This is a genomic window from Roseibium sp. RKSG952, assembly GCF_009711355.1.
This window is the reverse complement of sequence record NZ_SMMF01000926.1, coordinates 1-57671: the sequence shown is the minus strand read 5'-3', so window position 1 is coordinate 57671 and position 57671 is coordinate 1. Positions and strand designations below refer to the sequence as shown.

The following is a 57671-nucleotide window of genomic DNA, read 5'->3' as shown; positions in this document are numbered from 1 at the left end:
GTCCAGTTTTTCACCAGCAGTGCCGCCAACCAGCAAGGAACCGCTGCCAAGCTTCAGCTCCAGCCGGTCGATCGATGCCGTTCCATCCTCATAAACAACATGGGCAGGGGCGACGAGATCAGTCTGGATATCGCGGTAACGGCCGGTCAATTTCAGGAGGTCTGCCTTTGCGCCCTTTGCTGTCTGCTCCAGCCGGGCTGAAAGGCTGACATCTTCAGGGGCGCCGCCCTCCGTCATTGCCGCCGTCGCATCGACCTTGATGCCTTTGCCGTCCGGGACAACAGTGATGGTGGCCGACTTGACCAGTGTCGAACCGGCGAGAATGTCGCCGGCCTTGACATTGGCGCGATAACTGTTGGTGTCGGTCAATGCACTGGTCGAGGCTTCCAATGTGAGTGCATCGATGTCGACCCCGGGGGCGGTCACTTTTTGGGCTGTGAGATCGACCTTCAATGCTTCCTGCCCATCACTGCCGGATCGGGCCACCAGATCTCCGGACAGCGCGCCGGAAATCTCGGTCAGGATCAAGGGGGAAAGTTCGCTCAAATCCGGTGCATCGATCCTGATTTGGCCGTCGAGCGTTTCCAGCGCCCGGCTCAGGTCGCCTATGGCCATTTTTCCGGTCAGGCGGTTGCTGGCCAGGCGAAAGTCGATCGGGTCGGCAACGGCTCCGTTGTCCTTGCTGACGAGATCGGCCGTGACATTCAGGGGAGCGCCCTTGAGGTCGCCCGAAACTTGCACCGATCCGCCCGGTTCCGTTTTCGAAAGGGTTGCGGATGCGGCCGCCTTCAGGTTCTTCAAAGGAGTGCCGGACAACTGGAGTTCGGAGGAACTTGCAACGAGGGACAGGGTCGGAGCCTCAAGCGTGCCTCCCGCTTCCACGTTAAAGGCAAGGTCGCCGGAAACTCTCGGATCGAGGCGCGACAGTACGCTGAGATCCCCGGAAAGGTCCGCCTGAATGTCTTCACCGGTTCGCGCCGCGTTTCCGGTGAGCGTCAAGCCATTGGCGCCGAGTTTCAGATTGGTTACCCTGATGTCGTTCAAGGTCTTGAGGGTTGCATCCGCGGAGACAACGGTCTCCCCGATCAGCAAGCCGTCAAGCTTTTCCATTCCGGTTTTCGCGTCCCGCGCGGACAGGGTGATCGCGCCCGACCCTGTCAGGTCGGCCGGATCAAGATCTGCGGAAAAGGAGGTGCGCGCCGACCCTGCCAGTGTTCTGCCTGCGAGGCCAGACAGGCTTGCCAGATCCGGCACCTCCAGCACCCCGCTGGTGACGATCTGATCAAGCGACGCAGTTGTCTTGTCGAGGTCAAGCTTGGCAACCGGGGTCTCAAGCGCGGCCCTGTCGAGGGTGAGCACCCGGTCCGTTCCGTTGGCGAGGCCCCTGGCTGTGAATGTAATGTTGCCATTCAACAGGCCGAGTTTCTGATCTGCTGCCGATATGTCCGTGGCAGCCACATTTAATTGGAAGGGTACCGCGAGGATGGAGGGGTCGAAATTGGCGTCTTGCCCTTGGGCCTTGACCGTCAGGTTTCCGATTTGACCTTCGGTGGTTTGAAGCGTTTGCGCGGACAGGTCCGCCGACCAGGCAGCATCGTCAAGCCGCCCGTTTGCTTCGGCCTTGAGGCTGAGTGGGCCTGCAGCAATACGGCGCTCGTCAATGTCGAGTGCAATCAGGGAATCTCCGCCCGCAGCGATCAGAATGTCGGCCGTCGCCGACAAGGCCTGACTTTCAGGGTCATAGGTTCCCGAAAGATCTGCCTTCACCGTTTGGGTTTCGAGGGTGGTCTGCACAAGCGTGGGAACAAAGGCGTTCGTAAGATCGATTTCGCTCTTCAGATGAGTTGTTCCCTGAACAAATCCGCTAGCGATCGGCGGTGCGAGCGGGTCGATCTGGCCATCGAGATCAAGCGTCAGGCGCCGGGCGTTTGCGGTCTTCAGAATGCGTGCGGATCCCGTGGCGGTCTGACGTCCATCCAGCGCAACGCTCAAATTGGCCGCCCAGTCATCGAGAGGCCCGTCACCTTTGAGCTCAACGTCGAGCGCAGGCAGATCCTGAATGTCGGCGGCGCGGGCAACAAGGCCCCCGCGGGGCTCCTGGATCCGGATGTCGAATCTCAAGGTTTCGTCCGCGGGCGCAAAGGCAAATGTTGACGTGATCTCACCCGCAACGCCATCAATCCGGGTGACGTTCAGGTCCGCCGCCAGAGTAAGCGGGGAGGGTGTCACGTCCATTGCGGCATTGATGGCCAGCGCGATTTCCGACCCGGCGAGATCGGCGCCGAGGTCAAGTTGGGGCACGGAAATGCGATCGACCTTCACGGAAAGGCCAAGAGGCATTGAAAAGCCGCCTTCGCCTGTCTTCCGTGTCCGGGTGCTTTCGGCTGGCTCTGCGGCAGGCGGCCGGACGATGCTGATCCGCTCTGCAACCAGCCGGTCGACGGTTACTCGGCGTGAAAGCAAATCCAGCGGGGTCCAGTCGAGGGCCGCGTTGTCGACTTCAAGCCACTCGCCTTGAGGGTCTGCAATGGTCAGTCGTGTAAATTCGATATCCAGCCCGAAACCCGCCTTGAGCCCGGACAACGTGATCTCTCGTTCGTCACTGCTGGCAAGCGAACTGACCACCGACGACACGAATGTCTGGCCAACCGGGAATTGCAGGAAAGCAAGCAGCGCAAAGGGAAGCGCCAAAATGATCAGCACCACCCACAACACACTGCGAACGAAACGCATCAGCAAGGTCATGGTCCTCAAAAGGCCTGGCTCAGGCCGACATAGATTGCAAAATCAGGATCGTCTTCTTCCGGTTCGAGCGGGATGGCCGCATCGAGCCGAAGGGGGCCTACCGGTGTAAAGTAACGCAATCCGGCGCCCACGCCCACCTTCAAGCCTTCCGAGAAATCCGGAAGCGTTCCTTCAAACGCATTGCCCGCATCGACAAATGCGACCGCGCCGATGGTCTTGGTGAACTGCAAACGCAATTCGCCTGACATGGTCAGAAGCGACCGGCCCCCGGCAATCTCGCCATCGACCCGCGGCCCGACATTGCGGTAGGTGTAGCCGCGAATGGACCCGCCCCCGCCTGCAATAAACCGGCGGCTGGCCGGAATTTCCTGAATTTCGGGGCCGATGATCGACCCGCCCGTGACCTTTCCAGCAAGAATAAACCGCTTCGCCCGGTCAAGCGCCAGATAGCTCGAAACCGTGCTCTCCATGAACATCATGGAATTGCCCGAGAGCGTGTCATAAGCCGGTTCGCCGAACAGATAGGCATAGATGCCCTTGGACGGGTTCAGCTTGTCATCGCGGCTGTCATATGTGGCGCTGGCAGGCAGTCCAGCCAGAAGAAACACGCCATGTCCGAAAACATCGTCTTCGTTTGCGTAAAACAGTTCGCCTCCGGCGCGTCCGGTGAGCCGGTCACTGAACTTGCGGCTGAGATGGGCTTCAAAGGTGACGTTCCGGCTGGTGTAGGAATCTGTCGAATCCTGTGCGGCCTCGAGGCTCGTCGTAAAAGTCGTGAGTGGCCCGAATGCGCCCGGCTTCTCGAATGTGACCTTTGCCGAATATTCCATGTCATCGGCGCTTGTTGCTCCGATGCGCCCGACGGTACTGTCGAAAGACAAGGATTCTCCGCGGCCAAACAGGTTGCGCCGGGTCCAGTAGGCTTCAAGGCCAAGCCCGTCGGTGCTTGAGAACGTGGAGCCGGCACCGATTGTGTGACGCTTTCGTTCAGAGACTTCGATGGTGATCGGCATGATCCCGTCAACCGGCGAAATATCGCCCTCGATGAAGTTGATTGACGAAAAGATCTCCAGATCCTCAAGCCGTTTCCGGGCCTTGCTGATTTCCTCCGGCGAATACACGGTGCCCACCGGGAGCATGGCTTGGCGGGACACAAATCCAGGTTTGGTTCTGTCGGTGCCGGTGACCGAAACCTGTCCAAACGTGGCTTTTGGTCCAGCTTCCACCTTCAACTCAACGTCCAGCAGCTTCGTTTTGTGGTCGGCAATGATCACGCGGTCGGCGATACGTGCCGTCGGATATCCCTTATCCCGCAGGCTGGTGATGATCATTTTTTCGGCAGACAAAATTTCACTGGAGCGGGCTGGCGAACCGGGTTTCAGGCCCCAGTGAACGGGATCCGCTTGAAGGCCGGCGGTCGCCGCATCGGCATCCGTTCCGGTGATCGAAATCTTGCCGAACCGGAACAAAGGGCCCTGATCCACCGAGATCGTGACTGGAAGCGGCCGCTGACTGGAAACCTGCCCCGATTCAAGAGCATCTTCCAGCGGTGTTCCTGCCAGGCGGATGGAGAGCGTGCCCCCATAATAGCCGGAGGTGTAAAGGGTTGCGACGATACGTTCACGATCCGACAGCGCGCGCGCGATCAGACCATCCGTGCCCGAGGGAAGTTGCTTTTCCTCCGAAATCAGCAGGGACGCGGTTTCCAGGCTTTTTTGCAAGTCCTTGTCAGGTGTGGCCAGCACGAGTTCCGGCTTGTAGGGGAGGGGATCCGGAACAGGGTCCGTCTGTTCTTCTTTTGAACCCCACAGGCGGAGACCGAACAGCTCAAAGGCCAGGGACGGGCTGGAGGTCAGTGTCAAGCAAACCAGGAGCGTGAAAACAACGCTGACAGCCAGGCGGGACTGCCTTCTTCCACGCCATGCCAAAGGGCGCGCCAGAGGAGCAACCTCTGCCGCCGGCATCGTTCCGGAAGCTCTCTTCATCCGAAGAGACGCGGGAGACGGTCTACGCACCACTTGATACCGCCTGTTCAGGTTGGGGCCACCCGTTCGATGGTCGCCATACGGGGGAGTGCAAAACGCGAAACAGCCCCCAACTAGTTGCTCAGCCCTTTGTTGACGCTAGAGCAAGTTGGTTAAGAGTTCCTATCACCCTAACGCGCAGAGCGTCTACAAAGTTGCAAGGAGCTGCCACTTTTCAAGTGATTGGGTGACTTTTCTGCCGCAGCGGCCAAAGCGAAAACGGCCGCTCGATGGCGGCCGCTGTTGCATTTTGGTCACGCGTGATTGTTGCCTAAAACAGCGGAGTTTCCTCCGGAAGCCCGAGCTGCCGGCGGGCAGCTGTCAAGGTGTTCGCCATCAGCATTGCGATGGTCATAGGCCCGACGCCGCCAGGCACCGGTGTGATTGCGCCAGCGTGCTTGACCGCCTCGTCAAAGGCGACGTCACCGACAAGACGGGTCCTGTCCGGCCCCTTTTCGGGGGCTGGAATGCGGTTGATGCCGACGTCGATCACAGTGGCGCCGGGTTTGATCCAGTCACCCCGGATCATTTCGGGACGCCCGACTGCCGCCACCACAACATCCGCTGCACGCACAACATCCGGCAGGTCCCGGGTCCGGCTGTGCGCGATCGTGACCGTGCAACTTTCTTGCAGAAGCAGGCTCGCCATCGGCTTGCCGACGATATTGGATCTGCCCACCACAACGGCATTTTGACCGGACAGGGTGTCGCCCAAGGTGCGCTTGAGCAGAACCAGGCTTCCGGCAGGCGTGCAAGGCACCAGTGCATGATCCCGCTCTCCGGTGGTCAGGAGGCCAACATTGACGGGGTGGAAACCGTCGACGTCCTTCTCCGGTTTGATCAGGCGCAGCACCTTGCTTTCATCAATATGCGCGGGCAGCGGCAGCTGTACCAAAATGCCGTGGATCGACGGATCGTTGTTCAGCTGGTCCACAAGCGCGAGAACGTCGGCCTCGGGTGTCTGCGCATCAAGGGTGTGCTTGACCGAGTGAAAACCGCAAGCTTCCGCAGTCCGGTCCTTGTTGCGTACATAGACCTGGCTTGCCGGGTCCTCGCCGACCAAAACGACAGCCAGTCCCGGCCTTGTTCCCTGGCTTTCGACCAAGGACGCGGCGCGGCGGGTGATTTCGTCTCGAACGGATGCGGCAATGGCCTTGCCGTCGATGATACGGGCGTCTGACATGTAAATCCCTGGATCTCTTGCTTCGTGAACCATGCAACAGTGGATGGCGGGACCCTATGCTCAAGGGCGTTGAAAGGGAGGCCGCATTTGCGTCGCGATTTGCTCTGGTTTCGCCATCAGGCCAAAGGGTGGACGCAATCGTCTTAGCTGGCGCGGAGATCCTCCGCGAAAGCATGTAATTCGCTGATTGCGCAGAGGATATGATAAAAGCTGCTGGCTGGAGCGGGTTCCTCAACAAAACTGCCGTCCGGCCGCATCTTGTCGCGCCACAGTCCTGCCGATACGCCATCAAGGTACATTCGCAAGGCGGCAACCGAGCGCAGTATATCGTTCAAATAGGCGTCTTGCTCGGGTCCGACCGAGATGCGCGCGAGAATGATGGCGGCCTTGATCCATTCCGTCTGGCCCCACAGCCGGGCAATCGGATCATGGACCGACATGTCGTCGTTCAGGGCCATGATTGCGACCTGGCGGTCCGGGTCGACGCCGAACTGCTCTCCGATCTGGTAAAGGCGGCGGGCGGCCATCAGCGCATCTGCCCGTTTGCGCAAAAGCCCCCATCGGGCCAAAAGCCAGGCCCACTCGAACTGGTGGCCCGGTTCCATGATCCGTCCGGATGTGCCCGGCATCGGTGACCAGTTCAGGTCGAAGAACTCCCGCAATCCTCCGGTCAACGGATCGATAAAGCATGTCAGGGCCAGATCTGCGATTTCATCGGCAAGCTCGCACCACACCGTTGACGTATCGGATTGTTCGAGTTCGAGCGCTGCCTCGAACAGATGCATGTGCGGATTGGAGCGCAGCGGCGCCTTTGCCGGGCTCGCTTCCTGAAAACCGCCGTCGGAGTGAGAATATGTGGCGCGCAAATGCTGCAAGAGGCTGCGGGCCTTGTTGAGGAATGTCCCGCCCTGTTCCGGTTGCCTGCGTGCCACGCAGCCATATGCAAAGAGTGCAAAGGCTTGATTGTAGAGGTCGAAGGCCTCGTTCTTCTGCCCGGTTTCCGGATCGCGGGAGCTGATTGAGGTCTCGTCTGCCGTCAGATACTCGCCGAGGTAAAAGTCCAGCGCCTTGCGTGCGATCTCATGGCCCGGCCCATCCCATCCAAGAGCTGAACTTTCGAGATACACATAGATTTGCCTTGGCTGCACCCGTGCCCTGCGCGGCGCCGTTGTTGCGCGGGGAGCTTCAAGTGTCACGGTTTCGACGAACTCGCCGGTTTCCGCGTCCCGTCCGGCTTCCGCCCAGACGGGCAAGGCATCATTGAGTAGCCAGGAATGCAACTCGCCTGCGGCCATGATGACCTTTTGCTCCAGGGTCTGTTCTTCCAAGGGTAATGACATGAGATGCTCCTGTCCTGCCGGATCGGGCAGCGTTGGGCTTGTATGTGTACCGGTCACTCCGTTTGCAATCAAGGGTCGACCCTTTCGGGTAAGAAAAAGTCAAGTCCTGCCAAATCGTTAACAAAATCATGGGTAACTGTTGCAGGGGGACAACAGCCGCCGTGCAAGGCGGGGATTATTGTAACCAGCCTTGGACATCCTGGCTTTGCTCATGTTACGACCACGGCACTTGGTTGGGTGGAACGGATAAGAATGAAGAAGTTTTCAGCAATCGCCGTGGCTGCAGCACTTGCAGGTTGTGCGGCTCTCCCGGGCGATGGTCCGTCCGCAATCAACATTACCAGCCAGGATATCGAATCGAATTCCACGGTCGGCGACTATTCCGTTATCAAGTTGACCAGCGCCAATATCGGCATGATCAAGAGCTATCGGCCACTGGCATTCGCGAACCAGTTCAAGGGTGTGGGCGGTGGCGGTTCAAGCGCGTTGCTTGGTGTCGGGGATGTTCTCCAGATCGGCGTTTGGGAAGCTGCTCCCGACGGACTGTTTTCAAGTGCAGCCGAAGGCGCAGGGGCAATTCCTGCGACAATTGACGAGACAGGGTTCATTTTTGTTCCCTATGCCGGGCGCGTGCGTGCTGCCGGTCTGACCATTGAAGGGCTGCGCGAGTCGATCCAGCAAAAGCTCATCGGCAAGGCGGTTGAGCCGCAAGTGCTCGTGACGCTGAAGCAGAAGCTGAGCAAGACGGCGGTGGTTGTCGGCGATGTGATGAAGCCGGGCGTCTATCCGCTGGCTCTCAAGAACACCCGGCTTCTGGATCTCGTGGCGACAGCCGGCGGATCACGGGAAGCGACATATGAAACAGTCGTGACGCTGAAGCGTGGCAACCGGTCGGCAACGACCCGCCTTGAGCATCTGATCGAGTTTCCTGAAAACAACGTCCTGATCTCTCCGAGTGACAATATCCTTCTGTCGCACCGTCCGCGGACGTTCTCGACCTTCGGTGCTGTCAAGGGGAACGAGCTTGTTCCGTTCCGGACCCAGACGGTGACTATGGCCGAGGCCCTGGCAACCGTTGGCGGGCTGAACGACAACAAGGCAGACGCGACCGGGATCTTCCTGTTCCGCTTTGAAGACAGCGAACTGGTTCGCCGGCTCCAGCCGGAACAGGCCGCCTTTACGTCTGGGCGCGTTCAGGTGCCGGTCGTTTACCGTTTGAACCTGCGCAATGCCAACGGCTTCTTCCTGTCCCGGGATTTCGAGATGCGGGACAAGGATATCCTGTTCGTGTCGAACCATCCGACCGCGGAACTCGGCAAATTCCTGCAGATTATCGCACCGTTGATCAGCAATTATTCGACGGTGAGCAATCTGGGCGACTGACCTGTTTCAAGGCCAGTCTAATCTGAGTGTCAATGCGGGAGCGGATACTCCCGCATTTTTGTTAGTCGATACCAAATTCAAAGTGACCAAGGCCGTGCCAAGTCCGCGTGTATTCCTGTTCCTTCAGGGTCCCCCCTCGATATTTGCGCGTACGGTGGCGGATGAGCTCGAAAGACTTGGATGCAGGACCCTGCGCGTGAATCTTTGTGCGGGGGATTGGCTGAGCTGGAATGATGCGCGCGCAACCTCTTATCGGGGGCGGCTCAAGGATTGGAAGAACTGGCTGCGCACCTATTGCAAGACGCACGCTGTTACCGACATCGTTTATTATGCAGATCGTGTTCCCTATCACGTTGCTGCGGCTGAGGTTGGCAAGGAGCTGGGTATAGACTGCAGCGCCTATGAATTCGGCTATCTTCGCCCGGACTGGATCACACTGGAACGTGTCGGCATGTCGGCGCATTCCCTGTTCCCGGATGACCCGGAGGTGATTCGGGAGGCGGCGAACGGACTGCCCCAGATTGACCGGCGGCCCCTCTATAAGTTCGGGTTCTGGAATGAAGCGGTTCACGAAATCACCTACAACATGTCCAATGTGTTGTTCCGGTTGGCCTATCCGCATTTTGTCCGCGACAAGCTGTATCACCCCCTGATCGACTATCTGAGCAATATCCCGCGTCTGCTGTTGTCGCGCCCGCGGGAAAAAATGGCGGCACATCTTATTGACGATGTCATCGGGGTCGGACTGCCCTATTTCGTGTTTCCTCTTCAGCTTCAAAGTGACTATCAGCTCCGGTACAATTCGCCGTTCGATCACATCGCGGAAGCCGCTGAAGAAGTCATCCGGTCGTTCGCCAAGAATGCGCCGAAGGAAGCCCGGCTGGTCTTCAAGGTTCACCCGCTCGACAACGGCATAGAGCCTTGGCGGAAGATCCTGAAGCAATTGGCCCGGCACTATGGCGTCAAGAAACGGGTCTACGTCATTGATGGCGGCAATCTCGACAAGTTGCTTCGTCATGCGACCGGGGCCCTGACCATCAACAGCACCACGGGGATCCATGCGCTGCGCGCAGGGTGTTCCACGAAGGTTCTGGGGGTTGCGCTTTATGATATTGATGGCCTGACCTGCCAGAAACCCCTTGATGCGTTCTGGCGAGACGGCAGCAAGCCCAAAAAAGACCTTGTCGACGATCTGGAGCGGCTTTTGGGTGCCACAATACAGGTCAAGGGGTGCTTCTATACACCAGAGGGCCGCCATGCGGCGGCAAAGGCAATGGCGCGGCGGCTTGCCGATGGAACGGTCAATTTGCCTGGTGCCTTGATGGAAAAACCTCCGAGGCTTGAAAAAGCGCGGAAACTTGGCATAGCAACGACTTTTGACGAGCAGAAAGAACGCCGTGGCAAGACCGAATTGTGGACCCGTGCCTGGCGCGGCTGAAACGCTGGAACGCCGGGAGCGCCGGTTTCTGTTCCTGCAAGGGCCGCTCAGTCCCTTGTTCCGCCTGATTGGTGAAAACATTCGCCATCGCGGACATCAGGTCTTCCGGATCAATCTGTGTGCCGGTGACTGGCTGCATTGGCATGGCGAAGGCACGGTGCCGTACAGGGGGACGGTTGCGGACTGGCCGGCCCATATCGGCCGTTTCTTGCGTGAAAACCGGATTACAGACCTTGTCCTGCACGGGGATCAACGTGTGTATCATCGAGCTGCGGTCTCCGCGGCGGCGGGCCTCGGTATTCAGATCGCCGTCACGGAATTGGGATATCTGCGCCCCGGCTGGATGACGCTTGAACGGAACGGCTTGTCGACGCTCAGCCATTTTCCCGCAGAACCCGGCCAGATACGCCTGATTGCGAAAACTGCAGGCCCGGTCGATCTGGCGCCTCGCTACCCCGGGTCCCAATATCTTCAGATCGTTCCAGACGTTGTTTACAATCTTGCCAATGTCTTTTGCCGGTTTTTATATCCGAATTATCGGCGGCATACGATCTACCCGCCAGTTCTGGAATATGCCCGTGGCGCTGTTCGTATGCTGAGCGAAAACAACCGGAACAAGCAAGCTATAGCGCAGATAAAGAGCCTGAAGGAAAGTGGGGCACCATACTTCATTCTCCCGCTGCAGCTGGAAGGGGACTTTCAGTTGCGCCGCCACTCCCAATACAAGAGTTTCTCCGAGGTTCTGAATGTCATCCTCGAATCCTTTGCCGGATATGCGCCGCAGGAGGCTTCGATCGTTATCAAGACCCATCCGCTGGATGTGGGATATGAGAACTGGCCGAAGGTGATCAGGGATTTGCAGGACAAATACGGCTTGGGAGGGCGTGTCCTTTATCTTGATGGCGGGTCTCTCGAGGCGTTGTTCGACAAGGCCACGGGGCTCGTGACGTTGAATTCCACGGCCGGTCTTGAAGCCTTGCTGGCCGGTTGCCCGGTCAAGTGTCTGGTGCCTGCCCACTATGATGTTGAGGGTCTGACACATTCGGGTCCGCTTGAGAGTTTCTGGTCAAACGCGCAAGCCCCTGACACGGGTCTCCTGCAAGACTATGTGACAGCGATTGCCGCATGCATTCAGGTGCGCGGATCAATCCACAACAGGGAAGGTGTGACCGCCGCTGCCGCCAACATCGCAGAGCGCATCCTCAAACGTCAGTTGAATGAGCCGGGCGGCTATCTGCCCGAACCACCCCGTTTGGCGCGCGCGCGGGAACTGGGGGTGCCGTTGTAATGTCCGATTTGCCGCGTGAACCGAGAGGCTATTATCTCGCCGACAAGTCCCTCCTGGAGTTGACCGGTCAATTGCGGGTCGTCACCGGCGGTTGCACGAGGAAACGGATTGCGTCTTCGGCCGATTTCGTTGTCTGCGGTCTCGAGACTGCCGGTCTCAAATCGGCCGTACGTGCGGCGGGAGCATCGAAACCTATTCTTGTTGTGCTTCCGGGCGCTTTTGGAATGCGTTGCAGTGGCTATCCAACGTCGATGACCAGCGTTTTCGTTTCGCCTGATGCACTTCGTGGCGGGGTGACGGATCCGGAAGCCGTTGTGCTTGAAGTGCTTCACGCGCAAACGCAGCCCGTTGAAGAGGGGAGCAACTGCCCGGTTGCCGAGAATTTGGCTCGGGGCTCGGAAACACATGGGTTTCCGGCCTGGAATGCGGTCGCGAGTACTTCAGGGACCCCGCCCATCGTTACCGCCCTTGATCCGGAGCCCGCTGTCAAAGGAAACCAATGCCGCAAATCGTTTTGGCGCCGTTTTCTGGATATAGAGAATGACCCGGAGCGGAACCTTCAGCGCCTTGAGAGGGTGTTGACGGAGCATACCTCCTGGTTCGATCCCTATGACGGTAACGAGATCAGTGCCCACGAGGCGCTTGAGATTGCCGGCCTGATAGAAAGCCGCTGGCAGCAGAATGGCCGCCCAAGCCATTGTTATGGCGCGCAATACTGGAACCACCCGTCGATCAATGCCACATTCTCCGGTGCAGGTGGTCCCGTTACCTTCCACGAAAAATGGGAGGAGGCATTGACAGCTGCGCGCCGGGACGGGGGGCAGCTTATTTGCTGGGCCGGTCGAATCACTGCGGAAATCGAGGAGGCCTGCCGCAATCAGGGGGTGCCGGTCATCCGGATTGAGGACGGTTTCCTGCGCTCTGTCGGCCTGGGCGCAGGCCTTGCGCGCGGAGCAATGCTCGCGACGGATGATCTCGGCATTTATTATGACCCGTCCCGCGCGAGCCGGTTGCAGGAGTTGTTGCAAGTCCGCGATTTGTTGGAGTCGGAAAAACAGCGCGGGCGGGACCTGATTGCGGAAATTGTCAACGCCAAAGTGTCGAAGTACAATTTCGGCAAGATGCGTGATTTTCGTTTCCGGACGGACCGGAAGATCATTCTCGTTCCGGGGCAGGTGGCCGATGATGCCGCGATCCGGAAATCCAGATCGTCGACCATTGACTGCGCTTGCACGCCGAATGTGAATCTGGATTTGTTGAAACTTGCCCGCGATCGCAATCCCGAGGCTTTCATTGTATTCAAGCCGCATCCTGACGTTGAAACCGGGCTTCGCAAGGGCAAGCTCGCAGCGGACGACTTGGCAGGACTCGCGGATGAGGTCGCAACACAAGCCAACATTGTCGACCTGATTGAGGCGTGCGACGAACTTGAAACATTTTCGTCCCTGTCCGGTTATGAGGCCTTGCTGCGGGGAAAGAAAGTCACGGTTCATGGAGTGCCGTTTTATGCCGGATGGGGTCTCACGCAGGATTTGACACCGACGCCGGAGCGGACCCGTACCAGGCACCTTGACGAGCTGGTGTATCTCGCCCTGGTCGAATATGCGCGCACGATCGATCCGGTGAGCCTCATTCATTGCAGCCCGGAATTTCTGGTTTCCCGGTTGAAGTTCCAGCGGGACGACCGGCGCCACTTGATCGTCACCGCGTTCCGCCGTCATATGAGTTGGCTTGGCCGCAAACTGGGCCTTTAGAAACACCATTGATCAGTTGACCCTTAGCCAAATGAAAGCAGCACTTTCACTTCGCCATCCCGTATAAAAACTCTCGATTTTGTCCCTGATGACAGCCGGGCCGAACAATGAGCCGGCCTGACCGGGTCCCGATCATTCCGGGTTTTAAAAAGATCTCACAACACGCAAAAGGTGCTTAAGTCGCATGGCCCGTTTTGACCCGCAAACGATAGTTCTGACTGGTGCCAGCGGTGGCATAGGCGAAGAACTTGCGAAAGAGCTCGCCGGACCGGGGCGCAGGTTCCTGTTGATTGCGAGAGATCGGGACAAACTCGCTGCCTTGGCTGTGCGGCTTGAAGCGCAAGGCGCGTCTGCAGAGATCGCCGCTCTTGATGTCCGGGACAAGGTGGCGTTGACGGATAGCTTGTCAGCCTTCGACCGCAAGCATCCGGTTGATCTGGTCATTGCCAATGCGGGGGTGACAGCCGGGTTGGGTGCCGACCGGTCAAGGGAGGCCGAGCACGAAGTGGAGCGGCAGATCGACATCAACTACCGGGCAGCGGTCAATACGGTGTCTGGGCTGGCGGAGGCGATGCGGGTGCGGGGCAGGGGGCAGGTTGTGCTTGTCGCCTCTCTGGCGGGTTTGCGTCCCTTGCCGGACATGCCGACCTACAGTGCCACAAAGGCAGCCCTGATCGCCTACGGGCATGCCTTACGCGGCTGGCTCAAGCCGTTCGGCGTCGGCGTCACCATATTGTGCCCGGGATTTGTCACCACGCCCATGTCGATCCGGCACAATGGTGCCAAGCCTTTCGAGATCTCTGCCGACAAGGCAGCCAGGCTGATGTACAAGGCGATCATGAAACGCAAGGCACTATACGCCTTTCCGTTTCCGCTCGCATTCGGGATTTACTTGCAAAACCTCCTGCCACCGCGACTGGCCGACCTGTTTGTCGGCGGCTTCGGGGCGGAAATTGAGAAAGATCCGCGCTATGAGCATGAGGGCGGGATGAGGGAGTAGCAGCAACCGGAAAATGGCCGTGCGAATCATCTTCACATGCCTTTCGGGTGCGTCATCGGGATTAATTGAGTCCGATGATGCACCCGGTGGATTGCCTGTTATTGAGCGGCCTTGACCAAGCGGTCAACCACAGATCCGCCGTTCTGGACTATTGCCAATTCCTCGGCGGTGATCGCCACGGCTTGCGCGATCTGGTCGCTGGTATGCTCGCTTGTAATGAAAAACCGGAGTCTTGCTGCTTTTTCAGGCACTGCCGGAAAAATGATTGGCAGTGCATTAACACCACGTGCAAGCAAACGGTTGGAAAGCATTGCCGCATTGACGGAATCGCCGACGATGACCGGGATGACCGCATAACCCATGCTCGGACCGGTATCGAGTCCGGCTTCCTTGGCGAGCTTCAGGAACAGATGCCCGTTCTCCTTGAGCCTGCGGACGCGGTCTGGCTCCCGTTCCATCAGGTCGATGGATGTGATGGCTGCGGCTGCAAGGGCCGGGGACATTCCGACGGAGAAGACAAAACCCGGAGCCGAGACCTTCAGATAGTCACAGAGCACTTTCGATCCGGCAATATATCCGCCGCATGAAGAAAAGGTCTTGCTCAGTGTCCCCATCCAGAGTTCGACCTCGGTAGAGTCTATGCCGAAATGCTCCGCAATGCCACGCCCGGTTTGGCCCAGAACACCAATGGAATGGGCTTCGTCGACCATCAGCCAGGAATCATAGGATTGTTTTAGCCGGACGACGCGTCTGAGGTCCGGGAAATCCCCGTCCATCGAGTACAGGCCCTCGACGATAATCAGAACATTCTCGTATTTGTGCCGGTTATCTGCGAGCAGCCGCTCAAGTGCGTCCAGATCGTCATGAGGAAAGTTCATCCGGGTTGCCCCGGACAGGCGTGCGCCTTCCGCAATCGAATTGTGCACCAGCGTGTCGGTGAGTATCAGATCTCCCTTGCCCATCAGGTGCCCGATGGTGGTCACATTGGTAGCGTGACCGGACACCATCACGATTGCGGATTCGGTCCCGTGCACGCGCGCCAAGGCGGCTTCAAGTTCCCCGTGAAACGGCCGCTCGCCCGCAACGATGCGGCTTGCTGACACGCTCGTCCCAAACCGCTCTACGGCCTCTACCGAAGCAGCGTTCACCTCCGGGTGACCGTTCAGGCCCAGATAGTTGTAGGACGCGAAATTGTCATGCGGCTTGCCATCAATCACCGTTTTGCCGGCGGCAAGACCGTCATGCGGGCGGAAAAACGGGTTTTCGATCCCCATCATGTCCGCGGCTGCACGGTGCATCTGAAGCTGCTTGATCTGAGGCAGGTCCCGAAAATCATATGCTTTTTTGCGCGGCTTGTTGTCGACCGCAGCAAGTGGGGCTTGCTTGCGGTCCCGAGCCGAGCGCCGGCCAGCCGTGAGGCTGGCCCTCAGGTTTTCGCGGTCTTGCCCGGCAAGACTCTGACTGCCCTTTTTATTGTCCGTCAAAGAAACGACCCCAACTCACGACTCTTATCCTCTACCTTGGCGGCCACATCGGACAGATCCGATTGCTCAGCCAAATCGCCTGTCACATGCTGGCTGGCCAATTGTTGGCTTTCAGCTGATATCCCTTCAGCCTCTTCGCCGAGCACGCGGCCCGCCACGCGGCCGGACAGATCTATCAGTGTGGCCCCATTTGCAAGAGACATCAACGGGATATCGATTCCAAGCTGTCTTTCGGCGCTCATGCGCAGTTCCAGTGCCATGAGCGAATCCATGCCAATATCTGACAAGGGCTTGTGGTGGTCGATTTCCTCAGGTGCAATGCGCAGGATCTTTCCGATCTCTGCGGCCAGTAGCTTTGCCACGGTCTGGGTCGCGGCAACCTTGTCCAGACCTGCAAGCAGAGCGTGGAGATCTATGGCTCCTTCCACGCCTGCATCTTCCTCAGATCCGAGGCCGAGAAGGCCCACAAGCGGGCTCCCCATCAGCGCGAGGTCCTTGCGGGCCGCTTGCCAATCGATCCTTGCATAGCCGACGGCCGCCATGTGCTGATTGTCCTGCGGCAGGCTCATCAAGTGCATCAGGCCGTCAAGCGCTTCCTTGGCCGTCAGGGCGTGCCGTCCCAGCTTGCGAGACAGCAACTCATTGACGTCCTCGTTGCGGGCCAGATATCCGGCATCCGCAATCGCCCCCCAGGCAACGGCAAGTCCGGGTTTGCCTTCCGTACGGCGTTTCCGGGCCAAGGCTTCAAGATAGCCATTGGCGGCAACATAATTGGCCTGACCCGGGTTTCCGACGAGGGTGGTTGCCGAAGAATAGAGCACGAAATGATCCAGAGGATCCGCTGCCGTGTGCCTGTCCAGCAGCTCCGCGCCCTTGACCTTCGGTGCAAGAACCCTGGTCAGTCCGTCATGATCGAGGTTCGAGATCAGAACATCGTTCAAGACCATCGCTGTATGGAACACGCCCTTGATCAGCTGGCCTTTTGCGCGGATTTGCGCCAAGGCGTCAACGATCTTGTCTTCATCGGTAATGTCGCATGCGTAGCCGGTCACGGTGGCTGCGCGTTGACGGAGTTCGTCAATCAAGGCCGCAGCTTCTTCCGTTTCGCTGCCGCGGCGGCTCAGAACCGCGATATGACGGGCGCCCCTGTCCACCAGGCGTCTTTGCAACTCTGCGCCAAAGCCACCGAAGCCCCCGGCAATCACATAGACACCGTCAGGATCGAAGGTAACATCGGTCTGCGTTGCAATGTCGCCCGGGACCTGCGGCGGGCGCAGCACGATCTTGCCGATATGACCGGCCTGTTGCATCAGGCGGAAAGCGTCGACCACCTGATCCGCCTCGAAAATCCGGTAGGGCAGGGGTGTCAGCGTGCCGTCTTCGAACAAGGCGACCAGTTTGGTGAACAGCTCTTCCGCGAGTTTCGGCTGACGTGTCAGCAACTGATCCGCGTCGATCCCGAAATATGTCAGGTTCTGACGGAAGGGCCTAAGACCGATACGCGTGTTGCCGTAATAGTCGCGTTTGCCGAGCTCAAGGAACCGCCCAAAAGGTTTCAGAACCTCGATGCTGCGCTCCATTGCCTCGCCAAACAGCGAATTCAGGACGACATCAACGCCCTCGCCATCGGTCTCGTCAAAGACCGCATCGACAAAGGCAAGGCTACGCGAATCCAGCACCACGTCGGCTCCAAGGAGACGCAGAGTGTTGCGCTTTTCGGGAGAACCGGCTGTTGCAATGATTCTGGCACCGCGCGCCTTGGCGATCTGAAGAGCAGCCAATCCAACGCCGCCGGCTCCGCCGTGAATGAGCACCGTTTCGCCTTCGCTCAGATGCGCAAGATGTACCAGCGCATAATAAGCAGTCAGGAAGGTGACCGGGATGGTTGCCGCTTCTTCCGACGACACCGCACTTGGCATGGGTGCGCATCCGCTTTCATCGACGGTCACATGGCTTGCAAAGCAGGCCGGGGCAAAGGTGATGACCCGATCACCTGGCTTGAAGCGGGTAACGCCCTCGCCACACGACACGATGGTTCCGCAGCATTCCATGCCAAGCGTCGGTCCGGCAAATCCGTCCTCAAGCGCTTCTTCGGGCAAGAGCCCGAGCGCCCACATGACATCGCGGAAGTTCAGGCCGCTTGCTTCAACGGCAATCTCGACCTCGGAACCAGCCGGCTCCGCACGCGACACCGGTTGCCACGCCAGTTGATCAAGCGCGCCCTGGCGCATGATATCGAGGCGCATGGCCGGTTTTGCAGCTTGCGGCAGGCGATTTTCTGTCAGGACGCCGCCTTGCAGGATACGCAGTCCGTAGCGTGTCCGGCCTTCCAGGATGATTTCCCGCTCGCAATTGTCATGCGAGATCTCGTCAGCTAGCCGGGCTGCGGCAATGCCGGGTTCCAACGTCGGCGACACGTCGATGAGCTTCAGGTTCGCATCCGGAAACTCGTTCATCGCCACACGGCCATAAGCCCAGATCGCGGCTTGCGCCGGTGCCCGGGTTTGGCCATTGCTCAGCCCGTGTCCACCGCCGGGCGCAATCACCGTGACATTGGCCTTGTCCGGGCCAATCGCGTTCAAAATCCGGGTCAACGACCACGTGCGTTGATCGACAGTTTCCTGATCGTCCCGGCCATTGACGTAAGCGCCCTGCACATGAACGATGTTTCCGTCGGCTGCCGCAAGCAAGTTTTTGATTTCTGAAAGGTCGTTGTCCGGGTTCAGTGTCCAGACATCGTCCAACTGGCCAGTCTGCCCGCCTTTCACAGCCATTACCGGAGCAAAGCCTTTATGCTCCAGACACGCAATCAGGCCGTCTGCCAGTTTGCGGGCATCGCCTTCAGCATCGGTGAACAGAAGAATACGCTTCTTCTCTACGTCACTGTTGGCGTTCGAGCTTTCCTCTCGCTTCTTGGATGGCGGCGCCAGATACCCCGATACAAGGTCCATCTCGGACATGTCGGAGTTGATGGGAGCCGTCTCGATCCCTTCAACACCGCTCGCCAGGAAGCGTTCTTCCGTTGTCTTTGAACCAACGATCGAGATCGGGAACTCGGCAGAAACACTTTCTTGCCACCAGTCCTTGCCCACTCCGCGTATCAGATCAGTCACCGGAGACGGAAGCGCTTCTGCAGCAACGACCAAGGCGCCCGGTGCACTGGCGGACTTGATGGCATTCCAGTGGTCTTCGGTAACTGCAGCAAGACTTTCGCTGACGATGATCGCGTCAAATTCGCCGCCTGCATCGGAAAGGGCTTCGGGGTTGAGTTCCGCAAACTGGGTTGCCTGTGACCCCGCCCACAAACGCTCAGCCCGGGATACAACCGGTTCGGACGGGTCCGTCACCACGATCGAAGTGTGTTCAACCGCGATTGCCTGATCGACTGCGACTGATAGATCTGTTGAACCGGCTCCTACGATCAGGATGCGGAGTGCCTTGTCATCCGGCCAGCGGGACACCACCCCGAGAGCAAGATCCTGCAGGGCTTTCGAACGTGCGAGGGCGGCAGGGGACGCATTTGTATAGGCGTCAAACAGGCCGTTGGCATAGAATTCGGACGCGCTGACCTTTAGGCCATGTTCCAATACGGTTGCCAGATCCGTGTTGAGGCGCGCGAGCAGGGCCGCTTCGCTGATATGTGCCGCGCCTTCCTGTAGGACAGTCTGCATGATGCTGGCCGCTTCGGGGCCGCTTGCCGGATCCGAGAGTGCAAAATCTTCGCCGTCCAGGGCCTCAGCAATACCATCCTCTTCCAGCCAGGAAAGCAGATTGGCCGCCAGCGGCACGGACGTCTCGTGCAGTTTTCCAGCGGTCAGCAGGCGCGATACGGACACAATACCGTCCGTGCTCAAATTCCAAAGGGTACTATGTGCAACTGTCCTTCCAAGCGCCTCGATCAGCAGGCTCTGGTCGCTCGGGTCCGGGGCTGCATCCGCCGTAACAGACAGGTTTGCAGCGAAACGGCCAAATCCTTCCGGAATGATCTCCTTGATCGGCGAAACATGACCGATCTCGGGCAGGAGTTTCGCAATTTGCCGGTAAGCCAGTTCATCGGCCCGGCTTTCCCGGCCGAGTTTCACCGCCCGGAAGCGCGCCTGCATCAAGCGCGCGACAACCTGGCCGCCTTCGTCGAGATACTCAAAGGTGGCCTCGATCGACCTCGGTGATGCCTTGGTGACCTTGATACGGACAGACGCAGGAATTCCTTCCGGCTTAAGCAACCGCAAGCCGCCAACCCTGATCGGCAGGAAACTTGTTTGGTCCGGAATGTCTGCAACGCCTCTGAGCAGCGCGAACAGGCCATGGAAGCCGCTGTCAACCAGGGTTGGGCAGAGCGCGAGCTTCTCGTTAATTACGGCATCTGCCTGTGGGCGCAAGGAAACGGTCGCGGTGCGCTCGTCATGGCGGACAACCGATTCAGCACGGCGGAACACCGGGCCGTAATTCAGGCCGAAGGTTTCCGTCAGGGCGTAGAGAGCGTCATGCTCCATCACATCCGCGGATGCGTCGGATCCCGATAGGCGAGGTGTGCGGGAGTCGGTCGACGGCGTGCTGAAATGACCGCGGGCATTCAGGGACCAGTCACCCTCGGACAGGCGTGGCCGGGAAAGAACCTCGACGACCCGGTCATCTGGTGAAATTCGAACCAGTGTCTCCCAGATTTCGTCGCCTTCCATCACCAGCGGACGAAGAATGTCGAAATCGCGCAACTCGATCGCGTCGCTTTTGGTCCACCGCAGTCCGGCGCGCAGAGCCATTTCCAGGAAGCCGGCCGCAGGGAAGACAACTGATCCTTCGACCTTGTGATCTTCCAGCCACCCGATCACACCCGTGTTCACGTGGTTGAACCACTCGGCAGCATCCTGGCGCAAGCGGTATCCCAGCAAGGGCCAGGTCGTGCCGAACATGAAATCAATGCGTTCGCCGGTTGGCTCCGGCTTGAATTCCGTGTTCTGCCACGGGTAGGTCGGCAGATCCGCAAGACGTTCCGGGCGCGGGGCTACATACTTGTTCAGATCCACACGGCCGCCATTGGCAACGATCAAGGCTGCGATTCGGGTAACCGGGTTGTCAGTCGGCAGCGTCTTCTTGCCCGGTTGGTCCAGGGATGCAAGCACCTGCGCCTTTTTGCCGTCATGCCGAACGACATCATTGATGTAGGTGGCAAGAACGACCTTGGGGCCAATTTCCACAAATACACCAATGCCATCTTCGGTCATACGTGACACGGCATCAGCGAACCGAACCGGTTTGCGGACGTTCTGCCACCAGTAGTTTGCGGACAGTTCGACAGCATCGGCCTCGGGATCGACCGTGGAGTAAAAGGGTATTTCCGGCGCCGTTGGCTTCAGGCCATCAAGGGCATTCAAAAGCGGCGCCTTGATCGGGTCTACGAGCGCGCTGTGGAACGGATAGGCCAGATTCAAGCGCCGCAGGGCCCACTTGTTCTTGCGCGCGAATTTGGCAAAGGCATCAAGGCTTTCGGCATCGCCTGAAATCGTGACACTTCGTGGACTGTTGACCGCGGCAAGTTCAAGGCGCGGGAGGCCGCTCTTCTTGATCGCGTCCACGGCCTGATCGGCCGGTAGCAAAAGCGCGGCCATGGAACCAAGGTCGCGAACGACCTCCTGTTCGCTCGAACGCGCATGAATGACCTTCACGGCCTGTTCGAGGGAGAGCGCGCCGCAACACCACGCTGCGGCCACTTCGCCGACCGAATGTCCGGTTACCGCATCCGGTTCGACCCCGCGGTCGCGCAAGGCGTCCACAAGGGCCACCTGGATTGCGAACAGCAGGGGCTGCGCTACTTCGGCGCGCTCAAGGTCGCTTTCCAGATCCTCGGCAAACAGCGTGGTCAGCAGTGACCAGCCGCCCACGCCCATAAAGATCTTGTCCACGCGCTCGAATGCGAGCCGGAACGCCTCGTCCTTTTGATAGGCTTCCTGGCCCATGCCAGCCCATTGCGACCCGTTGCCTGCAAAGGCGTACCCGATCTTGTCGACAGGCTTGAAGGCTGAACCGCTGACGGCATCCATCTGCGGTTCTTCTTTCAAAAACGCATCGAGCGCGGCGAGCCGTTTTTCCGCCGTATCGCCGAGGACAATCAACCGTTCTGCTGCAAGGTCGCGTCCATGGACCGTCGAGGTCGCAAGATGTGCTGCGGCAGCATCCGAACCGTCTGCAATCATATCCCGGTACGTGGCTGCCAGTGCCTTCAAGGCATCCGATGCACGCGCGGACAGGATAAGCGGAGCATCAAGGCGCTCTTCCTCAGCGTGGGCTTCTTGTACGCGGTCACCGTCAGAAATGATTGTATGCGCATTGGTGCCGCCAAAGCCGAACGAATTCACGCCGGCGAGCCGGTCTTCGGTTCGCGCCGGTAGCTCCACCGCTTCACCGGCGACCTTGAGGTTCAGTTCCTCAAAAGGAATGTCCGGGTTTGGATTGTTGAAGTGCAGGGACGGCGGCAGCAGGTCGTTTTTCAGCGCGAGCGTCGCTTTCAGCAGGCCTACAAGCCCGGAAACCGGTTCCAGGTGGCCGACATTGGTCTTGACCGAGCCAATCGGCAAAACGTCGCCGCGCTTCTGACCAATGACTTTTCCGAGCGCATCAGCCTCAGCCGGATCGCCAACCCGGGTTCCGGTACCGTGTGCTTCGACGAAAGCCAAGGCGTTGGGGTCGATACTGTGGCCATCATACATCTCGCGCAGAAGACCTGCCTGCGCGTAGGGCGATGGAAGCGACATCCCGACAGTGCGGCCATCTGCATTGATGCCTGACGCAAGGATCCGTGCGTGGGCTGTGGTGCCGGGAAGCGCTCCGGCGCGGCGCGCGCGCAGGACCATCACCACACCACCTTCGGAACGGACATAGCCGTCGCCATTGGCATCAAAGGCCTGGCAGAGCCCGGTAGGAGACAGCATGGTCGCGCGCGAAAAGCCGACAAATGCAAACGGGCTAAGCAGAAGGCTTACACCGCAAACGATAGCCGTATCAATTTGCCCGCTTTCGAGCGCGGAAACAGCCTCGTGCAGGGCGACGAGAGATGAGGAGCACGCTGTGTCCACGGTAAAGCTCGGACCACGAAGGTCATAGATATAGGAAATTCGGTTGGACACGATCGACAAGGTGTTGCCGGTCATGAACTGCATGTCGGCGGTTGCCGGGTCGACAAGAAAACGATGGTGGTAATCAAGTGATGAGGCGCCCACATAAACGCCTGTGTTGGTCCCGGCCAAATCACTCGGGCGAACGTTCGCCTGTTCCAGGGCCTCCCATACCAATTGCAGCAACAAGCGCTGCTGCGGATCCATCTGCAAGGCCTCACGGGGAGAAATTCCGAAGAATGCAGGGTCGAATGCCCAAACATCATCGAGTTGTCCAGCCGCCCAAGTATACGACTTTCCTGCGGCAGATTGATCCGGATGTCCGAAACGAGCCAAGGGCCAGCGGGCTTCCGAAACAGATGTGACTGAACATGTGCCGGTTTTCAAAAGATCCCAGAACTCATCCGGGGTATTGGCGCCCGGCAACCGGTTTGAGTATCCAATAATGTCAATGTTCGAAGTCAGAGAAGCCACAGAAAGACCTTCACCCGTATTCGCCGCTTTGGGCATTAGTTCACATTTTTCAAGGATGCCGACGCGACCGGCAACTCCATCGGCACTTCATTATAGGCCTTGGGCGCTTATGGCTAGAAGGGTTGCGTCATAGATCCTTGCACAATTTTTGCTGTGTCAATATTTCCACACCTTTGGCCTTAGCCTAGCTCATGGCGAGGGGCGTTTCCAGCTGTGGAGTTTGTGTTAACTGTTAGAAATTGTAGTGTTTGTGTTGTTTTAATTGGTACTTGCGGCGTTTTGGCAACGGGTAAAGCCGCAATATTACAACGTCTTGTCTGAATGCTTGAGGGGAATTCTGAGCAGATGCAGTCTTTGTAACAAAAAAGGCGGCGCAAAAATGCGCCGCCTTGGTCAGCAGTTTTTAGTTGTTTCACACGTTGCTGTCGGGGAAAGACGCCTTGCGCTCTGCAATGAAGGTCAAGAGCGCCTCGTCGATTGCAGGATCCAGTTCGGGTCCGGAATAGGCCCGCAGCTGCTCCTTCCAGAGAGAGTTGGCGCGTTTGGCGGCATCCAGTTCGCCGTCGGCCAGCCATTGCTCATAGGAATTGTTGTCGGCGATGGCGGATCGGTAGAACGCGCTCTCGAAGTTGCGTTGCGTATGTGCTGCGCCGAGGAAATGACCTCCAGGGCCAACCTCCTGAAGCGCATCCATTGCCATAGCCTCGTCGGAGATGTCGATACCTTTGGCAAGCACGTGCATCATGCCGAGCTGGTCGGAATCCATGACGAATTTCTCGTAGGACGAGCAAAGCCCACCCTCGAGCCAGCCTGCCGAATGCAGCGCAAAATTCACTCCACTTTGAACCGTGGCGGTAATCGTCTGGGCGGATTCCTGGGCCGCCTGGGCGTCGGGCAGTTTCGATGCTGTAAATGAACCGCCTGAACGGAACGGCAACCCGTGACGGCGCGCAAGCTTTGCCGCACCATTCAGAAGCAAAGACCCTTCCGGGCTTCCGAATGTCGGGGCGCCCGACTGCATGGATATGGAACTGACGAAGGCACCGAAAACAACCGGTGCGCCAGGACGGATCAACTGGGTCAACGCGCAGCCGGCCAAGGCTTCTGCCAGCACCTGTGACAGGGTTCCTGCAACCGTCACCGGGCTCATGGCACCGGCCAGAATGAAGGGTGAGACGATGCAGGCCTGGTTGTGCTTGGCATAAACCTGAAGCGCGCCAAGCATGGTTGCGTCGAACACCAGTGGTGAATTGGCGTTGATCAGCTGGATCATTACGCAGTTCTGGTCGACAAAGTCCTCACCAAAGGTGATCTGCGCCATCTTGACCGAATCTTCAGCACGTTCAGGTGCCGTGACCGATCCCATGAACGGCTTGTCCGAATATTTGATATGGGAATAGACCATATCGAAATGGCGCTTGTTGACCGGAAGGTCGACCGGTTCGCAGACTGTCCCGCCCGAATGGTGCAGCCAGGGCGACAGGTAGGCGAGCTTTACGAAATTCCGGAAATCCTCGATCGTGCCATAGCGGCGCCCCTGATCGAGGTCTGTCACGAAGGGAGGACCGTAGACCGGGGCGAGCACCAGGTTTTTGCCGCCGATTTCCACATTGCGAGCCGGGTTCCGCGCATGCTGGGTGAATTGGGAAGGCGCGGTCTTGATCAGCTCCTGCAGCATGCCTTTGGGGAAACGAACCCGTTCACCATCAACATCCGCCCCTGCGTCCTTCCAGAGCTTCAAGACTTCCGGAGCTTCCCTAAATTCGATCCCGATCTCCGCGAGTATCCGGTCGGTCTGCGCTTCGATCTTTTCCGCACCTTCGTCACTCAGGACTTCAAAGACGGGGATGCCCCGCGTGATGTAGGGCGTGCTCAATCCACCCGGGCCGGCTTTGCGGCGTTCCCGGCGGGCGGACCTCCCACGACGTCCGGCGGATGCAGCGGCGTCAGACATTTATTCGTGCTCCAGCAATGAGAGTCATCATTATCGGTTCGTGAGTTTCAATCACCCGCGAATCCAATCTGCGTTCATAAGCGTCTCTTGTTACCTCAAATGCGGCATGGGTACAGGTCCCGGCGCGCTGGAAGAGCAAAAAAGGTACATTCTGTACGTCAGGACTTGTTAAATTCCGGGGTGCGCTTTTCGAGAAATGCCTCGATGCCCTCACTGTAGTCCGCCCCCATATAAGCGGCGCGCCGCAAGCCGTGGAGATACTCGAACTGGTCCGGGGTGATCGGGTTGGCTTCGCTCAGCATGTTGAGCATCTTCTTGTGTACGGTAACACCTTCTGCGGAGCGAGATGCAATCGTGTTTGCAAGGTCGTAAGTGACCTCTTCGAGTTCGGCTTCGCCAGCCAGCTGATTGACCAGTCCGGCACGGAGCGCGCGCTCCGCAGAAATCGGAAGGGCGGAGAAAAACATTTCCTTCACGATGCTGAGTGGCATGCGTGACATGAAGTGAAGCAATCCGGAAGACAGATAGGGCAGGCCCAGTTTGGCCGGTGTAATGGCAAATGCACTGGTTTCATCTGCGATCACGATGTCGCAATTGACCACGAGATCACATGCTCCGCCCCACGCGCCGCCGTGTACCATGGCAATCACCGGCGCTGGATGGGATCGAATCGCCCGGATCAGGTGGAGGAGTGGATCGTCATAGGGCAGGGGGTCGAGTTTGCTCTTGGGAAGTTCAGACACGTCGTGCCCGGCGGACCAGACCGCTTCGTTCTGGGCTGACCTTAGGATAATGGCGCGGATTTTCTGGTTTTCCATGTCCGCAAGCGCTGTCAGGATCTCATGGATCATGTCCGATCCCAGTGCATTGCGCTTGCTGTAGTTGTCGAAGGCAATCGTGCCGATGTGATTGACGATCTTTGTCTGTATGAACGGCATGGAAACCTCCTAAATCAAAACGGTTCTGCGGGCGGCTTCAGTCAGTTCATCCCGGAAGTCGGGGTGCGCGATGCTGATCAGGGCAAGTGCCCGTTCCTTGGTTGATTTGCCGCGCAAGTTGACCATGCCGAATTCCGTACAAATGTATTCAATGTCCATGCGCAGGTCGGTGACCATGGAGACTTTCGGAACGATGGTCGAAAGCGTCCCGCCTTTTGCCGTCGATTGCAGTGCGATGATGGACTTCCCGTTTCTTGCGAGCGAGGCGCCTTTCACAAAGTCGTACTGCCCGCCTGATCCGGAGTATTCGTGGTCGTCGATGAACTCGGCATTGACCTGGCCATAAAGGTCAACAGAAAGCGCTGTATTAACGGACACCAGATTGTCATTTTGAGCAATGACCCGCACATCATTGACGTAGGAAGACGGATAGCTTTCGAATGCCGGATTGTCGTTCATGAAGTCATACATGTCGCGGTTTCCGAGGGCTATGGTGAAGACATGCTTGTGGGGGTGGAGGCTCTTCTTGTGTCCGGTTACATTGCCGTTCCTGATCATCTCGATCACGGCAGGAGACAGCAATTCGGAATGGATGCCGAGATCCTCATGCTGGTCCAATGCGGCGGTCACGCCAGACGGCACGCGGCCAATCCCCAATTGAAGGGTGGCGCCGTTCGGGATCATGGGGGCGATGAGCTTCCCGATCTCGTGTCCGGCCTTTGAAGCCTCGACCGTTTCCACTTCCATCAGCGGTGCCGTGTTTTCGACGATGGCGTCAATTTCGCTGATGTGGATCTGGGACTGCCCGAACACGCGCGGCATGTTGTCGTTGACTTCCACGATCAGCCGCTTGCTGGCGCGGGCAGCGATGGATGTGTAGTCGTTGTTTGTTCCGAAGGAAAAAAAGCCGCCGGGATCCATTGACGATACCGTGGCAATAAATGTGTCGACTTCAATATTGTTCGCAAACAGGTCCGGGATCTGACTGAAGTGGCAAGGCGTGAAGCTGAACAGCTTTTCCCGCGTTTCCAGATGCCGCTTGATGATTTCGCGTTCCGCACCGCCGACGAAAAAGCAATGCGGATCCGAGTGTTCGATGACACCATCGGCGAGGATTGTGTCGGTGATCGGTTTCATGCCGATCTTGTAGTAAAAAACTATTCTTTTCAGGTCCCGGGATCTGATCCTGTCGGCCAGGGCCGATAGCAAGGCAGGAGGTTGCCCGATCGCCATGGCGGAGCAAACGACTTCGCCGCTTCTGATGGAGGATACGGCATTCTCGGCCGTTGTAATCTTGCACTTGTATGTGTCGGCATAGGGATAGGACGTCTGGGGCATTTCGCGCCTCCTTGCGCTGTCAAACACTGCGGGGCCGATTTCGTTTTCCGGAATACGTTTTTTAATATTTTGCACCTTCGAGGCCATGTCCCGAACGGGTGGCCTGATCCGGAGATGCCGGGACAGTTTCTTCTGACAAAGGAGCACGCGAATTGTTCTCCGGCAAGGCCACAGTTTCGGCAAAGCGCCCTTGCGTCAGCTTTGGGTTGGCGGGTTTGCGTTTGGGGAGCCGTAGGTTTTGTGAAAGCGGGCATTCCCCGGCACCAACGTCACAGGCAGGGAAGCGGGCCGGGGGATGAACGGGGCGCCTCATGTACGATTGCAATTGGCTGATTGAACATGGTCAGGAATTCCACGTGTTTAACACTATGATCCGGCGGTTTGTGTTCGGTGGCCGGCTTTTTCGTCCTGCGTGTCGGCGCGATGCTATTGCGATGACGCAATTGAGCTATTTCTGCGCGCAGTGTGTCGCGATACTGACCACCGAATGATTGAAATCCGGCGCACGCTCAAAAGGTGGCCGGGGCCCGGGTTGCGGCCCTAGATACCTCTCGTGGATGGACGAAACAGTTGGGGGCGTGACAATGGCACGGCGCTTCCCGTCGATTGAAAAGGAATGAAACATGTCAGCTTTTCCTGACAGGGCAAAAGTCGTCATCGTCGGTCTTGGCGGTATTGTCGGGGCGTCGGTCGCCCACCACCTCATCGAACGTGGCTGGGACGATATTGTCGGCATCGACAAGTCCGGCATTCCGACCGATATCGGGTCGACAGCGCACGCGTCCGACTTCTGTTACACCACGAGCCACGACTACCTGTCCGTATGGACGTCCCAATACTCCGTCGATTTCTTTGACAAGATGGGACATTACGAGCGCATTGGCGGTATCGAGGTGGCTCGGACCGGTGACGACGCCTGGATGGAGGAAATCAAGCGCAAGGTGACCTCGGGCAAGGCCTTCGGCACCAATGTGCGGTTGGTTTCTCCGAGCGAAATCAAGGAGATGTTCCCGCTGATCGAGGAAGATCAGGTTCAGGGGGGCATGTTTGATCCGGACGCGGGTCTGGTGGTGCCGCGCTCCCAGGCTGTCGCGGGCAAGCTGGTTGATGCCGGTGAGCAAAGCGGAAAACTGAAGTCATTTGCCAATACTCCGGCCAAGTCGCTTATTGTCGAGGACGGACGGGTCAAAGGTGTTGTCACCCACCGCGGAACGATCATGGCGGACCACGTCATCGTATGTGCCGGCTTGTGGGGACGTTTGATCGCCAACATGGTCGGTGAAGATCTGCCGGTGATGCCGGTTGACCATCCGCTGACATTTTTCGGCCCCTATAACGAATTCGAAGGAACCGGCAAGGATATCGGCCTGCCATTGCTGCGCGACCAGGGCAACTCGGCCTATATGCGCGACACAGGCGACCCCAAGACAACCGAAGGCGGTCAGATCGAATGGGGGTACTACGAAACCACCCATCCGCGCATGTGCCATCCGCGCGATCTTCAGGAAAAGGAAGAAGCACGTCTGTCGCCCTCGCAGCGCGATCTCGAGATGGAACAGGTCATCGAGCCGCTTGAACGGGCCATGGAGCTGACGCCAATTCTGGGGGAACTCGGCTACAATGAAGCCTGGTCGTTCAATGGCTTGTTGCAGGTTTCCGCGGCTGGCGGCCCGTCCTGCGGGGAGAGCCAGAAGGTGCGCGGCCTTTGGTACTGTGTGGCAATCTGGGTGAAGGATGCACCGGGTTATGGCAAGTTGATTGCCGACTGGATCACCGATGGGCGTACCGAGATCGATCACGCCGCCATCGACTACTCCCGGTTCTATCAGCACCAAATGACGGAAAAATACATCGAGGAGCGGTGTTACGAATCTGCGCAGAAGATCTATTTCCCGGCCATTCACCCGCGTGAGCCCTACCTCGGCGGGCGGAATATCAAGCGGTCCCCGTTTTACGAGCGGGAGGTCGAGCTTGGCGGCTACTTCATGGAACTCGGTGGTTGGGAGCGCGCCCATGGTTACGCCGCCAACGAGCATCTTCTCGAAAAATACGGCAATCAGGTTCCGGTCCGCGAGAACGAGTGGGACAGCCGCCATTTCTGGCGTGTCTCGAATGCCGAGCACCTGGCGCTGAGTGAAGATTGCGGGATCATCAACCTGTCGCACTTCTTCATGTTCGATGTCGAAGGTCCCGACCATGTCGAGCTGATGGAATGGCTTTGCGCTGCCAAGATCGGTGGCGACAACAACATCGGCAAGGGCATCTACACCCACTTCCTGGATGATGAGGGCAGGGTGCGCGCCGACCTGACGGTGTTCCGCATGGCTGACCGGTGCCGGATTGTTGACGGTGCCGATGCCGGTCCGCGTGATCTCCACTATGTCCGCCGCATGGCACAGGACAAGGGCCTCGACGTCACGGTGACCGATGTCAGCGAACAATACACGACCATCGGCATCTGGGGACCGAATGCCCGCGAGAACTTGAAAAAGGTGGTTGCCGACCCGGCCGGACTTGATCCCGAAAACTTCCCCTTCGCCGCAATCCGCCAGATCGAGATTGCCGGCAAGCAGGTGAGCGCGCTGCGCCTCTCCTATGTCGGCGAGCAGGGCTGGGAACTGCATATGAAATTCGAGGATGGCCTTGCCGTGTGGGACGCGCTCCGTGGTCTCGGCATTATGGCGGTCGGTGTGGAAACCTACGCCAACTCCCGAAGGATGGAAAAGAGCCTGCGGCTGCAAAATGCCGACCTCCTCACCCAGTACAATCTCTATGAGGCGGATCTGGCCCGGCCGAAAGTCAAGGAAGCCGACTTCCGCGGCAAGGAAAAGCATCTGGAATACCGGGCGCGTGATCATCAGCCGGCCATGCTTTGCACCCTTGTCATGACCGAAAACACGGATGCCTCCGGCGTTCAGCGCTTTCCGGTCGGAGCCATGCCGGTCATGGACCCGGAAACGGGGAAAACGCTGGTCGACAGTGAGGGCCGGATTTCCTACACGACCTCGGTCGCCTACGGACCGACGGTCGGCAAGAACATCGCGCTTGCCTATCTGCCGCGCGAATATTGTGAAGTCGGCCGCACGCTGAATGTCGAATACTTCTCCGAGACCTATCCGGTCGAAGTGACCGGCATTGGCTACAAGCCGCTCTACGATCCGGAAAACCTGAAGCCGAGAAGCTGACCGGTTAAAACATCAGGAAATGGCGGGACAAAAACCGTTCCGCCGTACCCATATATCAATTGCAACAAAACCCGCGTGGACTTCTGCGCGGGTTCTGTTATGGCACGACAAAACACGCAAAACCGAACCGGAAAGACAAAAACGTGTCCAAACTGGAAGAGCTTCTTGCAAAGAAAGGCGCCTTGCTGGCTGATGGCGCAACCGGAACCACGTTGTTCGACATGGGCTTGACGTCAGGCGACGCTCCGGAACTCTGGAATGTCGATGAACCGGACAAGATACGCGCCCTCCATCGCGGGTTTGTCGAGGCCGGCTCCGATATCATCCTGACCAACACCTTCGGCTGCAACCGGCACCGTCTGAAATTGCATAATGCGGAAGGACGTGTGAAGGAACTCAATGCTGCGGGTGCCCGTCTGGCGCGCGAAGTCGCCGAAGAAACGGACCGTGAGGTACTCATCGCCGGATCCATCGGCCCGACCGGAGAACTGTTCCAGCCACTTGGAGCCCTCAGCTACGAAGAGGGGGTTGAAGCCTTCCGGGAGCAGATCGAGGGCCTGATCGAGGGCGGCGTGGATGTTCTTTGGGTCGAAACCATGTCTGCGCCGGAAGAAATGAAGGCAGCGGCAGAGGCTGCAAAAGACGCTGATGTGCCGCTTGTGATCACCGCGAGCTTCGACACCGCCGGCAAGACCATGATGGGCCTCAGCCCCAAGGGCATGGCCGACCTGAAATCCGAATTCGCCTGCACGCCGGTGGCTCTCGGTTCCAATTGCGGCGTGGGCGCCTCGGACCTGTTGGCGGCGATTATGGACATGACGGCTGCGGACCCCGATCTCGTTGTCGTTGCCAAGGCCAATTGCGGCATCCCGCAGATTCGCGGCGATGAAGTGGTCTATACCGGCACGCCGGAACTCATGGCGCAATACGCCCATATGGCATTGGATGCCGGTGCCCGGATCATTGGCGGATGCTGCGGCACGTCCTGCGGACACCTGGCCGCAATGCGCGGCGCGCTCGACAGCCACCAGAAAGGGGCCCGGCCGAGCCTTCAGGACGTCTTGAGCGAGATCGGTCCGCTGGTGTCGCCGCCGAATACGGAAGCCGATGCGGCACGCGAGGCTGAAGCTGCCAATTCAGGTGGAGGCCGCCGCCGGGGCCGGCGCCGCGGATAACAGTCGTCTTTCTGATGTGGCGGGTTTGGCTGAGTGGGGCACGGGATTGGGGGCCCTTGAGCGAAACAGGTCCTAGAAACGGATCCGCCACGGAATGAACCAGAATACAAACTCAATTTCCGGGCCGCAGGGCTGTTCATGCCAGCGGCCCTCGTCATCCCGGTAGTGTTTGTGCCGCCAGTGACGATGGTTAAAGTAGGCTGGTCCGGTCCGGTGATGCCAGTGGCATGGGCCGTACATTCGTCTTCCCCCGCATACCGGTCATTTCACGCTTCAGTTTAAATTGAAACACCATTTCGCGCAAAGGTAATTCCCGGCGCGGCTGGAAAAGCGCCCTGTACTACTCCCGGTTCCTCTGTGTCGACAATCTGAGGTTGTTTTTAATCCTTCGTTATGCTCGTACGGCATCAATTTCTGTCCCGCTCTTGAAAGGTGGCGGCAAGTCAGCTACCGCAAGTGGTAGTTGGTCCGCTTCCAGCCCGAAGCCAAGAAACGGATAGAAGAATGCGCCCTTTCGGTTTGATACTCATTGCCGCCGCAGTAATGGTGCCTCTCATATGGTTTGTTCCGCTTGCCGGTCAGCGTGATCCTGTTGCGGTGTTCAGCCAATATCTCGGGGCATCGGCGTTGATCCTGATGGGTATCAACCAGTTTCTTGCAACCCGTGTTTTGGGCCTTGAGACGGTTTTCGGCAGCCTCGACCGGATCTACGTCCTTCACAAATGGCTGGCGGTGGTCGCGATGGTGGCTCTCGGCCTTCATGATATCATCGATGCGGATATTGCAGGTTTGCGTGGTGGCGCCCTGTCCGATGCGGCAGAAGACGTGGGGGAGGTCAGCCTGTATGGCCTGCTGATCCTGAGTCTTGCGTCAGTGATCACCTTTATTCCCTATCACTTGTGGAAATGGACGCACCGCTTTATCGGCGCGTTTTTTGCGCTCGGATTTTTCCATTTCTTTTTCATTGAAAAGCCGTTTCAGATCAGTGACCCGCTGGGGGTCTACATATCCGCCTTTTGTGTTTTGGGATTGGCGAGCTATGTCTGGCTGGCGTTGCTGCGGCCTTTGTCTCCACGCGGGCATCGGTATGTCGTTAGGTCGGCACGGCGGCTGGGGGCGATAACCGAGATCGAGCTTGCGCCCCAGGGACGCGGTCTGCGGCACAGACCTGGCCAATTCGCGTTCCTGTCGTTCCGAAGCGCGGGGCTTTCCGAGGAGCATCCGTTTACGCTTTCGTCCGCCCCTGCGCCGGACGGGACACTTCGATTTTCCGTCAAGACGCTTGGAAACTACACGGCGCGCTTGAACAGTCTGCTGGAACAGGGAGCCGAGGCCACCGTGTCCGGCCCATTTGGCCATTTCGCCATGCCCAAGGGGCGGGATCCGCAAGTCTGGATTGGCGCAGGGATTGGCATCACACCGTTCCTCGCATTTGCGCAAGGTCTCGCAGACCGTGATGCGGGACCGGTGCAACTCTTTTATTGTGTCCGTGAAACCGGCGAAGTTCCCTACGCCCGGGAACTGGAGGCGCTGGCCGGGAAACTTCCCAATCTCGACGTGACAATTCTGAACTCAGCGTCGGGGCAAAAACTGGTACCCGGACGCATTGCCAATGATCTCGGCGGCGAGCTGCGGCGCGCGCATGTGTTTTTCTGCGGTCCATCGGCAATGCGAAAAGAGTTGCGTGCAGCCCTGATTTCCAGGGGACTGCGTGCCTCGCGTTTCCATTACGAGGAATTTGAAATGCGCACCGGGATCGGGCTTGGGCGGTTGGCAGCCTGGCTGTGGGACGCCGGCAGCTATCAGTTTGAACGCCGGAGGCAAAAGGCAACCCAGCCGGCAGAATAAACTCTTCTGCGTCAATCACACGGGCCCGGTTCACGGATCGTTTATCCCGAACCGGCCAAATGACGCTATGGCCAGAACGCTGTTTTGAATTACCCTTCTGTCCATGGCGAATGGGTGGGGCGCAAAAAAACTGTTCATGGGGAGTGCGGCGCTTCTTGCCTCGCTCTTGCCGGTGCGGGCGGAACAACCGGTCGATGTCGCGTTGGTTCTGGCTATTGATGTTTCCCTGTCGATGTCCCAAGAGGAGATGGCACTTCAGCGCCAAGGTTATGCGGCGGCCATTACCAGTGCGGAGGTGCTGCAGGCCATTCGTTATGGAGCCCATCAACGGATTGCAATTACGTTTTTCGAATGGGCCAACAACACTTACGCGCGCGAGATCGTTGGCTGGTCGATCATTGAAAATTCCGAGGATGCCGAAATCGTTGCAGCCAGCTTGCGGACGGTTTACCGGCAGGGTGCGCGCCGCACTTCCATTTCAGGCGGGATCCGGCATGCGGTCAGGGTTCTTGATGACATTCCGTTTGAAGCAGAGCGTCGCGTCATAGATATTTCCGGCGATGGACCGAACAATCAGGGACTGCCTGTCACCGATGCGCGGGACGAAGCGATCGCGCGCGGTATAACCATTAACGGACTGCCGCTAATGACGAGCGGAGGTTACGGCTCGCAGTTCAATATCCCGGATCTGGATGAATACTATCGCAACTGCGTGATCGGAGGTCCGCTCAGCTTCATGATCCCGGTCAACAGTTGGGATCAGTTTCCCGAGGCCGTACGCCGCAAGCTTGTGCTTGAAATCGGCGTGGGGCCCCGGGAAGGTGCCCCGGTGGTTCCGGCGCAGATCACATTCGGTGAACCATATGACTGTCTCGTTGGCGAAAAGCTCTGGCTACAGCGTGGCTTTGGGCTTGATCGATAGTCCGGGCCTTTTGTCAGATTTCCGTCGTGCGCCGCTTTTCAATAAACCCATAAATCACATAGGCGAAAACAGTGGCCACACTGACGGCGACAAGGCCGATCAAGGCATCAACGACTGCCGAGAAGGGCAGGAGCAGGGCGCCTTCGAAGGTTCCGAAAAAGCTGACCAGAAAGATCGCAAACAAGGTGATGGTCACCAGCATCGGGACCCGGTCGCCAGCGAGCCAGCCGGTGCGGTTTTCCGACTGGAACTGATCCGCGGCCAGAAAATACCCGACTTCGGTCGCCATGAACACGAGGCTTGAGCCGATCATCGGCAGGAGTTTCATAAACACGATCATTTGAAAGGATCCGGTTGGCTGGAAAATTGTTACATGTGGCGGATTTTCCGAAAGCAGCAAACAATGAGGAAAATGTGCGTTTCGGTATGGCCTACCAATTATGTGGGGGCGGATTGATCCCGTGTCCATACGGAACCTGTCTTTGAATTTAAGTTTGTTTTGTTTTCCTACGATTCCTGAGAACGGCACGCGTTGAAACCAAAACGGCGAGACCTTTAGCCCCGCCGTTCGATAAACTTGTTTTGCCGCTGTTTTAGCCGCGCCTGCGTCTTCGGCGGCCGCCAGCTTCGCCGTCAGCCGTTTGCGGAAGTTCCTTGCGCTCCGGCAGCTCGACTGCGGCCCGGAGGTTCGGGAACGGGTCGACCTTGTTCGGCAGGGCCATCGCATTGACGAAATGCTCCTGGAACTTTGGTTCCAGAGCAGTTTCGATTTTTTCAATTGTGTGGACCGTGTTTTCGATTTCGCGGCGATAGCCCATGTTGAGCAGTGCCATTCGGGCGCCGGTTCCGGCCGCATTGCCAACGCCGGACACGCCGTCCAGCGCACAATCCGGGATCAGGCCGAGCACCATGGCGAATTTCGGGTCAATGTAGCTGCCGAATGCTCCCGCGAGCTTGACCCGGTCGATATGGGGTGTGCCGAGCTTGTCCTGCAGCAGTTTCACTCCGGCATAAAGTGCTGCCTTGGCGAGCTGTATCGAGCGGATATCGGTCTGAAGGATCGAGATTTCGACACCCTGATTCGCGATCTGATAGGAAAATGTCCGTCCATTGGGCTGAACCCGAGCGCTGCGCGCGGCCATTGCCCCGTCAATCACGCCATCTTCGGTGATCAGGCCGGCGAGATACATTTCCGCAACCGCCTCGATGATCCCGGAGCCGCAAATGCCGGTCACACCAACGGAGTCCACCTTTTCATCGAATCCGTCCTCATCGGACCATTCATCAACCCCGATCACCTTGAAACGCGGTTCCAGAGTGTCCTTGTCGATGCGGATCCGTTCGATTGCGCCGGGGGCGGCCCGCTGGCCTGAGGAAATCTCGGCCCCTTCGAAGGCTGGTCCGGTTGGCGAGCTTGCGGCCAGAAGCCGATCGGAATTGCCAAGTACGATTTCGGCGTTGGTGCCCACATCGACCAGAAGCGTGATGTCTTCAGACTTGTAGGGCGCTTCCGACAAGGTCGCAGCTGCGGCATCGGCGCCAACATGGCCGGCAATGCAAGGCAGCATATAGACCCGCGCGCCGGTATTGAGTTCAAGGCCAAGATCGCGGGCTTGCAGCCCCAGGGCATCGGAGGCAGCGAGTGCAAAGGGCGCACCGCCAAGCTCGACCGGGTCAATGCCAAGAAACAGGTGATGCATCACCGGATTTCCGACGAAGGTGGCATCGAGAATATCGGACCGTTCAGCGCCAACATCGCCAACCAGCTTGCCAACAAGGGCATTGATCGCATCGCGGACCGCTTTGGTGAGGTCCGGCAGTTTCGAGGGGTTCATCTGCACATAGGACACGCGCGACATCAGATCCTCGCCAAAGCGGATCTGCGGGTTCGACGTTCCTTGCGACGATACGGTGCGCCCGTTTTGCAGGTTGCACAAATGTGCTGCAATGGTGGTGGAGCCGATATCGACGGCAAGGCCGTAGACGGCTTTCTTCTCGCCCGGCCAAAGTGCCGTGATTGTTGCCGGAGCCTCGCCGTCCTTGTGGATCGCAGCGGTCACAGTCCATTTCCCTTTGCGAAGGATGGTCTGCACTGTTGGGAGAAGGGCTGGATCAAGCGTCAGATTTTCAATGCCCGACGCCGCTTCCAGCGCTTCCCGCAACCGGTCTGCGTCGCCACGCGGAACATGCATGTCGGGTTCTGCGATGGTCACCGTTGTGAGTGAAACCGGTGAGGCCGGTTCGATGGCCTTGGCTTCTGCGCGCTTGCGCACAACCTGGCGGTTGGTTTGCGCATCTGTCGGCACATCAATGACCAGATCCCCGAGGATCTTTGCCTGACACGACAAACGCCGGTCGTCCGGCAGATTGCGGAGTTCCGCATAGCGTTTTTCCGCATCGGTCGCGCCCGCCAGATGGTTTGCCGAGCTCTGGATGTTTTCCTTCGCGAAAGCGCCTTCGGAGACCGAAATCTGGCAGCGGCCGCAAATCCCGCGCCCGCCGCAAACAGATTCGACATAGACACCGAGCGAGCGGGCAGCATCCAGCAGCGGCGTTCCGACAGGAAAGGTGCCCCGCCGGCCGCTCGGTTGAAACACGACCTTTGCCAGATCCTTAGTCTCGCTCATGATTTTCCTGCCACCAACACCATTCAACGTTAAGCGGAGCGGCGGCGCCCTTCGCGTCCTCCGCGGCGGCGGCTGCCGCTCGCAGCTGCTCCGTCTGCCGGGGCGGCCTGACCGGCTGCAGCCGGCTGATGGTCGCGGTAGGTCATGATCCATTCCTGACAATTCGGATCGGTTCCGTTCAGGACATTGGCCGCGCGGACCGCCTCCATTTCCTGCGGACGGCACGGGTTCATGATCGCGCTGGTCATGCCGGTTGCAATCACCATCGGGATAAAGGCTGAGTTGACGCCGTGGCGATGGGGAAGGCCGAAGGAAATGTTGGACAGACCGCAAGTCGTGTTGACCTTCAGCTCCTCGCGCAACCGGCGCAGCAGCTGGAAGACCTGTTGACCGGCCGTTCCCATGGCGCCAATCGGCATGACCAAAGGGTCGACGACAATATCATGGGCCGGGATGCCGTAGTCCGCAGCATGCTCGACGATTTTCTTCGCAACGGCAAAGCGTACATCCGGGTCCTCGGAAATGCCGCTCTCATCGTTTGAGATTGCGACAACCGGCACGTTGTACTTCTTGATCAGCGGCAGAATGGCTTCAAGCTTTTCTTCCTCGCCGGTGACCGAGTTGACCAGCGGGCGGCCCTTGGCGACCTTGAGCCCGGCCTCGATGGCGGCCGTCACCGATGAATCGATCGAGAGTGGCACATCCACCAGCTCCTGAACGATTTCGAGGGTTTTCACCAGCAAGGGCGGCTCGGTCTCGTTCGGATTGACTGCCGTGACGCCGGCATTGACGTCCAGCATGGTGGCGCCGGCTGCAACCTGTGCAAGGGCATCCGCCTTCACGGTTTCAAAATTGCCTTCCACCATCTCGGCGGCCAGCTTCTTGCGTCCGGTCGGATTGATCCGCTCACCGATCACGCAAAACGGCTGATCGAAGCCGATGATGATTTCCTTGGTTGCGGATGCGACAACAGTACGGGTCATGAGGCGATCTCTTTAAGCGGTCAGGGAAGACGTTTGGTCGTTGCGAAAGGACCAGCTCCCGCGTTCGGTGAGCCAGTCGGCGGTCTTTTGGATGCCGCCGAAAGGATAAGCGTGGATTTGGGCCAGCTGGCTGTGCGGGCGTGTTTGCAGCCGTGCTTCCAGAGGCTCGACCATCGTGTCCGGGTCATAGCCGGACAGCATGGACACGACCGAACCGCCGCGTTTTTTCAGGAAATTGAGCGAGTTTTCAACGCCGGCAAAAGCCGCGAATTTCAGGAGCGTCGTCATCTTGGCTGGTCCCGCGACGCCGATGTGAACCGGGAACTTGTTGCCCCAGGAGGCAATGTCATCTAGCCACTGATTGACCTTTACGGGGTCGAAACCGAACTGGGTGACCAGAAAGAAGCGTGCATCGCTGGAGGCTGCAATCTCGTGCTTGCGCAACAAGAAGGACTTGATCACGTCCGGCTTGATGTCAGGCGCGCCTTCCGGGTGTCCGGCCACCGCAATGGTCTTGATGCCCAGTTCGTCAAACAGGCCGGTTTCGAGAAGAGCGACAGAAGATGTCAGGGGGCCGGCCTTGTCGGCTTCGCCAGCGATCACAAGCACGTCGGCGACACCGGCTTCCTGCGTCAGCCGCTTGATCCTGCGTTCAAATGCCTCTGCGCTTGGATAGCGGCGTGCAGCCATGTGCGGCACAGGCGTCAGGCCGCGGTCATGCAAGGTCTTGGCTGCCGAAACGATCATGTCCTCGCTGGCATTTCCCAAGTCGGTGACATAGACACGGGTCCCGCGCGGAATGAATGAAAGCAATTCGGACTTTTCAACCACTTGCTTGGGCGACATTTCAGTCGATGCGGCAAGGCGGCCGTTTGGTGTCAGGCGAGTATCAGTCATGCTCCTTGCCTCCCTGGTCGAGTAGTGTCTTGAGTCGATCTCGCGGATAAGCGCCGGTCAGCTCCTCCAATGCGCCGTCGGCTTCCGTTTCCAGATCGTCGGATACTTCAATCGGGTCGCTTCGGCGCCATTCCGCCATATAGGCGTCACTGTCTTTGGCGCCGACCCGCATCGCACAGGCGTCAATGGCTTCCATGAACACGGACGGCATTTCCCGCCGGGCCGATTTGCGGCCCTTCTTGACGAGGATCTGCGCCGGGATATCCCGCCAGTAGACGATGGTTTTTTGCGCCATTGAGCGTCGTCCTTCTTCTTATAAATGAATGCCGGAGCAGCCTCATGTCCTGAGCCAAGAAAACGGCGCCGGAAATGCCAAATGCGACTCGTTCCAAATCAGCCTGGGTCCTTGCAATCCCGGCAGGTTTCCGCGGATTTCAATCCGGCCTGCTGTCGATGAGAAACGGCGCCAGCAGGCCGTATCCGGTGCGCCTGACTTCCAGCGGCAATCCGAGCCGTTCAGCCGCGTTTCTTGCGGCTTCCTCGAGGGCCGGATCGTCGGTCTGGGCGATGTAAAGCACCCGTGTGTAATGCGCGAAATACATGTCTTTCAGGTGTGGATGCCAATCGAGCCCCAGCGGCTCGATCACCATTGTCTGAAAATGCCGGGCGAGGAAGTCGGTCAGGTAAAACGAGCCGAGCTGGTCCTCTTCCAGGCGGTCGAACGTATCCAGTCCCGTAAAGAAGGCGTAGCAATGTGCTCCTTCTATCCGGCGCGCGCCGGTTTCTTCCAGAACCTTGTCCAGAAGACCGCCCGTGCCGCAATCGCCATACCCGATCAGAATGTCGTCATAGACGTCCTGATTTTGCAAAATCGCCTTGCGCACTTCGCCGGGTATCTTGTCCGGCGTGTTGTGAAGCTGGGCTGGCAGGCATGTCAGATCGACATGTGTCAGACCATTCAGGTCGCGGATCGCAATGATCTCACGAGCCAGAGCGCCGCAAGCGATAACGAGAACCCGGCCGATCTTACGGGCCGGACCTTCGTCATCCGGGACCGGAAACAGTGGAACGCCGTCACGCATGTCACCGGCATCCCTGTACATCGGACCTACGCCTTGCCGGCAAGCTGGTTGTGCCTGCGGGCGATCAGGTCCTTCGCCATCTCGACTGCGACAGCAGCATCCCGGCAATAACCATCCGCACCGACGGCTTCGCCGAACTCTTCATTCAGCGGAGCGCCACCAACCAGAACGATGTAATCATCGCGCAGTCCTTTTGCCTTCATCTCGTCGATTACGACCTTCATGTAAGGCATGGTGGTGGTCAGAAGAGCCGACATGCCGAGGATATCCGGCTTGTGCTCTTCGAGAGCCTCCAGGTAGTTTTCGACCGGGTTGTTGATCCCGATGTCGATGACTTCGAAGCCGGCCCCTTCCATCATCATGGAAACAAGGTTCTTGCCGATATCGTGGATGTCGCCCTTGACTGTGCCGATCACCATCTTGCCGACTTTCGGCGCGCCGGTTTCGGCAAGGAGCGGACGCAAGATGGTCATGCCGGACTTCATGGCATTTGCCGACAGAAGCACTTCCGGCACAAACAGGATGCCATCGCGGAAGTCGACGCCGACGATGCGCATTCCCTCTACAAGAGCCTTGGTGAGGATGTCGTACGGAGCCCAGCCCCGCTCCAGCAGAATGTTGACCGCTTCCTGAATTTCCTCCTGAAGGCCGTCATACAAGTCGTCGTGCATTTGCTCGACAAGTTCGTCGTCGGCAAGGGCGGCGAGATCGATATCTTCTTCTGACATTGGGCGTCTCCATGGCGGCCAAAGGCACTCGGACATAAACAATTCATTAAATCTTATGGCTTGTTGCCGATTTACCGATATCAGTAAAACGACACGGGTAGTCGTTCCTGCGACGGGTGCGCTGCACCCATCCGTCAAGCGGGAAAACAGCAAGCCTTCCCTGTTGTTAGCGACGCGATTTTCCTCAGATTCATATAGGTATTGAACAACCTTGCGTCATGTCCGAAACCCGCATTTGGATGTCGTTTTTGGGTTGCGGGCAGCTTGTGCGGCAATGATATGCAGCAATTAGCAAGGTGCGGCCCGAAAGGTCGTCAAATGGGAAGCCGGTTGAAGTCCGGCACTGCCCCCGCAACGGTAACAGGTGGAGGGCGCGGCAACGGCCACTGGGATGTCCCGGGAAGGCGCTGCGTCCGGCACATGTGGGCCTCCCTGAAGTCCGGAAACCAGCCTTGCAGGACGAAACGTCGATCCGCGGTGGGCAGATCGGGCGCTATGAAAACGCCGCCTTGCGCTGCAGGGGAGCGTTTCAAGTGATCCGCTTCTTTTCCGCCGGGTGAACTGCATTGAGATGTGCCGCATGTCTGACGCGGTAACAGGAGAGGTGACATGCAGGCTGAGCAGAAAGCGCTTGAGCTGCTTCAACGGCGAACATCGGGCCATGCTCTTGAGCAGGCGTTTTATACGGATCCCGATGTGTTCGCTCTGGATCTGGACAAGATCTTCTATCGCGAGTGGCTGTTTGCAATACCGGCCTGCGAAATCCCGAAAACCGGAAACTACGTCACCCACAAGATCGGTGCCTACCGGATCGTGATCGTGCGCGGCGCGGATGGGGTCATCCGCGCATTCCACAATTCCTGCCGTCACCGCGGCTCGATCCTGTGCAAGTCGCAAAAAGGCTCGTCGCCGAAACTCGTTTGCCCGTACCACCAGTGGACCTATGAGCTTGACGGATCCTTGTTGTGGGCGCGGGACATGGGGTCTGAGTTCGACCCCAGGGCCCATGGCCTGAAAACCGTTCATTGCCGCGAAATCGCGGGTCTGGTCTATGTCTGCCTTGCGGAAAACGCGCCCCCATTCGAGCCGTTCGCGGAGTTGATCGAGCCCTATCTGGCGCCTCATGATCTTGGCAATGCGAAGGTCGCCTTCGAGAGTTCGATCATCGAAAACGGCAACTGGAAACTCGTCTGGGAAAACAACCGGGAATGCTATCACTGCGGCGGTAACCATCCCTCCCTGTGCCGCAGCTACTCAGATGAACCGGATGTGACGGGTATTTCCGGAGACAGTGTTCCCGATCATCTCGTCGCCCATTTCAAGCGCCTGGAAGATGTTAATCTGGCCTCGAAATTCCATCTGGATGAAAGCGGCCAGTATCGTGTTGCCAGAATGCCGCTCAAGGGCGGGGCGGTCAGCTACACCATGTCGGGCAAGGCTGCCGTCAACCGACCGCTCGGCCGGATCCCGTTTGCGGATGCCGGGTCCTTGTTGAAATTCCATTACCCCACCACCTGGAACCACTTCCTGCCGGATCATTCACTTGTTTTCCGGGTGACCCCGGTCAGCCCGACCGAAACGGAAGTCACGACCAAGTGGCTCGTGCACAAGGATGCGGTTGAGGGCAGGGACTACGACCTGAAAACCCTGACAGAGGTCTGGCTTGCAACCAATGACGAGGACCGCCGGGTCGTTGAAGACAATCAGCAAGGCATCCTGTCGCCTGCCTATACGCCCGGTCCCTATTCACAGCTTCAGGAGAGCGGCGTGATCCAGTTCGTGGATTGGTATTGCGATACGCTGCGGACCCGTGTTGCCCCCTTGATGCTTGCTGCGGAGTAAAAGGTCATGAGCCTGTTGAAAGCAGCCGGAAGCGCCGGACCGGCCATTTGGGATGACAGCGAGATGCTGGAATGCGTTGCCGTCATTCCGGAAGCGCCAAATGTTGCCACCTTCTGTTTTCAGGCCCCGTCGGGAGCCTTGTTCGATTATTTGCCGGGACAGTTTCTGACGCTTGAACTTCCCGTCAGCGGCGGGCCGCTCTACCGGACCTACACGATCTCGTCGTCGCCCTCGCGCCCGACTTCGATTTCCGTGACGGTGAAGGCGCAGGAAGGCAGTCTGGGGACGCGCTGGATGCTGGACCACCTCCAGCCGGGCATGCGCATCAAGGCGCTGGGGCCAGCCGGGGTGTTCAGCCATCACGTCCACCCGTCCGACAAGTACCTGTTCATTTCGGCAGGTTCGGGCATCACGCCGATGATGTCGATGGTCACCTACATGTTCGATCAGGGCAGCGAGCCCGATGCGGTCCTGATCAACTGCGCCACGCGGCCGTCGGAAATCATTTTCCGCGACCGGCTGGAGCATATGGCAAGCCGTGTGCCCGGCCTTGATCTGAAATTCGTGGTCGAGACCAATGACCGGTTCAAGGTCTGGACAGGGTTTCAGGGCCGCTTCAACCAGTTGATGCTCGGCCTGATGGCGCCGGACTATCTGGAGCGCGAGGTGTTTTGCTGCGGGCCGGAACCGTTCATGCAGGCCGTGCGCGAGGCACTTGCCGAGCTCGGGTTCGACATGAACCGCTATCACCAGGAAAGCTTCCAGGCTCCGGCTGCGACCGAGCAGGAAGTTCCCGAACTGGATGATGTCGTCCCGGATGAAACCGAATCCGCGGAGATCTATTTCCTGCATTCCGATGTCCGGGCAAAATGCACGGAAACCGATACCGTTCTCAACGCGGCGCGGTCAGCTGGCCTCAACATTCCATCAGGCTGTACCTTCGGCGTTTGCGGCACCTGCAAGGTCAGGAAGACTGCCGGAGAGGTTCATATGGTCCATAGTGGCGGGATCTCGGAGGATGATATCGAGGACGGCTACATTCTGGCCTGCTGTTCCCACCCGATCGGCAAGATCGAGGTCGAAGTCTAGAGATTGCGGAACCGGGGAGGCGTTAAACCTTCTCCGGTTCCTCATTGTCCGTTTTTATCCGCGCCAGCCTTTTTCGAGAGGCCGTGCCCAGCGGCCTCCTGCTTGTAATTTGCACTCGACCGGCTAGGCTGAAGGCAGGTTGATCGGGTTGCGAGCTGATATTGCCGGATGTTCAGTCTTAAAGTTGTCAAGATGGCCGTGCTGTCGGCCTTCGTCGCGAGTGGCTGCCAGTCGCTTGGCGGGACGGTCAATTTTGTTCACAAGACGGGCTCGACACTCGCGCAGCGGCAAAACGCAATGGATGCCTGTCAGGTGTCGGCGCTTCAGCAGGTTCCTCCCGCCTACAAGACCCGCACGATTGGTGGCTATGGCGGGGGATTCTGCAATGGCTGGACCTGCTACGGCTCTGGTGGGTTCTATCCGGATACCATCAGTTACGACCCGAATGACGCCCTGCGTGCACGCCAGTTCAACAAGTGCTTGGCGAGCAAGGGCTATACGATCATGGCACGGCCGTCGTGCACCACCAGGACAGAAGCGGATGCCTATCGCTCCGCCAAGAGACAGGCCTCCGCATCCCGAATAGACTGCGTGGCTGGCGAACCCTTGCTTCAAAGCCGTTGGGTCCGCCAGCGCTAGGGTTTTCAGGCCTAGAACAAGCCTTCGATCTGTCCGTTGCCGTCCAGCTTGATGTGGTTTGCCGACGGCACGCGGGGGAGACCCGGCATGGTCATGATTTCCCCGCAGATCGCGACGATGAAGCCGGCCCCCGCCGCAAGGCGCACTTCGCGGACCGGCACACTGTGGCCGACCGGAGCGCCGCGCAGGTTCGGGTCGGTCGAGAACGAGTACTGGGTCTTGGCCATGCAAACCGGCAGATTGCCGAAGCCGTCGGCTTCCCAGCGCTTCAGCTGATCCCGAACGGACTTGTCGGCAAGGACTTCGTCCGCCCGGTAGATGCGCTTGGCGACGGTCTCGATCTTTTCGAACAGCGACAGGCCGTCTTCGTAAAGCGGGGCGAACTGGGCCGCACCGCTTTCGGCCAGCGCCACAACCTTTTCCGCAAGTTCCGCCGTGCCTTCAGATCCCTTGGCCCAGTGCGACGCCAGAACGGCCTCGACGCCCAGCTCGGCGCAGTAGTCCTTGACCGCCTGGATTTCGGCGTCCGTGTCGGCGATGAAATGGTTGATCGCCACAACGGCCGGAACGCCGAACTGCTTGACGTTTTCGATGTGACGGCCAAGGTTGCCGCAGCCCTTTTGAACCGCATCGACATTTTCCATGCCGAGATTGTCCTTGGGCACACCGCCGTTCATCTTGAGCGCCCGGACTGTTGCCACGATCACGACCGCATCCGGTGACAGGCCGGCCTTGCGGCATTTGATGTTGAAGAACTTTTCAGCGCCGAGATCCGCACCGAAACCGGCTTCGGTCACGACGTAGTCGGCGAGCTTCAGAGCCGACTGGGTGGCCATGACCGAGTTGCAGCCATGGGCAATATTGGCGAACGGGCCGCCATGGATGAAGGCCGGGTTGTTCTCCAGCGTCTGGACGAGATTCGGCTGGGCGGCTTCCTTGAGCAGCACGGTCATCGCGCCGTCGGCGTCCAGTTCACGTGCAGTGATTGCCGAGCGGTCGCGGCGGTAGGCCACGATGATGTCGCCGAGACGCCGCTGCAGGTCTTCAAGATCGGTCGCGAGGCAGAGGATGGCCATGATCTCGGAGGCAACCGTGATGTCGAAGCCGCCTTCGCGCGGGAAGCCGTTTGCAACACCGCCGAGCGAGCAGACGATGGAACGCAGGGCCCGGTCGTTCATGTCGATCACGCGCCGCCACGTAACGCGGCGCTGGTCGATGCCCAGCTCGTTGCCCCAGTAGATGTGGTTCTCGATCAGGGCAGACAGCAGGTTGTTCGCCGAGGTGATGGCGTGGAAGTCGCCGGTGAAGTGCAGGTTGATGTCTTCCATCGGGACGACCTGCGCCTTGCCGCCGCCGGCAGCGCCGCCCTTCATGCCGAAGCACGGGCCGAGTGAGGGCTCGCGCAGGCAGATCATGGCGTTCTTGCCGATCCGGTTCAGGCCGTCGCCCAGGCCGACGGTTGTGGTGGTCTTGCCTTCGCCTGCAGGTGTCGGGTTGATGGCAGTCACAAGGATCAGCTTGCCGTTATCCTTGCCGTTGAGCGATTTCAGGTAGTCACCATCCACTTTGGCCTTGGTCTTGCCATAGGGAATAAGTGCGTCATCCGGAATATTCAGCCGCGCTGCAATGTCCTGAATGGGTTTCATGTTTGCCGCGCGGGCTATTTCAATATCGCTCGCCATGATCGTTTCCTCGAAATACTGGAGGGCTTTATGTCCAACCGGATTATTGATGTCTTGAAGCTAGGCACGATCCAATGTTGCGGGCATCGCAAATCCGACTTGGACAAAAGGGGATGCGACGGTCGCGGAATTCTGTTTGCCCGGATCACCGCGCGGTCACTGGCGAATGCTGTGCAGGCACGGTATCAAGGGAGTTCCAAGTGGCAAACCTGTCAAGAGTATCATGGCTGAACCGGATATCCTGTCCCTGCTTCCCGAACGGTTGAAGACCGCCCGCCGCACACAGGGGCTGTCGCTGGAGGCGGTCGAAAAGCGCTCCGGCGTGTCGAAATCGATGATCAGCCAGATCGAAAGGGGCGAGGCCAATCCGACTATCGCGACCCTGTTCAATCTGACGCGCGCGCTCAATGTCGACTTTGCCGGCCTTCTGGGCGAGGCTGCTTCCGAAGACCGGGTCGAAATCGTGCATCGGGATCAGACGCCCGCTTTTGACAAGGCGGAGGAGGGGTGCCGGATCCGGATCCTGTCGCCGCCGCAGGACACAGGCAGGCTGGAGGTCTACGAGCTGATCTTCGAGCCGGGCGGCAAACTCAGCAGCAAGGCTCATGAACGCGGGACACGCGAGCAGCTGGTTGCGATCGAGGGGCGGCTCGAGGTCACCTCCGGAGTTGCAAAAGGAGTTCTGAAGGCCGGTGACACTGCGCGCTATGGCGCCGATGTTCCGCACCGGATCGAAGCGCTCGACGGGGCCGCGCGGGCGCTTCTGATGGTGATGAATCTTTAGGCGGGGCACGTTGACGTCGGGGCGGCTTGCAACAGTTCTTTGAAAAAGAAATTTATTCCGTTATAATGGAGAAAATTCCAATTTAGTGGAGATTGCGGTGAGTCAGGCGTTCTTGTCCCGGATAAATGACAGTTTGCGTGAGATCGAGGCGGAGGGGCTGTTCAAGCGCGAGCGGCTGATCACCTCCCCGCAGGGCGGAGAAATCACGGTCGGCGACCGGACCGTCATCAACCTTTGCGCCAACAATTATCTCGGGCTTGCCGATCATCCGGATCTGATCGAGGCGGCGCGCCAGGCGATGGATCCGCGCGGTTTCGGTATGGCCTCAGTGCGCTTCATCTGCGGAACGCAGGACATTCACCGGGAGCTTGAACAGCGGCTGGCGGGTTTCCTCAACAAGGATGATGCCATTCTCTTTGCGGCCTGTTTCGACGCCAATGGCGGATTGTTCGAACCGCTGCTGGGGCCGGAAGATGCAATCATTTCCGATGCACTGAACCACGCATCCATCATCGACGGCATCCGGTTGTGCAAGGCACGGCGCTATCGCTATGCCAATTCCGACATGAATGATTTGGAAGCCAAGCTGAAGCAGGCGCGTGCAGAAGGTGCACGCCACATCATGATTGCGACCGACGGCGTCTTTTCAATGGACGGCTATCTGGCGAAACTGCCGGAGATCAAGAAACTGGCCGGGCAGCATGATGCGGTTGTGATGGTCGATGACTGCCACGCAACCGGTTTCATGGGGCCGAAGGGCGAGGGGACCCCGGCGCATTTCGGAATTGATGTCGATATCCTGACCGGTACACTTGGCAAGGCGCTTGGCGGGGCCATTGGCGGCTATATTGCCGGGCCGCAACCGGTCATCGACCTCTTGCGCCAACGCGCCAGACCCTATCTTTTCTCAAACTCCCTGCCGCCTTCGATCGTGATGAGCGGTCTGGAGGCGATCCGGCTGGTGGAGGAAGGCGACGGTCTTCGGGCGCAGCTGTTTGAAAACGCGCGCTACTGGCGTGACGGGCTTGCCCGTCTGGGGTTTGACCTGCTGCCGGGCGAACATCCGATCATTCCGGTGATGCTGGGAGAGGCGCAGCTTGCCCAGGACATGGCGGCGAAACTGTTTGACGAAGGCGTCTATGTGTCCGGTTTCTTCTTCCCCGTGGTTCCGCGCGGTCAGGCGCGCATCCGGACGCAGATGAATGCCGCCTTGACGCGGGAAGAGCTCGACCGGGCACTGGATGCATTCGAGCGGGCCGGCAAGGCAACGGGGGTCCTTTCATGAGCAATCAGATGAAGGCGCTTTGCAAGTCGGAGCCGGGGGAAGGCCTCTGGATGACCCGGGCGCCGGTGCCGGAAATCGGCCCGGACGACGTCTTGATCCGGATCAACAAGACCGGGATCTGCGGCACCGACATTCACATCTGGAACTGGGACGACTGGGCAGCACGGACAGTGCCGGTACCGCTGATCACGGGACATGAATTTGCCGGCGAAATCGTGGAGGTTGGCCGCAATGTGCGCGATCTCCAGATTGGCCAGCGCTGTTCGGGGGAAGGCCATTTGATCGGCAAGACGTCCCGGCAGTCGCGCGCCGGGAAGTTTCACCTTGATCCGGAAACCCGCGGGATCGGCGTCAACGAACAGGGGGCGTTCGCGGAATATCTCAGGCTTCCGGCCTTCAATGTCGTGCCCTTGCCGGACGAGATTGACGACGAGATCGGCGCAATTCTGGATCCGCTCGGCAATGCCGTCCACACGGCGCTCAGTTTCGATCTGATCGGCGAAGATGTTCTGATCACCGGTGCCGGTCCGATTGGCATCATGGCAGCAGCCGTTGCCCGCCATGTCGGTGCCCGCAAGGTGGTGATCACCGACGTCAATCAGGACCGGCTTGATCTTGCCGCCGAGGTCACGGATGTGGTGCCTGTCAATGTCGCGAAAGCCGATCTGAAACAGACCGTGGCCGATCTCGGCATGCGCGAGGGTTTTGATGTCGGGCTGGAAATGTCCGGCAATCAGGTTGCGCTTGATCAGATGGTTGAAAACCTCGTGATGGGCGGGCGTATCGCTCTGCTCGGCATACCACCCGGCAAGTCTCCGGTCGACTGGTCGCGGATCGTGTTCAAGGCGATCACCATCAAGGGGGTGTATGGCCGCGAGATCTTCGAGACCTGGTACAAGATGATAGCCATGCTGCAGAACGGTCTGGACGTTCGCAAGGTGATCACCCATCGCTTCGACGCCGATGAATTCCGAGACGGTTTTCTGGAAATGAAATCCGGCAAGACCGGCAAGGTCGTCTTGAACTGGCGCTGAGTGGTTTGATGCGGGCGGCAAACACGGCCGTTCAGATCATGCCAACGGGCGAAGCAGCGAAACCGCAATTGTGTCCGCCATCCCCGCCAGCAGAGCACGGACCCGGGATTGGCGAGCTCCTCAAACCGCTGATGCCGGTGGCTCTCCGATCCCGGACAAAACCCCGGTTTTTCCGGGATGACAAAAAAATCGATGCAAGCTGTTTCAAACTGAAAGAGCCTTTCTCAAGGAAGGGCTCTCAAGACATGATGTGAGCAGAGAATCAATGCCTTATGGCGAGCCGAGCCGAGCCGAGCCGAGCCTCGCCGTTGCCTTGTTGCTTTTCGGCGTTGAAACCAACGTCATTTTTGAGTGCGTGAAGACGCGATCAGAGAAAATAGTTTTTCCATCTCCCGTTTCGTGATGAATCGGTGTTTTTTGCAGTATTCGGTATTTCGGGCTTCGGAACTTCTGCATTTCCGAATGAGTTGAACCATGGCTTCTTCGCCGGTCATTCCCTTGTCGCGGATCAATGGCACGAAGCGTTTCAAGAACTCTGTCGTATCCGACTGATGCGTAACAACCGTATTCCAAGCCGGGATGATCATGAGGGCCTGATTTCCCAGTCCCCATGCCCAGAAGGTCCCTTTGGGCAGGCCGGTATCCGGGCTGGGGATCCACCAAAGATATCCGTGGCCCCACCTTAATCCTCCATTTCCGGTCTTGCTGAGGTCTTCTGTCATAAGCCGGCCCCAGCCCGCTGCGAGAATGCGTTTTCCGTTAACAAAGCCATTATTGAGGTAGAGATTTCCGACTTTCGCGAGGTCCCTTGCGGAGAGTTTGAACATGGCTGCTTTGTGCGTGGACTGCCCGGGATCCGACACATAGGACACAGCCGAGCGACCAAAATCTGTCATTCCAACTGGTTGCGCGATCCCAAGATCGAATGCTTTGGCAATCTCAGTACCCGTCACCGTCTCGAAGACAGTCGTCAGTGCGTTGTAGTCCCAATTGTTGTAGGCCCAAATGGTGCCAGGCTGGTTCTCTCTATGACCCAGGCGCTGGTCGATTTCGGCCTGCAAACCGCCAGATGCGGCCGCCGGATGATTGATTCCTGAAACGCTCCGCAATAAATGACGAACTGTTGTCTGGCGCTGCAGCTCTGTTAGAGGCGCCGGAGCATCACTGATGTCGAGCTCCTGAAGCGTTGCGTCGAGCCGCAGATTGTTTGCATCGTCTGCAAGCTTTTGACCGATCAAAGCACTCAGGAGAGATTTTCGAATCGAGTGGACATTGTAAGGTATAGAAAGATCGCCGAATGCGGCGACCACTTGCCCATTCGTGATGATCATCAACGAATCAGTGCTCAATGTCGCGACATGGCTGAACAACTCGTCCAGTCCGTCTGGATTCCACCCAAGACTTCTGGTTTCGGTTCGATCGAGACGTGAGATATCAATCGAGCGTTCAGCATATTTCGGGCGTGAGAGCCCATTCTCGCCTGTCAAAACAAGATAAATCAAAACGGCAGAAAAAAGTGCCACAGCAGCCAAGGTAAGGGACATAATGCGGCGCTTCATCAAATGTCATCTCCAAAGGCCTTTTGGAATTGATTCTTGGCTTAGCATCGCGCTCAACGTCCTTGTAATCAATCTCCCAAGGGTGTTTGAATTCAAGTCATCTGACTGAAGTTTGCAATCCATCCTTTGGCTAACTTTGGTTGCAGATGGTCAGGTGCCAAGCGCCAGACGTATGGCATAGGCGATCACCGCAAGCACTCCGACCCCGGCGACCCACAGTCCGGCGAACCACGCAAGTCTCGCAAATGCACCGGGCGTGCGCGGCATCAGTGATAGCCCTTGCTCGGGTCCAGCTTGCCCCTGAACACCCAGTAGGAATAGGCCGTGTAAGCCAGAATGATCGGCACGAGGATCACGGCGCCGACCAGCGCGAAGGCGAGGCTCGATTCCGGGGCGGCCGCCTGCCAGATCGTCACCGAGGGCGGCACCATCATCGGGTAGAAACTGATCCCGATCCCGACAAAGCCCGCCACGAAAAACCCGAGAGCGGCCAGAAACGGCTGAAGGTCCTTTCGGGCCTTCAGGCCGGTGAAAAACAGCCAGATCAGGACCAGCAGAAGCAGCGGAACGATCATGGTCCACAGGCTGCCCGGCAGGTTGAACCAGCGTTCGAAATATTCCTTGTGCTGGAGGGGTGTAAGGATGCTGACAACGCCGGTCAGGACAAGGGTCGCAATGCCGAGCCGCCATGCGTAATGGCGCATTTGTGCCTGTAGCCCGCCTTCGGTCTTCAGGATGATCCAGCAGGCCCCGAGCAGCGCATAGCCGACCACAACCGAAACACCGGTCACAAAGGCAAAAGGCGTCGCCCAGTCATAGGGGCCGCCTGCAAAGCTGCGCCCTTCCACGGTAATCCCCTGCACCAACGCCCCGAGCACAATGCCCTGACAAAGGGCTGCAATCACCGAGCCGCCGAAAAACGCATAGTCCCAGACAGGCTTCCAGCGCTTGGTCCGCCAGCGGTATTCGAACGATACGCCTCGGAACACCAGCGCAAGCAACATCACGATGATGGGAATATAGAGTGCCGGCATGATCAGGGCGTAGGCGAGGGGAAACACGGCAAACAACCCGCCGCCGCCCAATATCAGCCAGGTCTCGTTGCCGTCCCAGACGGGGGCAACCGAGTTCATCATCAGGTCGCGGTCCGATTCCGAGCGGCCAAAGGGAAACAGGATGCCGATGCCAAGATCAAACCCGTCGAGGACCACATAGGTGAGGACGGCGAAGGCAATCAGTCCGGCCCAGATAAACGCGAGATCGAGTTCCATTGCTTGCCTCCCTTATTCACCGGCAACCATGTCGGGTTTGTCTTGTTGAAGGGGCGTGATCCCCGATGTGCGGATCGGTCCGTCACGCAGGCCAAGCCGTTTGGTGGAGGGTGGTTTGCTCATCATGCGCAGGATGTAGAAGGCCCCGGCACCGAACACAAAGAAGTAGACAATCACGAAGGCGACCAGTGTCGCGCCGACCTGCCCGGCATCAACCGGCGAGATCGAATCGCTTGTTCGCAGCATTCCGTAAACGGTGTAGGGCTGGCGGCCAACCTCCGTTGTCACCCAGCCCGCCAGCACTGCGATAAAGCCGGCCGGTCCCATCAAGACGGCAAACCTGTGCAGCCAGGGCGAAGTGTAGAGCTGCCCCCTCCAGCGGCGCCAGGCGCTCCACACTCCAAGCCCGAGCATTGCAAAACCGAGCACAACCATGATCCGGAAGCTCCAGAACACGATGTCGACAGGGGGCTGTTCATCGCGCGGAATGGTGTCCAGCCCGGCAAGGGGCGCATTCAGGTCGTGTTTCAGGATCAACGAACTGAGCTTCGGGATCTGGATGGCGTATTCCATTTTCTGTTCGGCCTGGTTCGGAATTCCGAACAGGATCAAAGGCGCTCCGTCCGGATGGCTCTCGAAGTGTCCCTCCATCGCCATCACCTTGGCTGGCTGATGCTCGAGTGTGTTGAGGCCATGCTGGTCGCCTGCAAGGATCTGCAAGGGCGTGACGATGATCGCCATCCACATGGCCATGGAAAACATCTTGCGTGCTTCCGCATCCTCCCGGTTCTTGAGAAGGTGAAAGGCTCCGGCGGCGCCGACAACAAGGGCGGTTGTCAGATAGGCGGCCAGCACCATGTGCACGAGGCGGTAGGGAAAGGACGGGTTGAAGACGACCTGAAACCAGTCTTCCGGTACAAACTGGCCGTTTGCGGCGATGCTGTATCCGGCAGGTGTCTGCATCCAGCTGTTCACGGACAGGATCCAGGTGGCGGATATCAGGGTTCCGAAGGCCACCATGGCGGTTGCGAACATGTGCAGACGGTCGCCGACCTTTTCGCGCCCGAACAGCATGATGCCCAGAAAGCCCGCTTCCAGAAAAAATGCGGTCAGCACTTCATAGGCCATCAGGGGCCCCAGAACCGGGCCGGTCTTGTCGGCAAATTCGGCCCAGTTGGTGCCGAACTGGTAGGACATCACAAGGCCCGATACGACCCCCATCCCGAAGGCCACTGCAAAGATCTTTTTCCAGTAGTTGAAGAGCGTCAGGTAGACAGGGTTTCTGGTCCATAGCCACAGGCCGTTGAGGACGGCGACATAACTGGCGAGGCCGATGGAGAATGCCGGAAATATGATGTGAAAGGCCACGGTAAACGCAAACTGGAACCGTGCCAAATCAACTGCCGCGTAGTTTTCAAGCATGAACTGCTCCGTGATGCGGATGCCGGGCGAAATGCTTGAACGACGATAAGGGTTCTCAGCAAAAACGGAAACACTTATTGTTGGAACAACTTTTAAAGGATTATCTTGGCTCTTGAAAATATTTCGGATCTGTAAGTTTTACGTATGACTTTTATGCTTGACCAGGTTTCCTATTGGTATTTGTGTGTTGATCAGGCTCTTCTGTGTGGTCTTGCCGGCTCGCGTTGCCAATCCTGCTCAAATGTGACTTGGCGGCAGCCTGCGAAGCGCGCGACGCGGTCAAGCTCGGCTAGCAGTTTTCGCACGCGTCCCTTGGAGAGGCGGATCGAAGGTTCGGGCCAGAATGCACGAACATGGAGCCGGTCCTCTGCCCGGTAGGCTTTCATGTCGATGCGCCCGATCAGGTGTTCTCCTTCCAGCACCGGAAAAACGTAATATCCGTATTGCCGCTTGGCTTCGGGGACAAAAACCTCAATGCGGTAATGAAACCCGAACAGGCGCTCGGCGCGTTTCCGGTCCCGCAGGGCCGGATCAAAGGGCGAAAGTACACGAATACGGGCCGGAGCTTCGGGAAGGGTTTTTACTTCTTCTAGGACATCCGGCCTGACAAAGGCTTTGCGCATCGGCTGGCCTGCGGCACCGGCGATAGCGGCCTCGACAATCTGGCCGCGCCGCACGGCGTCCTGGCACCATGCCCGTGCTTCCGCCGGGGTGATCAGATCCCAAAAGGCTGCGATTTCGCCCGATGTGGCAAATCCCAGCCGGTCGAGAGCGGAGGCGGCGGCCCACTCGATTGTCTCGCCATGGTCCGGAACATGGGCAAGGTGAGGGGCGGGGATGATCCGCTCGGTGAGGTCATAGACTTTCTGAAATCCGTTGCGGCGGCAGACTGCCAGGGCGCCTGAACGCCAGAGATATTCCAGCGCGGTCTTTGAGGGATGCCAGTCCCACCAGCCGCCGCTTTGGCGTTGCTCGTCTTCGCCAACCTCGCCGGAGGTGACCGGACCGTGGTCCGAAATGCGTTTCAAGACGGCGTCGAACTTTTCTTCAAAACCGTTGTCATGCCAGTTGCGCCAGCGTGCCCTGAGGCGTTCGGCATCCCGCTTGAACCGCAATCGCCAGTGGGGAAAGAATGCCGTTGGAATAACGGAAGCATCATGGGTCCAATGCTCGAACAGGGACCGGTCCTTTTCGAGCAGTTGCTTCAGGTGCTTTTCCTTGTAGGCGGGGCGGCGGGCAAACAGGATCATGTGATGAGCCCGCGCGACCGTATTGATGCTGTCCACCTGCACAAAACCGAGCTGATCGGCCAGGTTGGACAGGTCGTCGCCCTTGCCCGTTCCTTTCGGCTGAGCAAGCAAACCGTGGCGGGCGAGGAACAGCCGCCGGGCTTCGGAATTTGACAGTTCGGGAATCACGCTTTTCATCATTCCCAATGCTAGCACGTTCGTGGTGAATGAGAACAATATGGGAACATTGATTGTGGATGGAGCCTGCGAGCGAAGTCGCTTGCACTTGCCGCGCAACAAAAAACGCCGCCCGGAGGCGGCGTTTGGTGATTTTTCATGTCACGGCAACTTATTTCACCACGAGGCGCATCGGGTGGGTGGCTCCGGCGCCGTTGCGTGCATTCGAGTTCGCCCACTGATAGGATTGCCGCTCTTCGGTCGGTGTGCAGAGGAAACGCTCCCGGTAGCACTTGGTGAAGTGGGATGTTGAGGCAAACCCGCAGGCGAGCGCCACATCCAGAACAGGGCGGCTGGTCCGGCGCAAAAGGTCGCGGGCCGTCTCAAGCCGCAAGCGCAGGTAATACTGCCCGGGTGTGCAGTTGAAGTGGCGCCGGAACAGGCGTTCCAGCTGGCGCGGTGACAGGTTGACTGTCATGGCGAGCTGCTGGCAGCTGAGCGGATCCTCGATATGCATGTCCATGATCCGGATCGCATCCAGGATCTTGGCATTCGAGATACCGGTTCTTGCTTCGATGTCGTGGCGCTGGGCGGATTCGCCAGACCGCATGTTCTGGTAGAGATAGACCTCGGAAATCTCGTGAGCCAGATAGGCGCCATGCTGAATGGCGATCAGCCGCAGCATCATGTCCAGTGAGGCCATGCCGCCCGCACAGGTGATGCAATTGCGATCAATCGCGAAAATGTCGGATGTGACATCGATGTCCGGAAACTCCTCGCGCAGGGAGCGCAGGTTTTCCCAGTGGATCGTGCAGCGCCGCCCGTTCAGCAAATTGTAGCGCGCGAGGATATAGGCGCCGGTGCAGATCGCACCAAATGTCCGCCCCATGGCATTGAGCCGGCGCAACTTGTTGCCCAGATCATGGTCGAGCGGGAGGCGCTCAACGTCGATGCCGCTACATAAAAGCGTTATGTCCGCGTCGTTGAATTCTTTCAGAGAATAATCGACGGCGATTTGGCATCCATTGGACGCGCTGACCGGATTGCCATCCAAAGAGTACGTATTCCATCGATAATACTCTCGGCCAATGAGACGATTTGCTAATCTCAATGGTTCGATGACCGATGCGAATGCGTTCATGGAGAACCGGTCCATGACGACCAATGCTATAGTCTGATCCGGCTCAACTTTCCCGATTGCGGACATATTCTTGCGCCCTCTGAGCGGTAATCTGGAGGTTATGTATTATTTTTAAGTAAGGTCATGCGAATTTTCTTTTGTGTCAAACAAAATTCGCACTTTTCCATGTATTCATGAATGCGAAAAGAATATTGCGGTGCAGTTGCGCCAATGTTGCGCAGCAACATGGTCAAGGCCTGGGCAGGCGCCTGATTCGTGATCAATTTTGCGCACCAGCGCCGTCGCTGCCTCAAGCCTTGGCTGAAAAAAATGCTTTTCTAAGAGATGGTGTGCCTGTATTGCCGGGACAAGATCAAGCTAGGTGCCTTGGGTGCCATCGCGGTCTTTCGGGGGAATTGAGATCAAATTTTCCTTTTGCCGCCGTATCGGAGACTTGAATTGCTTCAGGTCAATGAGCGCTTGATGGTACATGCTAGAAACACTATGCGCATTTGGAACGGAAAGCGTCACACTATGAATGTTCTTGCCAAACCTGCCGAACTCGAGGCCTCCGCCCCGGCAAATGTCTTTGTCGAGGAAGTGACTTCGGTTCAGCACTATACGGACCGCCTGTTCAAGTTCCGCATGACGCGGCCCTCCAGCTTCCGGTTCCGGTCTGGCGAATTCGTGATGATCGGGTTGATGATCGATGGCAAGCCGCTGTACCGGGCCTATTCGATTGCAAGCCCGTCCTGGGACGAAGAGCTGGAGTTCTTCTCGATCAAGGTGCCGGATGGGCCGCTGACATCGCATCTGCAGAAGATTCAGCCAGGTGATGCGGTTTTGATGAAAAAGAAGCCGACCGGCACCCTTGTGAACGACGCCCTCATTCCGGGCAAGCGCGTTTACATGTTCTCGACCGGAACCGGGATTGCTCCCTTTGCAAGCCTGATCCGCGATCCGGACACTTATGAGAAGTTCGATCAGGTGATCCTGACTCACACCTGCCGGGAAGTGGCCGAACTGCGTTATGGCGAGGAACTGGTCGAGCAGACCAAGAACGACCCCCTGATTGGTGAGATGGCGCGTGAAAAACTGGTTCATTTCGCGTCCGTCACCCGCGAGGAGTTCCCGCGCAAGGGGCGCATCACAACGTTGATGGAAACCGGTGAGCTCTATGAGCATCTGGGCGTGCCGCCGATTGATCCGGCAATCGATCGCGGGATGATCTGCGGGTCCATGGAAATGTTGCGCGACACGAAAGCCTTGCTTGAAAAGGCCGGTCTGAACGAAGGCGCCAACAACAAGCCGGCCGAGTTTGTCGTCGAACGTGCCTTTGTTGGCTGAGGTCACTCTCTAGTGGTGGGCAATCGCACACGAATTGCCCTCCGCGTCTTGCCGATGCCGGAAAGCTTGGCAGGCCGCCTTTTCAAAAGCGCCCGGGGTTCGGCCCTGCGGGGCTTTTGTTGTTTTTCGGCCAAGTGCTGAATGTGGCTCACAGGGCTGATGTTAGACGGGGGCAGCCGTGAAGTGCAACAAGGTAGCGGGGAGGTTAGTTCGCCATAAGGGATTGAGTGTCACGGGGTATAGAACCGCTTGGCGGCGCTTGAGCGCCCTTGACACTCAATCCCTTATGCCA

38 protein-coding genes and 1 riboswitch (1 of these 39 running past the window's edge) are annotated in these 57671 nt (G+C 58.4%); of the genes, 16 read left to right on the top strand and 22 right to left on the bottom strand.

What is annotated here, in order from left to right; translation table 11 throughout:
- From E1297_RS23255 to E1297_RS23240, 4 genes are all read right to left on the bottom strand, one after another.
- Positions 1–2733: the 5' portion of a translocation/assembly module TamB domain-containing protein gene (locus E1297_RS23255; protein ID WP_196223389.1), read on the bottom strand. The gene continues 1617 nt to the left of window position 1, outside the view; only the first 2733 of its 4350 coding nucleotides appear in the window; the start codon lies at positions 2731–2733; its stop codon lies off the left edge, out of view.
- 17 nt (positions 2734–2750) lie between these two features.
- Positions 2751–4607 carry an autotransporter assembly complex family protein gene (locus tag E1297_RS23250; RefSeq protein ID WP_209015947.1) on the bottom strand — a complete coding sequence of 619 codons (1857 nt, stop codon included), beginning with the start codon at positions 4605–4607 and terminating at the stop codon, positions 2751–2753.
- A gap of 433 nt (positions 4608–5040) precedes the next feature.
- Positions 5041–5952 carry a bifunctional methylenetetrahydrofolate dehydrogenase/methenyltetrahydrofolate cyclohydrolase FolD gene (gene folD / locus E1297_RS23245; RefSeq protein ID WP_155142745.1) on the bottom strand — a complete coding sequence of 304 codons (912 nt, stop codon included), beginning with the start codon at positions 5950–5952 and terminating at the stop codon, positions 5041–5043.
- Between the two features lie 143 nt (positions 5953–6095).
- Positions 6096–7292, bottom strand: a complete 1197-nt coding sequence (locus tag E1297_RS23240) for an AGE family epimerase/isomerase (protein WP_244327863.1) — start codon at positions 7290–7292, stop codon at positions 6096–6098.
- A 252-nt stretch (positions 7293–7544) separates the two neighbouring features.
- On the opposite strand from E1297_RS23240, the gene E1297_RS23235 reads away from it, so the two are divergent.
- From E1297_RS23235 to E1297_RS23215, 5 genes are all read left to right on the top strand, one after another.
- Positions 7545–8675 (top strand): polysaccharide biosynthesis/export family protein, encoded by a 1131-nt coding sequence (locus tag E1297_RS23235; RefSeq protein WP_155142743.1) that lies wholly within the window; start codon positions 7545–7547, stop codon positions 8673–8675.
- A 196-nt stretch (positions 8676–8871) separates the two neighbouring features.
- Positions 8872–10113: a capsular biosynthesis protein gene (locus tag E1297_RS23230; protein ID WP_209015946.1), complete on the top strand. Its 1242-nt coding sequence runs from the start codon at positions 8872–8874 to the stop codon at positions 10111–10113.
- Positions 10073–11401 (top strand): capsular biosynthesis protein, encoded by a 1329-nt coding sequence (locus E1297_RS23225; RefSeq protein ID WP_209015945.1) that lies wholly within the window; start codon positions 10073–10075, stop codon positions 11399–11401. The genes E1297_RS23230 and E1297_RS23225 overlap by 41 nt, the downstream gene beginning before the upstream one ends.
- Positions 11401–13155, top strand: coding sequence for a hypothetical protein (locus E1297_RS23220; protein ID WP_155142739.1), 1755 nt, complete (start codon positions 11401–11403; stop codon positions 13153–13155). Before E1297_RS23225 ends, E1297_RS23220 begins: the two co-directional genes overlap by 1 nt.
- A gap of 184 nt (positions 13156–13339) precedes the next feature.
- Positions 13340–14155: an SDR family oxidoreductase gene (locus E1297_RS23215; RefSeq protein WP_155142737.1), complete on the top strand. Its 816-nt coding sequence runs from the start codon at positions 13340–13342 to the stop codon at positions 14153–14155.
- A 98-nt stretch (positions 14156–14253) separates the two neighbouring features.
- On the opposite strand, the gene E1297_RS23210 is transcribed toward E1297_RS23215, so the two are convergent.
- The 5 genes from E1297_RS23210 to E1297_RS23190 all read right to left on the bottom strand — a co-directional run bounded on the left by E1297_RS23210 (position 14254) and on the right by E1297_RS23190 (position 27452).
- Positions 14254–15639 (bottom strand): aminotransferase class I/II-fold pyridoxal phosphate-dependent enzyme, encoded by a 1386-nt coding sequence (locus tag E1297_RS23210; protein WP_244327862.1) that lies wholly within the window; start codon positions 15637–15639, stop codon positions 14254–14256.
- Complete coding sequence (locus tag E1297_RS23205; RefSeq protein ID WP_209015944.1) at positions 15636–23222, bottom strand: type I polyketide synthase; 7587 nt, start codon at positions 23220–23222, stop codon at positions 15636–15638. Before E1297_RS23205 ends, E1297_RS23210 begins: the two co-directional genes overlap by 4 nt.
- A gap of 412 nt (positions 23223–23634) precedes the next feature.
- Positions 23635–25176: a trimethylamine methyltransferase family protein gene (locus E1297_RS23200; protein ID WP_155142732.1), complete on the bottom strand. Its 1542-nt coding sequence runs from the start codon at positions 25174–25176 to the stop codon at positions 23635–23637.
- A 158-nt stretch (positions 25177–25334) separates the two neighbouring features.
- Positions 25335–26114 (bottom strand): methylmalonyl-CoA decarboxylase, encoded by a 780-nt coding sequence (scpB, locus tag E1297_RS23195; RefSeq protein WP_155142730.1) that lies wholly within the window; start codon positions 26112–26114, stop codon positions 25335–25337.
- A 9-nt stretch (positions 26115–26123) separates the two neighbouring features.
- Positions 26124–27452, bottom strand: a complete 1329-nt coding sequence (locus tag E1297_RS23190; RefSeq protein ID WP_155142728.1) for an acetyl-CoA hydrolase/transferase family protein — start codon at positions 27450–27452, stop codon at positions 26124–26126.
- Between the two features lie 623 nt (positions 27453–28075).
- Between E1297_RS23190 and E1297_RS23185 the strand changes: the two genes are divergently transcribed.
- From E1297_RS23185 to E1297_RS23170, 4 genes are all read left to right on the top strand, one after another.
- Positions 28076–30637 (top strand): FAD-dependent oxidoreductase, encoded by a 2562-nt coding sequence (locus E1297_RS23185; RefSeq protein ID WP_155142726.1) that lies wholly within the window; start codon positions 28076–28078, stop codon positions 30635–30637.
- Positions 30638–30780: 143 nt separating this feature from the next.
- Positions 30781–31812 carry a betaine--homocysteine S-methyltransferase gene (gene bmt, locus E1297_RS23180; protein WP_368669654.1) on the top strand — a complete coding sequence of 344 codons (1032 nt, stop codon included), beginning with the start codon at positions 30781–30783 and terminating at the stop codon, positions 31810–31812.
- 504 nt (positions 31813–32316) lie between these two features.
- Entirely contained in the window at positions 32317–33660 is a 1344-nt protein-coding gene (locus E1297_RS23175; RefSeq protein ID WP_155142724.1) for a ferric reductase-like transmembrane domain-containing protein, read from the top strand.
- A 136-nt stretch (positions 33661–33796) separates the two neighbouring features.
- A complete protein-coding gene (locus E1297_RS23170) occupies positions 33797–34582 on the top strand; it encodes a DUF1194 domain-containing protein (protein WP_244327861.1) in 786 nt (261 codons plus the stop codon).
- A 13-nt stretch (positions 34583–34595) separates the two neighbouring features.
- Here E1297_RS23170 and E1297_RS23165 read toward each other — a convergent pair whose 3' ends face one another.
- The 7 genes from E1297_RS23165 to E1297_RS23135 all read right to left on the bottom strand — a co-directional run bounded on the left by E1297_RS23165 (position 34596) and on the right by E1297_RS23135 (position 40899).
- Entirely contained in the window at positions 34596–34922 is a 327-nt protein-coding gene (locus tag E1297_RS23165; RefSeq protein WP_155142719.1) for a hypothetical protein, read from the bottom strand.
- 253 nt (positions 34923–35175) lie between these two features.
- Entirely contained in the window at positions 35176–37209 is a 2034-nt protein-coding gene (locus E1297_RS23160) for an ASKHA domain-containing protein (RefSeq protein WP_155142717.1), read from the bottom strand.
- 29 nt (positions 37210–37238) lie between these two features.
- Positions 37239–38192: a methyltetrahydrofolate cobalamin methyltransferase gene (locus E1297_RS23155; RefSeq protein ID WP_155142715.1), complete on the bottom strand. Its 954-nt coding sequence runs from the start codon at positions 38190–38192 to the stop codon at positions 37239–37241.
- Between the two features lie 12 nt (positions 38193–38204).
- A complete protein-coding gene (locus E1297_RS23150) occupies positions 38205–39089 on the bottom strand; it encodes a methylenetetrahydrofolate reductase (RefSeq protein ID WP_155142713.1) in 885 nt (294 codons plus the stop codon).
- Entirely contained in the window at positions 39082–39384 is a 303-nt protein-coding gene (locus tag E1297_RS23145; RefSeq protein WP_155142711.1) for a virulence factor, read from the bottom strand. The genes E1297_RS23150 and E1297_RS23145 overlap by 8 nt, the downstream gene beginning before the upstream one ends.
- Before the next feature lie 139 nt (positions 39385–39523).
- The gene (locus E1297_RS23140) at positions 39524–40192 is read right to left on the bottom strand and encodes a DUF1638 domain-containing protein (protein WP_155142709.1); all 669 of its coding nucleotides are present in this window, start codon (positions 40190–40192) and stop codon (positions 39524–39526) included.
- Between the two features lie 5 nt (positions 40193–40197).
- Positions 40198–40899, bottom strand: coding sequence for a B12-binding domain-containing protein (locus E1297_RS23135; protein WP_155142707.1), 702 nt, complete (start codon positions 40897–40899; stop codon positions 40198–40200).
- A gap of 277 nt (positions 40900–41176) precedes the next feature.
- Positions 41177–41369: riboswitch (cobalamin riboswitch) on the top strand.
- 139 nt (positions 41370–41508) lie between these two features.
- Between E1297_RS23135 and E1297_RS23130 the strand changes: the two genes are divergently transcribed.
- The 3 genes from E1297_RS23130 to E1297_RS23120 all read left to right on the top strand — a co-directional run bounded on the left by E1297_RS23130 (position 41509) and on the right by E1297_RS23120 (position 44469).
- Positions 41509–42741, top strand: coding sequence for an aromatic ring-hydroxylating dioxygenase subunit alpha (locus E1297_RS23130; RefSeq protein WP_155142705.1), 1233 nt, complete (start codon positions 41509–41511; stop codon positions 42739–42741).
- Positions 42742–42747: 6 nt separating this feature from the next.
- Positions 42748–43830, top strand: a complete 1083-nt coding sequence (locus E1297_RS23125) for a hybrid-cluster NAD(P)-dependent oxidoreductase (protein WP_155142703.1) — start codon at positions 42748–42750, stop codon at positions 43828–43830.
- A gap of 168 nt (positions 43831–43998) precedes the next feature.
- Positions 43999–44469: a hypothetical protein gene (locus E1297_RS23120; RefSeq protein ID WP_155142701.1), complete on the top strand. Its 471-nt coding sequence runs from the start codon at positions 43999–44001 to the stop codon at positions 44467–44469.
- An 11-nt stretch (positions 44470–44480) separates the two neighbouring features.
- Here the strand turns inward: E1297_RS23120 and E1297_RS23115 are convergent, their stop codons facing one another.
- Positions 44481–46151 carry a formate--tetrahydrofolate ligase gene (locus E1297_RS23115; RefSeq protein WP_155142699.1) on the bottom strand — a complete coding sequence of 557 codons (1671 nt, stop codon included), beginning with the start codon at positions 46149–46151 and terminating at the stop codon, positions 44481–44483.
- Positions 46152–46374: 223 nt separating this feature from the next.
- Here E1297_RS23115 and E1297_RS23110 point away from each other — a divergent pair, with 223 nt between their 5' ends.
- The 3 genes from E1297_RS23110 (at position 46375) to tdh (ending at position 49254) form a co-directional block, all read left to right on the top strand.
- Positions 46375–46935 carry a helix-turn-helix domain-containing protein gene (locus tag E1297_RS23110; protein WP_155142697.1) on the top strand — a complete coding sequence of 187 codons (561 nt, stop codon included), beginning with the start codon at positions 46375–46377 and terminating at the stop codon, positions 46933–46935.
- A gap of 97 nt (positions 46936–47032) precedes the next feature.
- Entirely contained in the window at positions 47033–48220 is a 1188-nt protein-coding gene (locus E1297_RS23105; RefSeq protein ID WP_368669653.1) for a glycine C-acetyltransferase, read from the top strand.
- Positions 48217–49254 (top strand): L-threonine 3-dehydrogenase, encoded by a 1038-nt coding sequence (gene tdh, locus E1297_RS23100; protein WP_155142695.1) that lies wholly within the window; start codon positions 48217–48219, stop codon positions 49252–49254. Before E1297_RS23105 ends, tdh begins: the two co-directional genes overlap by 4 nt.
- Before the next feature lie 341 nt (positions 49255–49595).
- On the opposite strand, the gene E1297_RS23095 is transcribed toward tdh, so the two are convergent.
- The 5 genes from E1297_RS23095 to E1297_RS23075 all read right to left on the bottom strand — a co-directional run bounded on the left by E1297_RS23095 (position 49596) and on the right by E1297_RS23075 (position 56119).
- Positions 49596–50813: a serine hydrolase gene (locus E1297_RS23095; protein ID WP_155142693.1), complete on the bottom strand. Its 1218-nt coding sequence runs from the start codon at positions 50811–50813 to the stop codon at positions 49596–49598.
- A gap of 266 nt (positions 50814–51079) precedes the next feature.
- Positions 51080–52084 (bottom strand): cytochrome d ubiquinol oxidase subunit II, encoded by a 1005-nt coding sequence (cydB, locus tag E1297_RS23090; protein ID WP_155142691.1) that lies wholly within the window; start codon positions 52082–52084, stop codon positions 51080–51082.
- 12 nt (positions 52085–52096) lie between these two features.
- Positions 52097–53506 (bottom strand): cytochrome ubiquinol oxidase subunit I, encoded by a 1410-nt coding sequence (locus tag E1297_RS23085; protein ID WP_155142689.1) that lies wholly within the window; start codon positions 53504–53506, stop codon positions 52097–52099.
- 191 nt (positions 53507–53697) lie between these two features.
- Positions 53698–54936 carry a winged helix-turn-helix domain-containing protein gene (locus tag E1297_RS23080; RefSeq protein ID WP_155142687.1) on the bottom strand — a complete coding sequence of 413 codons (1239 nt, stop codon included), beginning with the start codon at positions 54934–54936 and terminating at the stop codon, positions 53698–53700.
- Between the two features lie 148 nt (positions 54937–55084).
- Positions 55085–56119, bottom strand: coding sequence for a GlxA family transcriptional regulator (locus E1297_RS23075; RefSeq protein WP_209015943.1), 1035 nt, complete (start codon positions 56117–56119; stop codon positions 55085–55087).
- A gap of 447 nt (positions 56120–56566) precedes the next feature.
- On the opposite strand from E1297_RS23075, the gene E1297_RS23070 reads away from it, so the two are divergent.
- Complete coding sequence (locus E1297_RS23070) at positions 56567–57379, top strand: ferredoxin--NADP reductase (RefSeq protein WP_155142685.1); 813 nt, start codon at positions 56567–56569, stop codon at positions 57377–57379.
- Positions 57380–57671 lie beyond the last annotated feature (292 nt).

Coding starts and splice junctions, on each gene's coding strand:
- E1297_RS23140 (WP_155142709.1), bottom strand. CDS start 40,192: ATGTACAGGGATGCCGGTGACATGCGTGACGGCGTTCCACTGTTTCCG.
- E1297_RS23155 (WP_155142715.1), bottom strand. CDS start 38,192: ATGACCCGTACTGTTGTCGCATCCGCAACCAAGGAAATCATCATCGGC.
- E1297_RS23145 (WP_155142711.1), bottom strand. CDS start 39,384: ATGGCGCAAAAAACCATCGTCTACTGGCGGGATATCCCGGCGCAGATC.
- E1297_RS23200 (WP_155142732.1), bottom strand. CDS start 25,176: ATGTCTGACGCCGCTGCATCCGCCGGACGTCGTGGGAGGTCCGCCCGC.
- E1297_RS23085 (WP_155142689.1), bottom strand. CDS start 53,506: ATGCTTGAAAACTACGCGGCAGTTGATTTGGCACGGTTCCAGTTTGCG.
- E1297_RS23215 (WP_155142737.1), top strand. CDS start 13,340: ATGGCCCGTTTTGACCCGCAAACGATAGTTCTGACTGGTGCCAGCGGT.
- E1297_RS23160 (WP_155142717.1), bottom strand. CDS start 37,209: ATGAGCGAGACTAAGGATCTGGCAAAGGTCGTGTTTCAACCGAGCGGC.
- E1297_RS23185 (WP_155142726.1), top strand. CDS start 28,076: ATGTCAGCTTTTCCTGACAGGGCAAAAGTCGTCATCGTCGGTCTTGGC.
- tdh (WP_155142695.1), top strand. CDS start 48,217: ATGAGCAATCAGATGAAGGCGCTTTGCAAGTCGGAGCCGGGGGAAGGC.
- E1297_RS23150 (WP_155142713.1), bottom strand. CDS start 39,089: ATGACTGATACTCGCCTGACACCAAACGGCCGCCTTGCCGCATCGACT.
- cydB (WP_155142691.1), bottom strand. CDS start 52,084: ATGGAACTCGATCTCGCGTTTATCTGGGCCGGACTGATTGCCTTCGCC.
- E1297_RS23235 (WP_155142743.1), top strand. CDS start 7,545: ATGAAGAAGTTTTCAGCAATCGCCGTGGCTGCAGCACTTGCAGGTTGT.
- E1297_RS23220 (WP_155142739.1), top strand. CDS start 11,401: ATGTCCGATTTGCCGCGTGAACCGAGAGGCTATTATCTCGCCGACAAG.
- E1297_RS23110 (WP_155142697.1), top strand. CDS start 46,375: ATGGCTGAACCGGATATCCTGTCCCTGCTTCCCGAACGGTTGAAGACC.
- E1297_RS23135 (WP_155142707.1), bottom strand. CDS start 40,899: ATGTCAGAAGAAGATATCGATCTCGCCGCCCTTGCCGACGACGAACTT.
- E1297_RS23165 (WP_155142719.1), bottom strand. CDS start 34,922: ATGATCGTGTTTATGAAACTCCTGCCGATGATCGGCTCAAGCCTCGTG.
- E1297_RS23080 (WP_155142687.1), bottom strand. CDS start 54,936: ATGATGAAAAGCGTGATTCCCGAACTGTCAAATTCCGAAGCCCGGCGG.
- E1297_RS23125 (WP_155142703.1), top strand. CDS start 42,748: ATGAGCCTGTTGAAAGCAGCCGGAAGCGCCGGACCGGCCATTTGGGAT.
- E1297_RS23175 (WP_155142724.1), top strand. CDS start 32,317: ATGCGCCCTTTCGGTTTGATACTCATTGCCGCCGCAGTAATGGTGCCT.
- E1297_RS23115 (WP_155142699.1), bottom strand. CDS start 46,151: ATGGCGAGCGATATTGAAATAGCCCGCGCGGCAAACATGAAACCCATT.
- scpB (WP_155142730.1), bottom strand. CDS start 26,114: ATGCCGTTCATACAGACAAAGATCGTCAATCACATCGGCACGATTGCC.
- E1297_RS23130 (WP_155142705.1), top strand. CDS start 41,509: ATGCAGGCTGAGCAGAAAGCGCTTGAGCTGCTTCAACGGCGAACATCG.
- E1297_RS23170 (WP_244327861.1), top strand. CDS start 33,797: ATGGGGAGTGCGGCGCTTCTTGCCTCGCTCTTGCCGGTGCGGGCGGAA.
- E1297_RS23120 (WP_155142701.1), top strand. CDS start 43,999: ATGTTCAGTCTTAAAGTTGTCAAGATGGCCGTGCTGTCGGCCTTCGTC.
- E1297_RS23070 (WP_155142685.1), top strand. CDS start 56,567: ATGAATGTTCTTGCCAAACCTGCCGAACTCGAGGCCTCCGCCCCGGCA.
- E1297_RS23190 (WP_155142728.1), bottom strand. CDS start 27,452: ATGCCCCAGACGTCCTATCCCTATGCCGACACATACAAGTGCAAGATT.
- E1297_RS23075 (WP_209015943.1), bottom strand. CDS start 56,119: ATGTCCGCAATCGGGAAAGTTGAGCCGGATCAGACTATAGCATTGGTC.
- E1297_RS23240 (WP_244327863.1), bottom strand. CDS start 7,292: ATGTCATTACCCTTGGAAGAACAGACCCTGGAGCAAAAGGTCATCATG.
- E1297_RS23095 (WP_155142693.1), bottom strand. CDS start 50,813: ATGAAGCGCCGCATTATGTCCCTTACCTTGGCTGCTGTGGCACTTTTT.
- folD (WP_155142745.1), bottom strand. CDS start 5,952: ATGTCAGACGCCCGTATCATCGACGGCAAGGCCATTGCCGCATCCGTT.